This window comes from Brevibacillus soli (genome assembly GCF_044759095.2).
Taxonomy (GTDB): domain Bacteria; phylum Bacillota; class Bacilli; order Brevibacillales; family Brevibacillaceae; genus JBIYSM02.
Map to the genome: position 1 here is coordinate 1 of NZ_JBIYSM020000033.1, position 54,102 is coordinate 54,102.

Annotated in this window: 53 protein-coding genes; 19 read left to right on the plus strand and 34 right to left on the minus strand. The window is 54.4% G+C overall.

All coding sequences use genetic code 11. The features are described 5' to 3' along the window. Nucleotides 1-338: 338 nt before the first annotated feature. A complete protein-coding gene (locus tag ACE99V_RS14075) occupies nucleotides 339-488 on the minus strand; it encodes a hypothetical protein (RefSeq protein WP_400491754.1) in 150 nt (49 codons plus the stop codon). A gap of 141 nt (nucleotides 489-629) precedes the next feature. On the opposite strand from ACE99V_RS14075, the gene ACE99V_RS14080 reads away from it, so the two are divergent. Beyond that, complete coding sequence (locus ACE99V_RS14080) at nucleotides 630-1,139, plus strand: 2'-5' RNA ligase family protein (protein ID WP_400491756.1); 510 nt, start codon at nucleotides 630-632, stop codon at nucleotides 1,137-1,139. Nucleotides 1,140-1,214: 75 nt separating this feature from the next. Continuing rightward, entirely contained in the window at nucleotides 1,215-1,667 is a 453-nt protein-coding gene (locus ACE99V_RS14085; protein ID WP_400491758.1) for a GNAT family N-acetyltransferase, read from the plus strand. A 70-nt stretch (nucleotides 1,668-1,737) separates the two neighbouring features. On the opposite strand, the gene ACE99V_RS14090 is transcribed toward ACE99V_RS14085, so the two are convergent. Continuing rightward, complete coding sequence (locus ACE99V_RS14090; protein WP_400491760.1) at nucleotides 1,738-2,589, minus strand: PHP domain-containing protein; 852 nt, start codon at nucleotides 2,587-2,589, stop codon at nucleotides 1,738-1,740. Nucleotides 2,590-2,690: 101 nt separating this feature from the next. Between ACE99V_RS14090 and ACE99V_RS14095 the strand changes: the two genes are divergently transcribed. Next, on the plus strand, nucleotides 2,691-3,050 hold the full coding sequence (locus ACE99V_RS14095) for a hypothetical protein (RefSeq protein ID WP_400491762.1): 360 nt from the start codon (nucleotides 2,691-2,693) through the stop codon (nucleotides 3,048-3,050). A gap of 1 nt (nucleotide 3,051) precedes the next feature. Here the strand turns inward: ACE99V_RS14095 and ACE99V_RS14100 are convergent, their stop codons facing one another. Continuing rightward, nucleotides 3,052-3,957, minus strand: coding sequence for an MBL fold metallo-hydrolase (locus ACE99V_RS14100; RefSeq protein WP_400491764.1), 906 nt, complete (start codon nucleotides 3,955-3,957; stop codon nucleotides 3,052-3,054). A 293-nt stretch (nucleotides 3,958-4,250) separates the two neighbouring features. Between ACE99V_RS14100 and ACE99V_RS14105 the strand changes: the two genes are divergently transcribed. Both ACE99V_RS14105 and ACE99V_RS14110 read left to right on the plus strand, forming a co-directional pair. Next, the gene (locus tag ACE99V_RS14105) at nucleotides 4,251-5,621 is read left to right on the plus strand and encodes a hemolysin family protein (protein ID WP_400491766.1); all 1,371 of its coding nucleotides are present in this window, start codon (nucleotides 4,251-4,253) and stop codon (nucleotides 5,619-5,621) included. A 69-nt stretch (nucleotides 5,622-5,690) separates the two neighbouring features. Then, on the plus strand, nucleotides 5,691-7,991 hold the full coding sequence (locus ACE99V_RS14110; protein ID WP_400491768.1) for a UvrD-helicase domain-containing protein: 2,301 nt from the start codon (nucleotides 5,691-5,693) through the stop codon (nucleotides 7,989-7,991). A gap of 215 nt (nucleotides 7,992-8,206) precedes the next feature. On the opposite strand, the gene fabI is transcribed toward ACE99V_RS14110, so the two are convergent. The 3 genes from fabI to ACE99V_RS14125 form a co-directional block, all read right to left on the minus strand. After that, nucleotides 8,207-8,986 (minus strand): enoyl-ACP reductase FabI, encoded by a 780-nt coding sequence (gene fabI, locus ACE99V_RS14115; RefSeq protein ID WP_400491770.1) that lies wholly within the window; start codon nucleotides 8,984-8,986, stop codon nucleotides 8,207-8,209. 114 nt (nucleotides 8,987-9,100) lie between these two features. Continuing rightward, nucleotides 9,101-9,274: a hypothetical protein gene (locus ACE99V_RS14120; RefSeq protein ID WP_400491772.1), complete on the minus strand. Its 174-nt coding sequence runs from the start codon at nucleotides 9,272-9,274 to the stop codon at nucleotides 9,101-9,103. A gap of 76 nt (nucleotides 9,275-9,350) precedes the next feature. Then, entirely contained in the window at nucleotides 9,351-10,076 is a 726-nt protein-coding gene (locus ACE99V_RS14125; protein ID WP_400491774.1) for a ZIP family metal transporter, read from the minus strand. 245 nt (nucleotides 10,077-10,321) lie between these two features. On the opposite strand from ACE99V_RS14125, the gene ACE99V_RS14130 reads away from it, so the two are divergent. Together ACE99V_RS14130 and ACE99V_RS14135 are read left to right on the plus strand one after the other, a co-directional pair. Continuing rightward, the gene (locus ACE99V_RS14130) at nucleotides 10,322-10,942 is read left to right on the plus strand and encodes a MerR family transcriptional regulator (protein WP_400491776.1); all 621 of its coding nucleotides are present in this window, start codon (nucleotides 10,322-10,324) and stop codon (nucleotides 10,940-10,942) included. Nucleotides 10,943-11,035: 93 nt separating this feature from the next. Further along, complete coding sequence (locus ACE99V_RS14135; RefSeq protein ID WP_400491778.1) at nucleotides 11,036-12,124, plus strand: HD-GYP domain-containing protein; 1,089 nt, start codon at nucleotides 11,036-11,038, stop codon at nucleotides 12,122-12,124. Between the two features lie 54 nt (nucleotides 12,125-12,178). Here ACE99V_RS14135 and ACE99V_RS14140 read toward each other — a convergent pair whose 3' ends face one another. Beyond that, nucleotides 12,179-12,877: a TerC family protein gene (locus tag ACE99V_RS14140; protein ID WP_400491780.1), complete on the minus strand. Its 699-nt coding sequence runs from the start codon at nucleotides 12,875-12,877 to the stop codon at nucleotides 12,179-12,181. Nucleotides 12,878-13,009: 132 nt separating this feature from the next. Here ACE99V_RS14140 and ACE99V_RS14145 point away from each other — a divergent pair, with 132 nt between their 5' ends. The 5 genes from ACE99V_RS14145 to ACE99V_RS14165 all read left to right on the plus strand — a co-directional run bounded on the left by ACE99V_RS14145 (nucleotide 13,010) and on the right by ACE99V_RS14165 (nucleotide 16,749). Next, on the plus strand, nucleotides 13,010-13,531 hold the full coding sequence (locus ACE99V_RS14145) for an ADP-heptose synthase (RefSeq protein ID WP_400491782.1): 522 nt from the start codon (nucleotides 13,010-13,012) through the stop codon (nucleotides 13,529-13,531). A gap of 140 nt (nucleotides 13,532-13,671) precedes the next feature. Further along, complete coding sequence (pdxR, locus tag ACE99V_RS14150) at nucleotides 13,672-15,099, plus strand: MocR-like pyridoxine biosynthesis transcription factor PdxR (RefSeq protein ID WP_400491784.1); 1,428 nt, start codon at nucleotides 13,672-13,674, stop codon at nucleotides 15,097-15,099. Further along, the gene (locus tag ACE99V_RS14155; RefSeq protein WP_400491786.1) at nucleotides 15,096-15,836 is read left to right on the plus strand and encodes an AzlC family ABC transporter permease; all 741 of its coding nucleotides are present in this window, start codon (nucleotides 15,096-15,098) and stop codon (nucleotides 15,834-15,836) included. Before pdxR ends, ACE99V_RS14155 begins: the two co-directional genes overlap by 4 nt. Further along, nucleotides 15,833-16,147: an AzlD domain-containing protein gene (locus ACE99V_RS14160; protein ID WP_400491788.1), complete on the plus strand. Its 315-nt coding sequence runs from the start codon at nucleotides 15,833-15,835 to the stop codon at nucleotides 16,145-16,147. The genes ACE99V_RS14155 and ACE99V_RS14160 overlap by 4 nt, the downstream gene beginning before the upstream one ends. Before the next feature lie 125 nt (nucleotides 16,148-16,272). Continuing rightward, complete coding sequence (locus ACE99V_RS14165; RefSeq protein WP_400491850.1) at nucleotides 16,273-16,749, plus strand: chemotaxis protein CheW; 477 nt, start codon at nucleotides 16,273-16,275, stop codon at nucleotides 16,747-16,749. A 68-nt stretch (nucleotides 16,750-16,817) separates the two neighbouring features. On the opposite strand, the gene ACE99V_RS14170 is transcribed toward ACE99V_RS14165, so the two are convergent. The 8 genes from ACE99V_RS14170 to ACE99V_RS14205 form a co-directional block, all read right to left on the minus strand. Next, nucleotides 16,818-17,486 (minus strand): hypothetical protein, encoded by a 669-nt coding sequence (locus ACE99V_RS14170; RefSeq protein WP_400491790.1) that lies wholly within the window; start codon nucleotides 17,484-17,486, stop codon nucleotides 16,818-16,820. A 101-nt stretch (nucleotides 17,487-17,587) separates the two neighbouring features. Further along, nucleotides 17,588-18,166, minus strand: coding sequence for an RNA 2',3'-cyclic phosphodiesterase (thpR, locus tag ACE99V_RS14175; RefSeq protein ID WP_400491792.1), 579 nt, complete (start codon nucleotides 18,164-18,166; stop codon nucleotides 17,588-17,590). Nucleotides 18,167-18,271: 105 nt separating this feature from the next. After that, nucleotides 18,272-18,760 (minus strand): hypothetical protein, encoded by a 489-nt coding sequence (locus ACE99V_RS14180; protein WP_400491794.1) that lies wholly within the window; start codon nucleotides 18,758-18,760, stop codon nucleotides 18,272-18,274. Nucleotides 18,761-18,901: 141 nt separating this feature from the next. Beyond that, nucleotides 18,902-19,939 carry a hypothetical protein gene (locus tag ACE99V_RS14185; RefSeq protein WP_400491796.1) on the minus strand — a complete coding sequence of 346 codons (1,038 nt, stop codon included), beginning with the start codon at nucleotides 19,937-19,939 and terminating at the stop codon, nucleotides 18,902-18,904. Continuing rightward, nucleotides 19,936-20,730: a 5'/3'-nucleotidase SurE gene (surE, locus tag ACE99V_RS14190; RefSeq protein WP_400491798.1), complete on the minus strand. Its 795-nt coding sequence runs from the start codon at nucleotides 20,728-20,730 to the stop codon at nucleotides 19,936-19,938. Before surE ends, ACE99V_RS14185 begins: the two co-directional genes overlap by 4 nt. A gap of 75 nt (nucleotides 20,731-20,805) precedes the next feature. Next, the gene (locus tag ACE99V_RS14195; RefSeq protein WP_400491800.1) at nucleotides 20,806-21,789 is read right to left on the minus strand and encodes a S8 family peptidase; all 984 of its coding nucleotides are present in this window, start codon (nucleotides 21,787-21,789) and stop codon (nucleotides 20,806-20,808) included. Nucleotides 21,790-21,864: 75 nt separating this feature from the next. After that, nucleotides 21,865-22,296: a tellurite resistance TerB family protein gene (locus ACE99V_RS14200; protein ID WP_400491852.1), complete on the minus strand. Its 432-nt coding sequence runs from the start codon at nucleotides 22,294-22,296 to the stop codon at nucleotides 21,865-21,867. A 97-nt stretch (nucleotides 22,297-22,393) separates the two neighbouring features. Then, on the minus strand, nucleotides 22,394-24,184 hold the full coding sequence (locus ACE99V_RS14205; RefSeq protein ID WP_400491802.1) for an SgrR family transcriptional regulator: 1,791 nt from the start codon (nucleotides 24,182-24,184) through the stop codon (nucleotides 22,394-22,396). A 111-nt stretch (nucleotides 24,185-24,295) separates the two neighbouring features. On the opposite strand from ACE99V_RS14205, the gene ACE99V_RS14210 reads away from it, so the two are divergent. Beyond that, entirely contained in the window at nucleotides 24,296-25,498 is a 1,203-nt protein-coding gene (locus ACE99V_RS14210) for an MDR family MFS transporter (protein WP_400491804.1), read from the plus strand. Nucleotides 25,499-25,657: 159 nt separating this feature from the next. On the opposite strand, the gene ACE99V_RS14215 is transcribed toward ACE99V_RS14210, so the two are convergent. From ACE99V_RS14215 to ACE99V_RS14235, 5 genes are all read right to left on the minus strand, one after another. Next, a complete protein-coding gene (locus ACE99V_RS14215; protein ID WP_400491806.1) occupies nucleotides 25,658-26,455 on the minus strand; it encodes an ABC transporter ATP-binding protein in 798 nt (265 codons plus the stop codon). Beyond that, nucleotides 26,448-27,380, minus strand: coding sequence for an ABC transporter permease (locus ACE99V_RS14220; protein ID WP_400491808.1), 933 nt, complete (start codon nucleotides 27,378-27,380; stop codon nucleotides 26,448-26,450). The genes ACE99V_RS14215 and ACE99V_RS14220 overlap by 8 nt, the downstream gene beginning before the upstream one ends. Before the next feature lie 18 nt (nucleotides 27,381-27,398). Continuing rightward, the gene (locus ACE99V_RS14225) at nucleotides 27,399-28,424 is read right to left on the minus strand and encodes an ABC transporter substrate-binding protein (RefSeq protein WP_400491810.1); all 1,026 of its coding nucleotides are present in this window, start codon (nucleotides 28,422-28,424) and stop codon (nucleotides 27,399-27,401) included. 104 nt (nucleotides 28,425-28,528) lie between these two features. Next, entirely contained in the window at nucleotides 28,529-29,524 is a 996-nt protein-coding gene (locus ACE99V_RS14230; RefSeq protein ID WP_400491812.1) for an ABC transporter substrate-binding protein, read from the minus strand. 153 nt (nucleotides 29,525-29,677) lie between these two features. After that, nucleotides 29,678-30,979, minus strand: coding sequence for a hemolysin family protein (locus ACE99V_RS14235; RefSeq protein WP_400491814.1), 1,302 nt, complete (start codon nucleotides 30,977-30,979; stop codon nucleotides 29,678-29,680). A 488-nt stretch (nucleotides 30,980-31,467) separates the two neighbouring features. Between ACE99V_RS14235 and ACE99V_RS14240 the strand changes: the two genes are divergently transcribed. The 3 genes from ACE99V_RS14240 to ACE99V_RS14250 are packed head-to-tail and all read left to right on the plus strand — an operon-like array spanning nucleotide 31,468 to nucleotide 35,099. Further along, nucleotides 31,468-33,147, plus strand: coding sequence for a DNA repair helicase XPB (locus ACE99V_RS14240; protein ID WP_400491816.1), 1,680 nt, complete (start codon nucleotides 31,468-31,470; stop codon nucleotides 33,145-33,147). Between the two features lie 52 nt (nucleotides 33,148-33,199). Further along, nucleotides 33,200-33,769 (plus strand): RNA polymerase sigma factor, encoded by a 570-nt coding sequence (locus ACE99V_RS14245; RefSeq protein WP_400491818.1) that lies wholly within the window; start codon nucleotides 33,200-33,202, stop codon nucleotides 33,767-33,769. Beyond that, nucleotides 33,750-35,099 carry a hypothetical protein gene (locus tag ACE99V_RS14250; protein ID WP_400491820.1) on the plus strand — a complete coding sequence of 450 codons (1,350 nt, stop codon included), beginning with the start codon at nucleotides 33,750-33,752 and terminating at the stop codon, nucleotides 35,097-35,099. Before ACE99V_RS14245 ends, ACE99V_RS14250 begins: the two co-directional genes overlap by 20 nt. 62 nt (nucleotides 35,100-35,161) lie before the next feature. Here the strand turns inward: ACE99V_RS14250 and ACE99V_RS14255 are convergent, their stop codons facing one another. The 6 genes from ACE99V_RS14255 to ACE99V_RS14280 form a co-directional block, all read right to left on the minus strand. Then, nucleotides 35,162-35,944 carry an enoyl-CoA hydratase/isomerase family protein gene (locus ACE99V_RS14255; protein ID WP_400491822.1) on the minus strand — a complete coding sequence of 261 codons (783 nt, stop codon included), beginning with the start codon at nucleotides 35,942-35,944 and terminating at the stop codon, nucleotides 35,162-35,164. Nucleotides 35,945-35,985: 41 nt separating this feature from the next. Further along, on the minus strand, nucleotides 35,986-36,453 hold the full coding sequence (locus tag ACE99V_RS14260; RefSeq protein WP_400491824.1) for a PaaI family thioesterase: 468 nt from the start codon (nucleotides 36,451-36,453) through the stop codon (nucleotides 35,986-35,988). An 81-nt stretch (nucleotides 36,454-36,534) separates the two neighbouring features. Beyond that, a complete protein-coding gene (locus ACE99V_RS14265; RefSeq protein WP_400491826.1) occupies nucleotides 36,535-36,723 on the minus strand; it encodes a PNPOx family protein in 189 nt (62 codons plus the stop codon). Nucleotides 36,724-36,856: 133 nt separating this feature from the next. Beyond that, a complete protein-coding gene (locus tag ACE99V_RS14270) occupies nucleotides 36,857-37,285 on the minus strand; it encodes a small multi-drug export protein (RefSeq protein ID WP_400491828.1) in 429 nt (142 codons plus the stop codon). A gap of 76 nt (nucleotides 37,286-37,361) precedes the next feature. Next, nucleotides 37,362-38,345, minus strand: a complete 984-nt coding sequence (locus ACE99V_RS14275; protein WP_400491854.1) for an ABC transporter permease — start codon at nucleotides 38,343-38,345, stop codon at nucleotides 37,362-37,364. A 1-nt stretch (nucleotide 38,346) separates the two neighbouring features. Beyond that, a complete protein-coding gene (locus ACE99V_RS14280) occupies nucleotides 38,347-39,282 on the minus strand; it encodes an ABC transporter ATP-binding protein (RefSeq protein WP_400491830.1) in 936 nt (311 codons plus the stop codon). 111 nt (nucleotides 39,283-39,393) lie between these two features. Between ACE99V_RS14280 and ACE99V_RS14285 the strand changes: the two genes are divergently transcribed. After that, complete coding sequence (locus ACE99V_RS14285) at nucleotides 39,394-40,185, plus strand: GDSL-type esterase/lipase family protein (protein ID WP_400491832.1); 792 nt, start codon at nucleotides 39,394-39,396, stop codon at nucleotides 40,183-40,185. Here the strand turns inward: ACE99V_RS14285 and ACE99V_RS14290 are convergent. From ACE99V_RS14290 to ACE99V_RS14305, 4 genes are all read right to left on the minus strand, one after another. Further along, a complete protein-coding gene (locus ACE99V_RS14290; RefSeq protein ID WP_400491834.1) occupies nucleotides 40,177-41,412 on the minus strand; it encodes an MDR family MFS transporter in 1,236 nt (411 codons plus the stop codon). The genes ACE99V_RS14285 and ACE99V_RS14290 overlap by 9 nt on opposite strands. 160 nt (nucleotides 41,413-41,572) lie before the next feature. Then, on the minus strand, nucleotides 41,573-42,469 hold the full coding sequence (locus ACE99V_RS14295) for an NAD-dependent epimerase/dehydratase family protein (RefSeq protein ID WP_400491836.1): 897 nt from the start codon (nucleotides 42,467-42,469) through the stop codon (nucleotides 41,573-41,575). A gap of 176 nt (nucleotides 42,470-42,645) precedes the next feature. Further along, on the minus strand, nucleotides 42,646-43,485 hold the full coding sequence (locus ACE99V_RS14300; RefSeq protein WP_420998573.1) for a YtnP family quorum-quenching lactonase: 840 nt from the start codon (nucleotides 43,483-43,485) through the stop codon (nucleotides 42,646-42,648). Between the two features lie 52 nt (nucleotides 43,486-43,537). Further along, nucleotides 43,538-43,834, minus strand: a complete 297-nt coding sequence (locus ACE99V_RS14305) for a hypothetical protein (RefSeq protein WP_400491857.1) — start codon at nucleotides 43,832-43,834, stop codon at nucleotides 43,538-43,540. Nucleotides 43,835-44,119: 285 nt separating this feature from the next. Here ACE99V_RS14305 and ACE99V_RS14310 point away from each other — a divergent pair, with 285 nt between their 5' ends. Next, entirely contained in the window at nucleotides 44,120-48,373 is a 4,254-nt protein-coding gene (locus ACE99V_RS14310; protein WP_400491838.1) for a GGDEF domain-containing protein, read from the plus strand. A gap of 54 nt (nucleotides 48,374-48,427) precedes the next feature. Here the strand turns inward: ACE99V_RS14310 and ACE99V_RS14315 are convergent, their stop codons facing one another. Both ACE99V_RS14315 and ACE99V_RS14320 read right to left on the minus strand, forming a co-directional pair. Continuing rightward, entirely contained in the window at nucleotides 48,428-49,465 is a 1,038-nt protein-coding gene (locus ACE99V_RS14315) for a homoserine dehydrogenase (protein ID WP_400491840.1), read from the minus strand. A 34-nt stretch (nucleotides 49,466-49,499) separates the two neighbouring features. Beyond that, nucleotides 49,500-51,503 (minus strand): FAD-dependent oxidoreductase, encoded by a 2,004-nt coding sequence (locus ACE99V_RS14320; protein WP_400491842.1) that lies wholly within the window; start codon nucleotides 51,501-51,503, stop codon nucleotides 49,500-49,502. A gap of 207 nt (nucleotides 51,504-51,710) precedes the next feature. Here ACE99V_RS14320 and ACE99V_RS14325 point away from each other — a divergent pair, with 207 nt between their 5' ends. Continuing rightward, on the plus strand, nucleotides 51,711-52,556 hold the full coding sequence (locus ACE99V_RS14325) for an NAD(P)-dependent oxidoreductase (protein WP_400491844.1): 846 nt from the start codon (nucleotides 51,711-51,713) through the stop codon (nucleotides 52,554-52,556). A 6-nt stretch (nucleotides 52,557-52,562) separates the two neighbouring features. Here the strand turns inward: ACE99V_RS14325 and ACE99V_RS14330 are convergent, their stop codons facing one another. After that, entirely contained in the window at nucleotides 52,563-53,030 is a 468-nt protein-coding gene (locus ACE99V_RS14330) for a hypothetical protein (RefSeq protein ID WP_400491846.1), read from the minus strand. A gap of 96 nt (nucleotides 53,031-53,126) precedes the next feature. After that, on the minus strand, nucleotides 53,127-53,438 hold the full coding sequence (locus ACE99V_RS14335; protein ID WP_400491848.1) for a hypothetical protein: 312 nt from the start codon (nucleotides 53,436-53,438) through the stop codon (nucleotides 53,127-53,129). Nucleotides 53,439-54,102 lie beyond the last annotated feature (664 nt).

Genomic DNA, 54,102 nt, shown 5'->3' on the forward strand with positions numbered 1-54,102 from the left:
TTCGGAATCTGGGCTCATAACCTCAGAAGAGCAGCCCAAATGGCCAAATAAGCAACGATTAACGGATACAGTTACACAGTAGCCCCCTGAGATTCACCACAATGAGATGCTTCTGCCAAAAAACGATTTTTTCAGGAGTAACTAGCTAACGCTGGTGTCGGCTGGGGCCCCGAACACTTTTCTTGTGGCTGTATTCGATGTCCCAATGTTATAAATTCTGATATACCAAAAAAGGTCACCCTGGCCTATGAGACCTTTGCGGGTGACCACACGTGGGGCTATTGGCAGGCGAACCTGCCGCGCATGCTGCGCACCTTTTTTGGGTAAACTTACCGTGGTTATTCTTCCTGGTTGGTCTCGTCTCTCACGGGTGAGGAAACCGCTTCCTCAAATTCTGCCTTGCGGATGGCGGTCAAGAGGGAGAACGTGAGGAATGACAGCGTCAACAACACAAGAAAAATAAAGGTAATCATCAGGGCAACTTTCATGTAAACACACCTCCCTACTCTTTACAGTCTGTCCCGAGCAGGATGGAATATACGAGTTGCCGCGCAAGATTACACAAGTGGAGAATTTTCTGGTAAAATAGACAGATAGCATTGTGATGGAGTAAGTAAGGAGGGATTCTTATGAAGTACAGTATCGTTGTTTTTCCATCCAGCAAAGTCCAAGAAGTAGCCAACTCCTACCGTAAACGCTACGACCCGACTTATGCCCTGATTCCGCCGTACATCCGCCTGAAAGAGGCGTTTGACCTTGAGGAATCCGAACTGCCGAAGCTCGTTTCCCACCTGGAGCAGGTGGCCGGCTCGACGGAAAGCTTCACGGCACATTTTCACCGCGTGTCCACGTTCCATCCGACCAACAACGTGATCTTTTTTGCCGTGCAAAACAAGGAGCCGTTTGAGCGTCTCCATCACAAAATCGTGGAGCACTGCGTCAACGAAAAAGAGACGTACGCCTACGTGCCGCATCTGACCATCGGCCGCGATCTCTCCGATGACGAGCTGCGCGACGTTACCGGTCAGTTGAGCATGGTGAAGCTTGATCTGTCTTCCGAGATCGACCGATTCCATCTGGTTTATCAGCTGGAGGACGGCATCTGGAGCGTGTATCAGACCTTCCTGTTGAAAAAATAAAACCTCTTTTTAATAAACAAAAGCCCTCCCTTTACCAGGGAGGGGTATTTGCATTTCAGGGTGAAAGGATGAACCATGATGAACCAGGTGTACCAGATCCATATCGTTCAAAACGAGCAGGAAAAAGCGGACGCGATGTCGGTGCGTCGGATGGTGTTTATTGAGGAGCAGCAGGTGCCGGAAGATCTGGAGATCGACGAGCACGACGGCGATGACCCGTCCACCCTTCACTTCGTTGCTTATGCAGGAGACAAGCCTGTGGGAGCAAGCCGCCTGCGCAGCTATGCGCCGGGCATCGGAAAGGTGGAGCGTGTGGCCGTGCTGGGTAGCGAGCGGGGAACCGGTTTGGGTCGGCAAATCATGCTGATGATGGAAGAGACCGCCCGCCTGCGCGGTTACCGAAAGCTGAAGCTGAACGCCCAGACCCACGCGCAGCGCTTCTACGAAAAACTGGGATACACGCCGGTTGGCGACGTGTTTGAAGAAGCCGGCATAGAGCATATCGCGATGGAGAAAACGTTGAGTTAAAAAACGTTCCTGCACCGGAAAAAAGACCCCAGTCCGCCATTACTCAGATGGACTGGGGCTTTTCTGTGCGTTATGTCCGTTTTCTTTTTTCCGCAATCTCCCTCATCCGCTCCACGGCTTCCATCGGCGCGGTGGACGAACCGAGCATGGCGTGGAATGGCTCTTCTCCCCGCCAGCCGTGGAAGTCGGAGCCGCCCGTCATGACCAGTCCGTGCTCCTCCGCCAGCCTGGAATAGCGGGCGCGATCCTCTTCGTCGTTGTCGGGGTGCCAGATCTCCAGGCCGTCCAGGCCGTGGGCGATCAGGTCCTTCACCAGCTCGTCGTCGTCGTACAAGCCGGGATGGGCCAGAACGGCCACACCGCCCGTTTCCTGGATCAATGCAATGGCCTGTTGGGGAGTGATACGCGGCGGGTTGACATAGGCCGCTCCCCCTTTGCCCAGATACTTGTCAAACGCTTCGGCAATCGATTGGACGACGCCCATCTCCATCAGCTCCTCCGCGATGTGGGGCCGGCCGATGTTTTTGTCCGTCTCTCCCTGCTTGCGGCGGTAGACGCTTTCCAGTGTGATCGGAATGCCCAATTCGTTCAGTTTGGCGATCAGCATCTGGTGTCGTTTGTACCGCGTTTCCCGCAGGTCATAGAGCTTTTGCCCAAACGCCTCCGACTCGTGCGGGATGAAATAGCCCAATACGTGGATGTCCTGGCCGTTGGCGGCCGAGCTTATTTCCACGCCGGGAATGACCTCGATGTCGTATTCCTTCGCCGCTTCCAACGCTTCCCCGATGCCTGCGATGATGTCGTGATCGGTAATGGCGACGGCGGCCAGTCCCGCCTCTTTTGCAATCCGGACGTTCTCCGCCGGCGTGCAGGTCCCGTCCGACGCTCGCGTATGCGTATGTAAATCTGCTCGTTTCGTCACGATTGACGCACCTCTTTCTTTTCTGCGTGTAATTCTGAAAGCACAGGGGCCCTCATATGATGGGAGAAAGCCACTTTTCATAAAAAGCAAGGAGGATGCCCATGCAGTTGAAAAGCAAAACCCTCACCGGCGTAGTACAACCGCTGTCGTTTGTCGACAAGATGCTGAGGCAGCAGGGCTTTCATCGCGCTGGCGGGGAACATACGCCCACCTACGACGTCGTCATGTACGACTCCGCGACGAGCACCTCTTATTTTCTGCGCATCCCTACCAACTTTACGCACAGTTCCTCCGGCAAAGGCGAATTGACCGTCAGATTCGGCCAGCCTTACCTCGAAGCCAAGTTCTACATGCACAACCCTGCGGAAGACTTCATCATCCCCAAAGCCATACGTGATGCGGCCGAACACAAGCTGGCGGAAATCGCCGACTATCTCTGTGCGTCTCCTTCGCTTTCGTAACCTACTCTATTTTGCTCCACAGCAGCTGGTTTGCCGCAAACCGGTAACGGATCCGCTCTTCCCTCAACAGTCCGACGAGATATCCCATAAACGCCGTGCGGTAGAGCACGTAACCCGTCATGTTTTCCAGGGATAACTGCAAGCGCTCGCACAGAAGGGCCAGCCCCTGTTCCAGGGTCCGTTCCTCGGCGAGAATCGATTCGATCATGTCCATTAACCGTCGGTGACCGTGAATGTTTCGGGTGAGAATCGGTTCGACGGCAGTCGTGTACGGCCCATGCCCCGGCAGGTATCCGGTGTAGTTGGTCTCCACCAGCTTGACGAGGCTTAGGATCGTCTCGTGCGCGTCGATGAGAAACGGCAGCTTGTGCTTCTCCAGCGTCTCCTCGCCAAAGTAGCTGTCCGCGGCGAAGCAGATGTCGTCGCACACCAGCCCGACCTGCTGCCAGCTATGACCGGGCAAGGAGAGGATCGTGAACGACACGCCATCGATCTCGACTTTACCCTCCGTCGGCAGAATCCGGTCGACCCTTGACGCTTCTGCAAGCAGGAATTTGTTCCTCAGCTCCGGGAGAGGCTGCGCTCCCATGCCGAGATAGATCGGCTCCAGAAGCGGACAGCGGATAATCGCTTCCTCCAGCGGCGGCGCGTACACCAGCGCGTCCGGCCAACAGCCGAGCAGGTAGGCATTGCCGCCGAAGTGATCGGCGTGGGCATGCGTTTGGACAATAGCAACCAGGGGTTGGGCCATCGCGTCCAACCCTTTCTTGATTTTTTTTGCCGTCTGCGCGTCAAGCCCCGAATCGACCAGGATGGCTCCGCTCTCTCCCAGCACCACGCCGACGTTGACGCTCCCGGGAAAATACCCGACGCGACTCGTAATCATTTCCGGTTGAAGATGGGACATTGGGTTTCCCTCTTTTCCTTTCATTTCCCATTATCTTCTCCATTTCATTCCTGTTCCCTTCTTCACGGATTGTCCTTCCGCGAAATGTACCAGCGAATCGGATGGTTTTGACTGTTTGGTTTTTTTGCTGGTATACTAGACGGTAACCGTAAATGTATATTCGCCCTTTTTTCAGAAAAAACAGCTCGTCAGGCCAGGCCTTGACGAATGTTTGGGAGGGTGTGATCGTACATTTATCCATAACAACAACATATACGTGGAGGTGAATTCTCCTCCTTTCGATCCTTGAAAGGATGGAGACCTGCTTGGAGAGTTCGATAGGTCCGATAGGGGAGGTTACGCTGAACCTGCTGCTCGTCCTGTTTTTGGTCTTTTTGAACGGCTTCTTCGTTGCAGCAGAGTTTTCGTTGGTAAAAGTACGCCAAACCCGGCTGGTCCAACTGGTAAACGAGGGGAACAGCAGTGCCAAATACGCCCAGAAGGTGACACAGCAGCTTGATGCGTACCTGTCTGCGTGTCAGTTGGGCATTACTCTTGCCTCGCTGGGACTGGGTTGGGTTGGTGAACCGGCAATCGCCCATTTTGTCGAACCATTATTTGTACAATTGGAAATGCCCCACTATCTGGTGAGCCCGATCTCGTTTGCCATCGCATTTGGGATCATTACGTTCCTGCACATTGTCTTTGGTGAGCTGGCACCCAAATCTCTGGCCATTCAAAAAGCGGAAACCACCTCGCTGTGGACGGCCGCACCGCTGATGGTTTTCTACAAGCTCAGCTACCCGCTGATCTGGCTTTTGAACGGTGCAGCAAACTTCTTCATTAGACGCTTAGGTGTAGAACCGGCGACAGAAGAAGAGTCCGCCCACACCGAAGAAGAGATTCGCCTGCTCGTGAACCAGAGCCACAAGAGCGGCCATATCGACCAGACAGAGCTGGCCCTCGTGGACAACGTCTTTGAATTTTCCGAGCGGCTTGCCCGCGAGATCATGATTCCGCGGATTGACATGGTTTGCCTTTACGATGACAACACGTTTGAGGAAAACCTGGAAATCATGCGCGAGTCGCGTCACTCCCGCTTTCCGGTGGCACACGAGGACAAGGACCGTCTGATCGGCTTCGTGCATACGACAGACTTCTACCTCTCCGCTCTAACCAAGGGAAAAGCAGACCTGAAGGATTTTCTTCGTCCGCTCCTGACCGTTCCGGAATCGATGGAGATCAGCCACGTGCTTCGGCTGATGCAAAAGCGCCGTTCGCAGTTGGCCATCGTCATCGACGAGTACGGCGGCACTGCCGGTCTCATTACGATGGAAGACATTTTGGAAGAGATCGTCGGCGACATTCAGGACGAATTTGATGAGAACGAGCGACCGGAAATCGAAAGCTCCAACAACGAATTGTCCGTCTCGGGCAAAACACTTTTGACCGAGCTTAATGATTATATTCCGATTGAAATCTACTCTGACGAGGTAGACACGATCGCCGGCTGGCTGTACAGCCAGTTGAACGAAGAAGTGGCGGAAGGGCGATCAGTCAAATACCAGAACTACCTCTTCACCATTACCGAGCTGGAAAATCACCGCATCACGCGGGTAGGCATTACCCACGTTGGCGAGGACGAACCGGCCGACAACGAGGACGTGCTGATGCACGCCCAGTAAGAAAACCAGTAAAACCATAAGTGTCCCCTCCCTGTTGAGGGGGCATTTCTTCTTTCCGAGGTGTACGTGATGAAATTTGCCCAACTGAACGACCAGACAATCCTGCTTACACCCGCTACCTACAATCGCATCGCCGCATGGCGTTCCGAGGGAGATCATCTGCGCTGTCCCGCCTGCCAGGCTCCGCTCCGCCTGATGGCCGGCATCAGCTTTGAGCCCTATTTTGCCCATCCGGAAAACAGCGAATGCGCCTGGAAAGAGCTCGACCAGCCGCCTGATGAATGGCTCGCCGCGGCTTCGGCAGAAGCGGCAGCGGCTGTTGAATCGGAAGAAGAAGCGGTCAAGATCGGTTCCTTTCGTCTGCCCAAAAAACGGGCGATCACAGACACTGACTCCACCCCTCCCGCAGATCCGCCCTTGTACCGGAAGCGTTTGGTGCCGAAACAAACGATTCAGCACCTGAGTGAAAAACAGGCGGAGCCGCTCCATCCCGCGCAGAAGCAGGCCGTTTTGACAACAGAGGGGCCGCTGTTAATCCTCGCCGGGGCCGGCAGCGGCAAGACGCGGGTGATGACGGCTCGCACCGCCTACCTGATCCGCGACAGAGGTGTCGACCCGCGCACCATCATGGTCGTTACCTTTACCACCAAAGCTGCGGAGGAAATCAAGCAGCGGATTGGCCAGCAGCTTCCTGCCCGGCAGGCACGCGAGCTGGTTGCCGGGACTTTTCACAGCATTTTTTACCGGATGCTGTTACACCACCAGCCGGAGCGCTGGGAGCAAGGCCGTTTGTTAAAAAAGGATTGGCAAAAGTGGCGGCTGTTGCGCGAGACAGGTGCGCTGGCCGGACATGAGGAGCTCCTCGCTCTGAAGGAGGGCGAGGTGGAAGAGGCACTCGGGGTAATCAGCCGCTGGAAAAACGAGTATCTCCTTCCTCACGAGATGATCGAGCGGGATCTGAAGAGCGAGGTGGAAAAGCATGCACAGCAGTTGTACCCTCTTTACGAAGCGGCCAAACGAAAGCACGGCTGGTTCGATTTTGACGACATGCTGATCGGCTGTTACGAGCTGCTGCGGGAACACGAAGCGATTCGCACCCGCTACCAGGAGCGGATTCGCTACGTGATGATTGACGAGTTTCAGGACATCAACCGCATTCAGTACGAGACGGTGAAACTCCTGGCCGCTCCCCAGAACAACCTTTGCGTCATTGGCGACGATGACCAGTCCATCTACGGATTCCGCGGAAGCGATCCGCAATACATACTCGGCTTCACCGCCGACTTTCCCGACGCGCAGACGATTACGCTGGAAGTCAACTACCGCTCCCGCTCCTCCATCGTCGGACTGGGCTACTCGCTGATCGGCAACAATCGAACCCGATGGAACAAAGCGTGCAAAACCTTTCACCAGGAAGAGGGGGAAACCTACCTCTTCTACCCGGATGACGAGGAAGAACAAGCGTCCCGGATTGTTGACGAAATCACTCACCAATTGAAGTTGGGAGCGTCCTGCGGCGAATTTGCCATCCTGTATCGCACACACGAATCGGCTCGACCCATTCTGGAGCGGTTGACGGAAGCACGGATCCCCTTTCACTTTACTCAGGAGGAGGAATCGTTTTACGACCGGCAGACGGTTCGCTGGGTGCTCGGGTATCTGAGGCTCTCCCTCCATCATGACGACTCTGCCGCCCTGAAGGAAATCCTGCCGACCCTCTATATTTCCCAGGAGACGTGGAACACCCTGAGGAGCCAGGCCATTTTGGACGACGTTCCCATCCTGCACGTCCTGCCGAAACTGCCTCAGTGGAAGGTGTACCAGCGTAAACACCTGCAAAAAGTAGTGGATATCCTGACCGAGTGCCGGAATTGCACGCCGGTCCAGGCGCTGGAGCTGATTTACGAGGACTGTCGACTGCGGGAATATCTGAAAAAGCGCAGAAAGGAACGCTCTGACACCGCTCACGAGCGCGGTAGCGACGAACTGCAGCAGCTGCTTGCAGCCGCCAAGCGCCATGCGACGGTGGAAGCCTTTTTGCGGCACATGGAGGACATGAGCCAAAAAGAAAAAGAGTGGCGCAAACAACAGCCACTCTCCGGTGAGGCGGTACATGTACTCAGTATTCATCGGGCCAAAGGCCTGGAGTTCGATCACGTCTTCCTGCCTGACCTGGTGGAAGGCGCACTGCCGCATGAATATGCGCTGGACGAAGTGCGAAAACGGGGTTGGTCCGCACTTGAAGAAGAACGGCGCCTACTCTACGTAGCCATCACGCGTGCCCGTCACACTCTCTCCATCGGGATTCCCCAGGAGCGTTTCGGACGAAAAACCAGACCGTCCCGCTTCGTCGCCGAAATGGGGCGGTAACAGGTCCATCCGGCCCATGTAGATCATCAGTTCCTCCATGCAGGTAATCAACGGAAACATACGAACACCCCCAAAAAGTGACGCGAAGCTCCGAAGTTCATTCCGATTACTTTTAGGGGGCCCCAACTAAAAACAGGCTCCCTTCTTCGGCAGATTCTCTTGCTAGCGTGCCGAGGAAAGGAGCCTTTTATGCATGGCGAATGGTGAAGACCAGTTTAGCGGCCCATAATGCTGTAGCCCGCATCCACATGGAGGATTTCACCTGTGATGCCACGGGACAGGTGGCTGAACAGGAAGAGTGCGGTGTCGCCCACGTCGGATTGGTCGATCGTGCGGCGAAGCGGCGCTTTTTCTTCGATTTCCTTCAAGATGGCATTGAAGTTGCGTATGCCTTTTGCGGCCAGTGTGCGGATCGGACCTGCGGAGATTGCGTTGACGCGGATGTTGTCCTTGCCGAGGTCGCTCGCCAGATAGCGCATGCTCGCATCCAGGGCCGCCTTGGCTACCCCCATGACGTTGTAGTTAGGCACGACGCGTTCACCGCCAAGGTACGTGAGGGTCACAATACTGCCGCCCTCGGTCATCAGTGGGCGGGCTGCCCGTGCTACCGCTACGAGCGAGTAGGCGCTGATATCCTGTGCCAGCGCAAAACCGTCGCGGGAGGTGTTGACGAATTCGCCCTCCAGCTCTTCCGTTTTGGCAAAGGCAATGCAGTGCGCGATACCGTGAATGACGCCTACTTTTTCCTTGATCTGGGCAAAGGCCGCTTCCACTTCTTCGTCTTTGGTTACGTCGCAGTTGATCAGGATCGGCTCGTCACTCAACGTCGCAGCAAGCTCTGCCACGTTTTCGCGCAGACGCTCTCCCTGATAGGTAAAGATCAGGTTGGCCCCCGCCTTTGCCAATGACTGGGCAATTCCCCAGGCAATGCTCCGGTGGTTGGCAACTCCCATAATCACGATGTTTTTTCCGTCCAGCTGCAGTAAGGTATTCATTATGGTTCAGCCCCCTTTTGCTAGGTTTTCCCTTGCCATTATATACTATCTTGTCCCCTCTATCGAGCAGAAAGGAAGGAAAAACGAGAAAAAGGAGGTGAACACGATTCACCCCTACTCGCCCTGCTGCATGGCACGGGCCAGCTCATCCTGGGGAGCGGCCGCCGCGTTGTAGTCAAACGCCCAGGTTTCTTCCACCGGATTGAGCGAAGTTCCTGCAACCGGGAATTCCGCCTGCATGTGCACAGGCTCTTCCGCCGGCCTCAAGTCTTGTTCTCTTGCTGCCACGTCCATTCGCTCCTTTCCCGTTGATCTGCATGAAAGGCATGGCATTCATTATTAGCCTGACAGGATCGGGGCCGTTCTATACATGAACGTGCAGCTTTCCGTGCAAAAAGGTAGTGATCAGCATGTAGGACAGCATGGCCGCGAAGAAGTAGACACCGAGCTGCGCCCGTTTGGCATGTTGAATCAACGGCACGAGATGGCTTGCGGATACGTACAAAAACACTCCGGTCGTTACCGCAATCATGACGGGTGACCAGATGGGCGGAAGCATGGTCTCGACCAGCTCTACGCTGGAGGCTCCGACAAGCGTCGCAACTCCCAGGGCAGATGCCCCAAAGAACGCTTTGACCCTGCTTTTTGTGGCGGCCAGAATGAGCGATGCCACAGTAACCCCGTCCGGTATTTTATGAAGCAGCAGCGCAAGCAGGACAGAAAGCCCGAGAGTAGAGTCCAGCCGGAAACTGGCTATCAATGACACGCCCTCGACATAGGCGTGAAGCAAAAATCCGGAAAGGACGCCGATCACACTGGTGGCACCCACGCTTCTTCCGCTGTGGCCAATTTGTTCAAGGACGAACATCGCGGCAAAGCCGAGCAGGACAAACGGCGTCAGGTCGTGATGGTCACCGCCGATGCTGTGCGGCAGCAAATCCAACAGGGTGATAGCGAGAAGCAATCCTCCACTGGCGCTGATCATGGCGAACAGGGATTCTTCCGACCAGCGGCGCAGACAGAGCAGCAGTCCGCCAACACTGCTGGCGGCAGCGGCCAACAGCAAAACGAACAGAACGTCAGGTTGCATGAGACAAGCCCTCTTTTCTCCCGGTAAGTCTGTACCCACATCCCTTCCATTCTACGCGCCTGTCCCCTGCAATATGAGAGGCTTTTCCCCCGCTCGTCCTTCATGCTGCAACAGGAAAAATTGTCCAAAAATCCCGAAAACACACTAGTTTTTAGAACCTTTGTCGATTTCCTTTTTCCGGGAAAAAATGGTGCTATAATGAGCTCACCGGGAATACCTGAATGGTGGACAAGGAGTGATTCGGGATGGAAATTCAAGTGTGGATGGCTTCGAAGGAAGTGGCTGATCGTCTGAACGTTCATGTTCGCACGCTGCGAAACTGGCTGGACCTGTTTGTGCCGATGCAGGAGCGGTTGAAAAATCCGCAGGGTCACTACCTGATCAGCGAGACGGGCTTTGAGCTGTTGAGAGAGGTAAAAGAACGCAAGGACGCGGGGAACAGCTCGCTTCGAGAAATCCAAAAGCAGTTGATTGATGAGGGAAAATTGCCGGCTGACATGCTTCTCCAGGATGAAGCCGCCAGCGCGGACGAGCAGTCCATCGCCCTGACGGGACAAGCCTCGTTGAACTCCGCCTTTCACGAAGTGGAATTGACGGTACAGGAAACCCTGGTTCAATTCCAGCAGGAGCTGACGCAGCTCTCCTCTCTTTACCAGATGCAGTCCACAATCCTGCAAAAGATCGCTGATATCGAAGAGAGGCAGGAATCCCTGCGCTTGGAGATGCGCCGTGTGACGTTTGAAATGGATTTGATGCAGCAGCGGTTGACCCGCCGCAAGGAACGCATGATTCGCCACCAGCCGCGCTGGTCTCTTAATCCGTTCCGCTGGTTCACACGATCCGACCGCAGCGCTACAGCTGAATAATTTCCTCACCAGAAAAAAAGTTTGCCTACCAGGCAAACTTTTCGTGTTATAATTTCCCTTTAGAATATTCAGTCAGAAGGCAGGGCGGTTAGCGTGAGGAAATTGCACATCCATTCGGTCAAGCCGGGAGACGTCATTGCGAAAACCATCTTTCAGGAAAACGGCAACGTACTTCTGGGAAGCGGAATGGAACTCACCCAGCGATACATTGATCGGCTTGTGGCCATGGGAATTGATACCGTCTACATCGAGGACAAGCATACGGCAGATATCATTCCCGAGGATGTCATCCGTGATGAGACACGCAAGCACGCCGTCGAGTCTGTCTACAAAACCATGACCACCCTGATGGATCAACCGCAGGTACAGCGCCGGACTTCCGTACCGGATCTGGGCACGACCTTTCAAAAAGTGTTCGGCGATATCATGGTTGATTTGAGCAGCCGCGGGGACATCCTCGTCAATCTCAGCCATCTGCACGTGATGGACGGATACTTTTTTCACCATGCGGTAAATGTGGCCGTGCTGGCGGGTATCGTCGGCATTGCCAGGGGGTACAACCACAGCCAGCTGCTGGAACTGGGCGTCGGAGCCCTGCTGTTTGACATCGGAATGACACAGCTGCCGAAAGAGCTGTGGAACAAGCGCGGAGAGCTTAGCGATGAAGAGCGCAAGCGAATTCGCTATCACACCGAGGACGGCTTTAACCTGTTGCGCAACCAGCACAACGTCTCCCTGCTTTCCGCCCACTGCGCCCTGCAGCACCACGAGCGTTTCGACGGCACGGGCTATCCCCGGCAGTTGGCGGACAAACAGATCCATGAGTATGCGCAGATCGTGGCGATTGCCGACGTGTTTGACGCCCTGATTTCGCCCCGTCCGTTTCGCAAAAGCTATACGCCAAACGAAGCGACGGAATTTCTGTTTGCTGCAGGCAACAGCTTCTTCGACCTGGACCTGGTCAAGCTGTTCCTCAATCATGTGGCGATTTACCCGGTAGCCTCCACCGTCCAGTTAAGTACCGGGCATGTCGGCGTGGTTTCCGCGATCGATCCTCTTGCGGTCAGCCGGCCCACCATCCGCATTATCGCCGAACCGGACGGCTCCGCGCCCGCCGCTCCTTATGAAATGGAGTTGAAACACAAGCATTTCGTTAACGTGACGATCGTCAAAACGATGTAATCTGGTAACCAAAAGAAAAAAGCTGAGGCATCTTTTTGCCTCAGCTTTTTTTGATTAGCTGACGTACTTTTCGCTGGATACGGAATGGTCTTCCTTCCTGCTGCGTTTTTGCTGCCAGATTCCTGCGAGAAGGACACCCGCAACAATCAACACTTTGAAAGCAGTCTCGAGCCAGCTGCTGCCGGCTACCAGGGCCGCTACCACTTTTTCGTGCAGAATCATTTTTGCTGCTGCCCATGCCAACACCGCGGCGCCAACATACAGGATCCACGGGAACCGTTCCATTGCTTTCAAGATCAGCTGACTTCCGAAGATCATGATCGGGATGCTGATAATCAAACCGAGAATGATCAGGGTAAGATCTCCGTTGGCTGCTCCGGCAATGGCCAATACGTTGTCGAGGCCCATCATGATGTCAGCGATGACGATCGTTTTGACTGCGTGTATCAGGTTTTCACTGGAGTCAATTTTGTCTTCGCTGTCGTCATCCAACAACAGCTTGTAGCTGATCCAGACGAGGACGATTCCCCCGATCAGGTAGAGATACGGAATCTTCAGCAGGTACGCTGCCAACACGGTCGCGATAACGCGCACGATGACGGCGAGGAAAGTTCCCCAGAGAATCGCTTTCTTGCGATGCTCTGTCGGCAGCTTTCGACAGGCGATGGCGATGACGACCGCGTTGTCTCCGCTCAAAACAATATTAATCATGATGATGAGGAATAAGGCTGAAAGAAATTCGGTTTCAAACAATTCTGATAACCCCCTGCCCAGTATGGTGTCTTCTTTTTTTGACGAATCGGAAAACAAGTATTATCCTATGCTCGTCCGGGGTTGTTGTCAACAAGGGATTTCAGTATGATGGTAACGAGGAGGGTTGTCGAAATGCCGAAACAGTTCGTCATCGAAGCCATCATGCTGGCCATCTACGGGGAATTGATGGCTCCTGCAGAACCGGTTGAATACCTGATCCCAATGTCGACAATCTACGAATTGGACGAGTTCTACCACAGCCCTGAACCGATCATGCCTGATCCTGCCGACGACAAGCATGTCCGCAAAATCATGCGGGACATGATCGAGTTCTTTTCCGATCCGTTTAATCGAAAGCGTCTGGAAAAAAGCTTGATTGCCCCCTGGTCGTCCGTGACGTTCCCCTTCCAGAACGGGGTGACTCTGCGAGTGGTAAAAGTAGAAGACAACGCAATGTGGGGAGAGCTTTTCGATCCCGTAGAGACACAGCTTCTGCTCACCGCCATGCGATTTGAAACGCCGTTGATTACGGATCAGACGGATTGGCAGGATCGGATTTTGGAATACGTCGTGCCCGTTCAGTTTTACGATATTGACGACTTTGAATTTGCGTTGGAGCAAGGAATCGCCCTGAATGACCTGCGCGAGCCTTGATTCATCTCCTCAAACAGACCAGCAGCATGTGATAGCGGCTGGTCTGTTGGCTTTTTTGAGAAAAGAAATTGGCTCTTTTATTTATAGCCTCCTCGGCGTATAGTGAGAAAAAGAACAATATTGCAAAAAGAGGCGACATTATGGGGCGTAAACCAATTTACAACAAAGTGTACAATCAACTTCGCTACCAAATATTAAGCGGCGAGCTCCCAATTGGATCCTCTCTTCCGCCGGAACGAAAACTGGCGGAGCAGCTGGGGGTAAGCAGAAACACCGTTGTGCGGGCCTACAGTGAATTGGAAGCAGAGGGATTTGTTGCCGGACGAATGGGCAGCGGCCGATACGTGGAAGCAGTACCGCCATCCGCCTCCTGTTCCCGTTACGACTGGAACACCAGTTATGCCTACGAAAGCCTGAACGCCTATCCCTCTCATATGGCGGATCTGCTGTCCGTGGGTGACACGTACCCCAATACAATCAACTTTGCACAAGGACACGGAGGGAAGCATACTCTCGCCTCCTCCGGATTTATCGATTATGTGAAGGCAGCGGCGGAAAAGTTGGGCTCCTACTATTTTGCCTCTGTTCAGGGACACCCCCAGCTGAGGGAAGAGATCGTCAAGTTGATGAACATGGAGCAAATCTCGTCTCCTGACCAGGTAGTGGTCACCAGCGGCTCCCAGGAAGGACTCTATTTTATCGCCACCCTGCTGGCAAAGCCGGGCGATTGGATCGTCACCGAAATGCCAACCTATTTTGGGTCGCTTCAGCTGTTTCAATCGCTTGGCATGCAGGTGATCCCTATTCCCCTGGATGAGGAAGGCATGCGCATTGACGTGCTGGAAGGTGTGTTGGCGCGCTATCAACCGCGCTTCATCTACACCGTGCCGACGTTTCACAATCCGACAGGGTACACGCTTTCGCTCGCCCGGCGAAAACAACTGCTGGCGTTAAGCGATCGCTATCGCCTGCCGATCGTGGAAGACGACGCCTACCGCCACCTTCATTTGGCACAGGAACCCCCTCCGCCACTAAAGTCACTGGATCAGAGCGGCAACGTCATCTATCTGAACACCTTTTCCAAGATGCTGTTTCCGGGACTGCGGGTCGGATGGGTGGCAGCCAGCCGTCCGTTTGCGCAGCTTATGACCCGCATGAAGGAGTTGTCCATCACAACCAACATGCTGGGGCAGCAGGCTCTGGCTACCTACCTGCGGGATCAGGCTCTTGCTCCCCATCTGGCCAAAGCCCGGCTGGCGTACACGGAGCAGGCTGACATCATGGAGAAGCACCTGGCCGCCTTGCAACCGTACGGCGTAACATACGAGAAGCCGGAGGGCGGTTTCTACTTTTGGGTATGCATGCCCGAGGAAATCAACACCCGCAAGCTCATGCAGGAGTGCAGGTCACTAGGCGTTTCCTTTACCTGCGGCGACATGTTTCTCCTGCGGGAGGCGGAACAGCGCTTTATCCGTCTCTGTTTTACCCACGAACGGCCGGAGCAGATTGAGCGGGGCATGGCTCTGCTCGCTCACGTCCTGGAATCGCGAAAGGAGCACCTTGTATGAAGAGTTCTCATCTCCCCTCCTGGCGTCAGGGAGTGATCGACGCGCTGCCGATTACCGTCAGCATCGTTTTATTCGGAGCCATTTTTGGCATGCTCTCCCTGCAAACCGGACTAAGCCCGTGGGAAAGCGTCGCCATGTCATTGATCGTCTACGCTGGTTCTGCCCAGTTCACCGCCCTCTCCATGCTGTCGGAGCAGGCCGGCATGTGGGCGATCGTGTTGGCGACCTTTTTGTTGAATTCACGCCATTTTTTGATGGGGCTGTCCATGTCGCCGCACTACCAGCGATTCTCTCCCCTGTCCGTGAACACCCTGGCGTTTTTTCTCACGGATGAGCAGTATGCCATCACCCTGAACCGCTTCCGCCACCATGAAAGCGACATCCGCTACATCGCGGCGGTCAGCCTCTCGCTCTATGTCGGGTGGTGCGGCGGTACTTTACTTGGAACAGCGGCAGGCCAATGGATCCCGGATCCTGCTTCGCTTGGTCTTGGCTTTAGCTTTACCGCCATGTTTCTCGCCCTGGCCTACTACCAGTTGATCTCGCCGATTCGGATCGCTGCCTTTTTGCTCTGCGGCGCACTTGCCGTGGGTCTGGCGTTGGTGCTGCCCAGCGGTCTGCACCTGCTGGCAGCCGGTCTGGTTGCCTTTGCCATCGGGTATGCGCAGCCTGCGCCCGATTCGGATGATCAGGTTGAGGCGCAGCCGAAAGGGAAACAGGAGGTGGAATCAGCGTGAAGATCCTGTTGTTGTATCTAGGTATGGCGGCCGTCACTTATCTGACCCGCCGCGCTTTTCTGCGCTTGCCCAGCCGATTGCTATCCCCTCGATTGAAAAACGGTCTGACGTTTATCCCGGTAGGCATTTTCGCAGCATTGATCTTTCCGTCGCTGTTCGTGCAGAACGGACAGCTTGTCTTCCAACCGCTGTTCCTCGTGGCCGGCGTCGTCTGTCTGGTGGCGATGGCCATCAGCCGCAATGTCTTTGTCAGTTTCGGAGTCAGTCTTGCCCTGGTCGTCTTGGTATCGATCGGCGTCATTCCCGTATAAAGAGGCCTGACCAACCGCGTAGAATGGACTTTTGCACGTTGTTCGAAAATCTCTCTCCTGCTGTTTGTCCATGGTAAAATACGGGTATAGGAAACAAGGAAGAACGTTATCGGGGAGGACTCATGATGGAGACATTAAAGCACTACGGAGGGGCCCAATGGGAATTGGAAGGGGATACGGTCCAATCCATCCTGTTCAAGATGGGGAACGAGTACTACGGCCTGCCGATTTCGCTGGTAAAGGAAATTATCAAGCCGCTTCCGATTACCAAGTTCCCCAAATCGCCTCCGTTTGTCGAAGGCGTAATTGACCTGAGGGGACGGATTTTGCCGATTATCAATCTGCGCAAACTGTTCGGTCTGGAACCGCTGCCGCTGACAGACGACAGCCGTTTTGTCGATCTGCAAATGGACAGTCTGAGCATCGGTGTAGTCGTGGACGCGGTGTCAGAGGTAATCCGGCTCTCGCGCAAGCAGATTGAACCCGCTCCGCCGATCGTGGCCGGAGTAGAGGGCAAGTACCTGAGTGGCATAGCGAGAATGGATGACAAACTGATTCTATTGCTCGATCTGGATGAGATTTTTGCCCCGTGGAAAAAATAACCCAAACGAGACCGACCGCGTAGAATGAGCTCTACGCGGTTGGTTTTTTTCCGTGAAGGAAAGTTTTTTTACTCCCGACCGCCGCTCGCCAGATAGGAGTAGTTGACCCACATCATTTCTTCGATTCCAAGAATCTCTTTAAACAGATCGACAGAGTCGTACAGCAGCGAACCGCCCGTATCCTCGTCGATGTCGGTCAAAAGCTGAAGATCAAACAGGGAACGAAGCTGCTGCACCTGTTTGGGGCCGACGAAACGCCCAAAGCAGTGAGGACGAAAGCGTTTGAGTCCCTTCAACACTTCCTGCCGATAGTACTCCGAGTGGACAACCCGGTCCAGAATGTCTTCGTACTGCTGGCGCACCTCATCGTTTTCCACAATCTCTTCGATCAGATCGATATCGGGATACAGAAGGGCAAACTCCGACTCCGCCATCTCCACTTCCAGGGAGTAGCTGATCGTTGCCGATGATACCTCGTACCCACCGTCAAACAGCCGAAACCCCCATCCGCTGTCTTCTGAGTCGTGAAACCAGAGAAGCGGTACGCACTGGCTGGAAAGCTGAAGCAAAAAATGCAGCGTCTGTGCTGTCTCAATCCACTCGTCCTGCAGAAAGAACGCGTTCCACTCACTGTTCACGTTTTTGTGAAAGTAGGGCTGTCGGGATTTGGGCAGCGCATTCAGCACCTTCGGCTCATACTTGCGTGGGTATAGAACTCCGGTAGTAAACTCACCCATGAATTTTCCACCGCTTTCCGGCAAAATGACCTCTTCTCTTTTTTACCCGCTGCGGGTCTGGTGAAACGCACCTCTTCTTTATCAGTCTATTCACCAGGAGGTCATTCCTTTCCACCTTTACCAAACACACCGGTGTGAATTACGGTGTGAATCGCTCCTTTTGGCTGAAGCTCCGAACGATACAGGTGTACCCTCCCTACTCGCCACTGCGGCGGCTGCTCGATGAGGAAACGTTCATTCCACTCGTACAGAGGAAGACCGTCCTCCCCCGCATGCGGGCCGCGGGCCAGCGTGATGTGCGGACGATACTCCCGTTTGTCGTAGCTGAGACCGGGATGAAGGTCAAATCGCTTGCCCAACAGCATATGGAGCTGTTGAAGCGCCTTGATTTGCCCGCGCAATCCCAACCAGAGCACGCGAGGTTTTTGCGGATGCGGAAAGGCGCCGAAGTGCCCCAGTTCCAGGGTAAACGGTTCGATGATGGTGCTGACGATGTCCAGATCTTCCTGCAGTCGCGGCAGGAAAGCTTCCTCCACCTCGCCGAGAAAATGGAGCGTCAAATGCAGATTATGAAGCGGCTGCCAGCGATCTGCCCGGACAAGCTGCCGCAATGCGCGTTGGATACTGCCGAGGTATTCTACCGCATCATCCGGGATGTCCAGTGCCACAAACAAGCGCATGTCGTTAGGTTGCCTCCTTGCTCATATGATCCGGACGGGGATGAAAAAAGGCCCTCCGAGGTCGGGGAGCCGTCACTTTTTCACTCGTGGTTTTGGTGGACATTGTCACGCTGCCAAGACCTTACCGGTTAGAATTCCCAGTACGAAGCGGGTGTATTCGTACAGGTCGCCGGATTCCGGTCGATAAACAAACGACAAAGACAGTTCCACGTGGCCCACATGTCCGGCCGGCGGGATGTTCCAGAAGAGGTCGACGTCCCCGGAAAAGATTTCTTCAATGCGCTGCTTCTTGCTCTCAATGTCCAGTCCGGGATCGTAGGACAATGAAAATTTCATGCTTACGGGGAACGGTTCACACTGCGAGATCTGTTCATTCTGAAACTGCAGTTTGCCGCGGATGGCCACAACACCTGCCTCTCCCCACAAGGTGTAGTCCAGGAGCGCCTGAAAGTGCGGATGTACGTGAAGCTCCAGCGAAGGGAATCCGCCCTCGATCCGCAGCGAGAAACGTTTGGCCAGTTGGTCTACCTCCGCTTGAAAACAACGGGCGTGGTTGGAAACAACTTCAAACAGATAGGGTTGAACAGAGTACATCCTCGTCACCTCTCCCAGTCAATGGTTCTGTCCCTTCCTATTCGGATTTTCGCTTGTCGTTTCCTTTGTTGAAAGTTGACTAGTTTTACCATATTTTCGCGAAGGAGCAAACATTCCTCACTTTGGTTAAGTCAGAATGTTTCAGCAATAGGGGTTGGATAAGTGAGATAAAGTGCGAGCGTGAAGCGCAGCCAAATGACGCTGTGTCTCTTCATCCAGCTCAAGATGGTACAGTTTCCCGGATTCGTAGCGCAGAATCGGGTAGGCACCGATCGACAGCGGCACTCCTTCCTGCGTTTCCACAAACTCGGGGAGAGCGAACAGGAATCGGGTGAACGGGTTGGCCTCGTCCTCCGAAGTGTGAACCACCTCAAACAGATCAAACAGGCCGGGCGTGACAAACAGATACAAAAGCTCTCCCAGCTCCGCCGCCCAGACGGTAAAGGAGGAGGAACGCACTTCGCTGCGGGAATGGCGGCGCATGACCCAGACCGCCTGCTGAATGGTGCTCATCAACAGCTGCTGAGCCTTGTCCTCTCCGAGCTTCTCCCGCATACGACCGTAACGGAGGATGTACGCAACGCCTTCTGCAGTCAGTGTCTCGTCTGCCAGCGCTGTCGCCGGGATCGATGCAATGGCCTCTTCCCGTACCTCCGCCTCCTGCGGGAGAGCCTCCTCTGTGCCGTCGTACAGGTGGCGTATGTATCCTTCTGCCCGCGCCGCTTCTCCCGGGGTAAAGGTGATCGCTTCCGTATAAATGTGGGTGATCCGACCATCCTCAAAAGCGAAGTAGTGGAGCGGCGTCTCCGGCTGCTCCAGTACCTGCAGCGCCATGTAGCGGTCCTCCGCTTTTTTGATGTCGAACTTCAAGGGAAAGCCGAGGGGGTTGAGCGGATCTGTCAACGTCCAGATAATGGCCAGCAGGTGGTTCCGATACGTTTTGAACTCCACGGATACCGCATCACGGGTCGATTCACTGAAGGCGTCTACGCTTTCAAAGACGAGAAAAAGCTCGACCCCTCCCTCCCCGTTTACTCTGGCAAAATAAGGCAGACCTTCCCCTTCGACCAGCCGGTACAGGTCCGCAAAGCGGTCGCGATCCAGCACCTCTCCCAGTGTTTCCGCGGAAGGGGAAGCAAGCGAGGAATCAGGGGAAATCTGCGGACGAAACTGGCTCATACTTTCCCCCAGCCCTTCACCACAGACCAATTTGCCACCTGATCCAAAAGCGTCCGGTCCGTCGAGTCGATGTGAACCGGGGTAACGGTAATATAGCCCCGCTTCAGCTGATGGTAATCGTCTGCCGCTTCCTGATTCAGCCCCTCCGGATATTCCCGCTGCAGCCAGTAGCCCTCGTCCTCAAAATGGTACTTGTCCTCGTAGTGCGAAAGCGACAAGGGCGCTGCGGAAACACCGCGAATGTCCGCAGGTTTGCGGTGGGGAATGTTCACGTTCCAAAAGACGTCGGCAGGCAGTACCTGCTGTTTGGCCTGAGCGAGAAAGGTTTGCAAAAGCGGTCGGATGATTTCACCTACCTGACCGTAATCATCCTGCGCATTCCAGTTGTCGTACGACAAGGCCACACCAGGCACGCCCAGGATGACCGCCTCACGGGCGCCGCTGCAGGTTCCGGAGTAATAGATGTCCCGTCCCAGATTGGTTCCCACGTTGATGCCGGAGAAGACAATGTCCGGCTTTGTTCCTTCTTCGAACAGCAGGTAATAGGCTGCCTTCACACAATCGGCCGGGTTTCCGTTCACCGCCCAGGCTTTTACCGGCAAACCGTAAAACGGATGGGGGGTGGGATTAAGTGCAGTCCGATAGGTAACGCCGTGCCCGACCCCGCTTTTCTCCTCCGCGGGTGCCACCACGTATACCTCCGCGCCGTCCAGCGTCAACAGCGTTTCCACCAGGCGCAAAATGCCCTGGGCTTCAATTCCGTCATCGTTTGTCACAAGTATTCGTTGCATCTGGCGTTCCTCCATTCATCGTGGGCGCTGCTATTCTACGTTATTGTACCAAAAAAAAGAAAAAAGGGCCCGATCCTAGGATGGAGCCCTGCCTGCATTCTTAAACACACGCCCGTAACCGCGAAGGATTTGCCGGCCGCGGCCTTTGTTTTGATTCGCCAACATCAAGGCGTACAGGCCTGAGATGTGCGCTGCAGCCATGGATGTGCCGTCCAGCACCCGATAGGTCCCGTTCGTCCAGGTTGATTTGATACCCACACCGGGGGCGACGACATTCATGCCTCTTCCGCGAGAACTGAAGGAGGCCAGCTTGTTCTCCTTGTCGATGGCGCCGACTGCCACCACTTCTTTGTAGGCGGCCGGATATTCGAGCGCCCCGCCGTTGTTGCCTGCAGACGCAACCATGATGATACCTGCCCGAGCCGCCTGTTTGATGGCGTTTTGCATGGCGTAGTTGTTTTCCGATGTCCCAAAACTCATATTGATGATGTGCATCCCGTTCTCGACTGCCCAGTTGATGCCTTCCACAATGTCAGCGATGGAGGCTGTGCCGTCCGGGCCAAAAGCGCGGATATCATACAGCTCCACAGCAGGAGCGACGCCGACAATTCCCTTTTTGTTGGCAACGGCAGCAATCGTACCGGCTACATGAGTCCCGTGTCCTTCCATTTGGGCATAGCCCATGCCTTCGTTGGCAGTGACCAATCTTCCCTTCACCTGCCCCCGCAGGTCGGGATGCCGGCTGGAGATTCCGGTGTCGATCACCGCTACCTTGATCCCCTGGCCCTGGGTCTGATTCCAGTAGTTCGGTGCACCGACACGCTCCACACCCCAGGGAACTTCATCGGTCCGATGCAGTCGTACCTGGACGTTCTCAGAGACTTGATACTTGTTCTTGCCAATCAGCTTGCGAAATTCTTCTACATCGTCTTCCGGGACAATAACGGTGCGAAGCGCCCCGCACTGCCTCGTGTTAAGCTTTAACAATTCATTTTTTTTCAAGCAGTCAAGACAGAAGGAAAACGCCTTTTTTGACGGAAACGTAATAAGCTTCTGCACGCAACGAACCCCCCGGAGATAATCTGCTCTCCATAAGTGTATGTGCGTAGCAAATGCGGAGAGCTAGGCGAGTGCCTATTCTTCCACAATTTGTTTCCAGCGCTCCCGCCATTGAATCCCTTCGTAAATCCACTCTTCCACCTGTCGCTGCTTTTCGTCGGATATGCCGAGCAGGCAGGCGATGCGGCGGATTTGGTTCTCTTCCGCAGGCGACAGCTTGCGGTCCACCAAAGCAATCTTGTACAGCTGTCGCAACAAGGTAAGCTTTTCACTGAGAGCCATATCTGCCATGTCGGCCACAATCAGCTCAGGACTCTTGGGGTAATCCAGGTCGTCCATCAGAATCTGCCGTTCGCGCAGTGTAAAGTGTTCAGAGTTAACCAGGCCATAAATCCGGCTGGTTTCCTTTTCCCCCATATAGCCGTCGGCGTGTCCGACGCAAATCATCAGACGGATGGATGTGAACAACATGTGTTTATCTTTGTCTGTCTTTGTGTACAAGGTAATCTTCCTCCCAATCTCCTGCAATCCCTAACATTCTCCTCTAATCCATTATACGACGAAAAAAGAAAGCGGTTTCACATGAATTTTTGACAATCTTATGTTACCTTGTGGGCGATTTTACGAACACGCGGCGAAAGTCAACCCATCCGTGGGCGTCCAGGTGGATTCCGTGCAGACCGGGATGCGACAACACCTCGATCCGGTTGCGATACAGCGGAAGAAACGCACGCTCCTGCCAAAGTAGTTTTTTGATCCCGGCAATCGTGTCGGCGCGTTCCTGCGCGGAATTGCTCTGCAGCATTTCACTGACCAAGGCATCCAACTTGCGCATGAAATCGGAAGACAGATGATGTCGCAGGCTGCCCGTATCACCGTACAGGAACTCAACAAGGGATAACTCCTCCCGTTCGTCCACCGAGGCGCTGTCCAGTATGAGGTCGGCCTCCCGTTGTTTTGCCGGGTCAGCAAGTTCCCGAGGAGATCGGAAGCAGACTTCAACCGGGATGTCAAAACGGGCGCAGCGTTTTTGGATCCAGTTGGCGTCCTCGGCGTGATCCGGATCCGGATAGGTATATAGATGAAGCGTTTCCCCGTCGTAGCTGCTCTCTTTTTGCAATCTGTGGACGAAAGCCCCGTCCGAAGCGGCGATTGGAAGGACGTCCGCCGCTTCACGTGAGCCGCCCAATTCCCGGATCATGGCATGCGGATCGAGAATGGAGGCAAGCAGCCGTCTAAACGAAACCGACTCCAGGGGACCAGACTTCGCCATGTTGAAGCTCAGGTACTGAAAACTCTGTTCCGTCTGAACGGTCGACATCCAGGAAGAGGGAAACAGCTGACTTTCCTGTGCATCTGCAGAGGCGTAAGCGATTCCCAGCGCCTGTTCCCCGTCCGCGATAGGGAGTTCCGGAACAACCCAAATTTCAACCCGATCCAAAAAAGCCCGTTCACCGAAATACGCTTCAAACGCCTCCAGGACCAGCATCGAGTCATCGTTGCGAACGACGCGGAACGGTCCGCTTCCAACCGGATAACGCCGGAATTCATCCCCCATCTGCTCCGTGTAATCTTGCGGAACGATTGCCATGCACACCTTGCTCAGGTAATGGAGGAAAAGTCGGTTTGGTTCGCGCAGGCGTACCCGAACGGTGCTGTCGTCTACGGCCATTACCTCCTTTATCCCTTTCGCCATCCAGCGATGAGGCGAGCGCGGTTCAGCCTCTCGCAAACGCAGGAGGCTAAAGCAGACGTCGGCGGCTGTGAGCGTTCGACCGTGGTGAAACAGCACGCCCTTTCGCAGGTAAAAGGTCCACTCTTGTCCGATCCCATCACTTTCCCAATAGAAGGCGAGCCGAGGCACTATTTTCCCTTGGTTCGGGTCGTAGCAAACAAGGCAGTCAAACACATGTCCTACCAGATGGGCCTCGGAATAAAGCAGTTTATACACGGGATCAAGTACGGGAAATGGACTGCTGTAACACAACCGCAGGGTGTCCACTCTCCGCTGTCCCTGTCCGCTCTGATGCAAGCCAAACTGGCTGTTCATCCAGCGTTGATAGCGATCAGCCAGCTGCGGCAGCTCTTCTCTATACCGCTCAACAATGGTTCTCGACGCCTGAATTTCTCCCATTTGTACCCGTTCCTTGGCGACAGCGAAAACCAGGTCCTCCGGGCGGTAAAAAAACGTGAGCGAGGATCGTTTTCCCCTGCCGCGCCCCGGTTGCCAGTGAAGCCAGCGATGTGTCTGCATTTTTTTCACGGTGATCGTGGCGTTGCGCAGCGTGCAGCAGAGAATCGATGCTATCTCCTCCAGGGAGAGCTCCATCTCCAGAGCGACGGATGCGCCGGGGCAGAGGCGGTATAGTCGTACATATTGGTCGAGCAGTAGCATGGGAAGCCTCCGAAAACATGAAAAATTGGTAAGCTAAATCGTACCCTTTTTTGCTCCCTTTCGCCAGCGTAAAATGGGGCAAAATCGTCCATTGGAAGAGAGGATGCTGTTATGTTCCGCACACCTGTTGCCTCATGGATCACGCAATACCCCTCCATTCTCTGGATTCGCCTGCTCGGGGAGTTGTTGACCTGTTTAACCGGCAGCATGATCACCCCGTTTCTGGTGCTCTATCTGCATGAAAAACTGGGTGGCCATGTCATTTTGATCATGCTGGTCATCGGACTTCAGCCGCTAACCGAAATCGTCATGACCCTCATTGCCGGAGGCGTAACCGATCGCTTTGGAAGAAAGCCTGTCATGCTGGTCGCTTTGGCACTGCAAGCCGCTGCGATGCTGGGCATGGCGTTCGCCGGCAGCCTCGCCGCCTTTGCCTGTATGTACGTCATGAACGGAGCGGGGGGAGCTCTGTTCACTCCCGCCGGCCGCGCCCAGCTGGCCGATTCCATTGGTGAAAATCAGCGAGCGGAAGCATTTGCGTTGTTGAGTACAGCCGGCTATATCGGTGCTGCTGTCGGACCGCTGTTCGGCGTCTTTCTCTACCGGTACGATCCGTCCCTGGCCTTTGCCTGCGCTGCCCTCTCCCTGGGGCTGTACGGATGTGCCATTTGGAAAACAGTGCCGGAGACTGCGCCGTCTCAAACGAATGGTGAAACGGAGCTTTGGAACGAGCCCGAAGAACGGCCCTTCCCGTTCCGGTTTGCCCCTTGTCGAGGCATATTGACACTAATGGTGTTGGCTTTGCCGATCAGTCTGTTTTACTCCCAGACGGAATCCAACTTGCAGCTGCATCTGAAAAGCTCGTTCTCCGATTATGTGCCGTTATTGGCCTGGATCGCCGCAACGAAAGGTGTCCTCGCCATCTTGCTGGAGTTCTGGCTGGTCAGACGGACACAGCATCTGCCCGCCGACCGTCTTGTGGTGTTCGGCTATCTCTGTTTCGCTGCCGTTTCCATGGGCTATGCCTTCTTTGACAGCGTTTTGCTGCTCTTGGCCCTGCAGCTCATCTTTGTTCTTGGAGAGAGCATCGGTCTAACCCAGCTGTTAACCCTGGTCTCGCTGCAGGCACCGGCTGCCATGCGGGGGAGGTACTTCTCCCTTTTTGGGATGCATTGGGACATATCCCGAACACTTGGCCCATCCCTCGGCAGCCTGGTTCTTCTGAACTTCGGCGGTGAAGTGCTGTTCGTGCTGACGGGACTTCTCCTTCTCGCCGGAGCCTACGCCCAGCACCGCTTTCTCGCCGGAAAATAACCCACCTGGCAGCTGCTATCCTCAACCCGCTCGGCGTTAGCTATCGCTGAGCCGAGTGGGGTCCCTTTCTGCGCCGGGCAGGGCCCCGAACACTTTCTTAGTGGCTGCACGAACATCAACAGCCTCCCCGACAGCAGTACGGGAAGGCTGTTGATTCTCTTACGCCAAAATGTAGCGGTCCTCATTGAACGACTCTCCGCCGCGGGCCTGCTCAAATGCCCGCAGCAGATCCTGCGGCGTCATCTGCATCTTTTTCTCCTGCGGAATGTCGAGAATGATGCTTCCCTCGTGCAGCATCAGGAGACGGTTCCCCATCGTGAGCGCCTGCTCCATGTTATGAGTGACCATGATGGTTGTCAGTTGATGCTGTTCCACGATTTTTCGGGTCAGATCGACGATCAGCTGTGCCCGTTTGGGGTCAAGCGCAGCTGTATGTTCGTCAAGCAGCAAAATTTTTGGCTTGGTGAAAGTAGCCATCAGCAAGCTGAGCGCTTGCCGCTGTCCTCCCGAGAGGAACCCCACTTTCGTCTTCAGCCGGTTTTCCAGCCCCTGGTCCAACAGCTTCAACTGTTCCCGAAACAATTCCCGCTTCTTGTCATTCACCCCGAAGGAAAGCGTGCGGCGCTGTCCGCGTGAATAGGCGATCGCCAGGTTTTCTTCGATGGTCATGTTCGGTGCGGTACCCGCCATCGGGTCCTGAAAGACGCGACCGATGAAGGCGGCCCGTTTGTGTTCACCCAGCTTGGTTACGTCTTTCCCGTCGATGACAACGCTCCCCTGGTCTGGGATCAAACCGCCGGAAATGATGTTCATCAGGGTGGACTTGCCCGCGCCGTTGCTGCCGATGACGGTGATGAAATCCCCGGGAGCGACGTGCAGGTCGATCTGCTTTAGGGCAATCTTCTCGTTCACGGTACCTTCGTTAAATACTTTTCGCACCTGGGAAATCTTAAGCATCTGCGTTCGCCTCCCTCGGCCCTTTTTTCGGCTGATTCTTCCAGACGCCTTTGGCCACCGCAGGGACAGTCAGCGCAATAATGACGATCAGGGCGGTAATCAGCTTCATATCCGACGGATTGAGACCCGCTTGCAGGGCCAGGGCGATCACGAGCCGATACACGATGGAACCCAGGATAACCGCTATGGTCGCCCGGAAGATGGAGGAACTGCCGAACAGCACCTCGCCCACAATCACGGAAGCGAGCCCGATGACGATCATCCCGATCCCCATGCCGACGTCGGCAAATCCTTGATACTGCGCGATCAATGCTCCGGAGCCGGCTACCAGCGCGTTGGACAGAGCCAGACCAATGATCGTCGTGGTGTCCGTGTTGGCGCCGAAGCTGCGGATCATCTTCGCGTTATCGCCGGTTGCCCGGATGTCCAGTCCCAGATCGGTGTGCAGGAACCAGTCAATCCAAACTTTCACCAGCGCGACCAGAACGAGAAAGACCAGCGCCACTCCGGTGATGAGTGTGATGCCTCCCACGACCAGGTTGGGTACGCCAAGATCCTGGACGAAGGTATACAGCGTTTCTTCCCGCAGCAGCGGAAGGTTGGCCCGCTCCATAATTCGCAGGTTTATGGAATACAGACCAATCATGGTAAGAATGCCGGCGAGCAGTCCGTTGATTTTTCCTTTCGTAGTAAGCACGCCGGTAAATGCCCCTGCCGCCGCTCCGGCCAACAGGGCCAGAACAGTGGCGAGGAGCGGATTTGTTCCGTCGATGATCAGCTTGGCAGCCAGGGCTCCCCCCAGTGCAAAGCTGCCGTCCACGGTCAAATCGGGAAAGTTCAAAATGCGAAATGTCAAGTAAACACCCAGGGCCATGACGGCAAACAACAAGCCTTGTTCAATCGCCCCGTGCAATGCAATCCCCATAAATTCCTCCCTGCTTTCCTATTGCTCGACCACTTCAGCGGCGCGGTCCAGCATGGCTTGCGGAATGGTTACGCCCATTTTTTCCGCCGCCTTCTTATTGATAACGAGCTTCATTTCGGCCTGCTTTTCCACAGCCATGTCAGCCGGCTTCGCTTCCCCCTTGAGAATCTTTACGGCCATGTCGGCGGTCTGTTCGCCCAGCTTGCCGTAATCAATGCCATATGTTGCAATGGCACCGCTCTTCACGGAGTTCTCTTCGCCGGCGACAACCGGGATTTTTTGCGCTTCTGCGACAGCCAACACCGCAGAGATGGAGGAAACCACCATGTTATCGGTCGGAACATAGAAGGCGTCTACTTTCCCGACCATCGATTCGGCGGCTTGCTTCACTTCTGTCGGGCTGGTGATGGCTGCTTCCTGAATGGTCAGGCCCAGCTTGTCGGCGACCGCTTTTGCCGCATCCACCTGTACCTTGGAGTTTACTTCACCGGAGTTGTAAATGATACCCACAGTTTTTGCCTCCGGTTTCAATTCTTTTACCAGCGCCAGCTGCTCTTCCACAGGGTTCATGTCAGTCGTTCCGGTTACGTTGCCTTCCGGTTTCTCCATGGATTTCACCAAACCGGCCGCTACCGGATCGGTGACAGCGGTAAACACGATCGGAATCTCCTTCGTCGTCTGGGCAGCCGCTTGAGCGGTCGGCGTAGCAATCGCCAGAATCAGGTCAACCTTGTCGCCCTGAAACTTTTGCGCGATTTGAATGGCCGTGTTCATTTCGCCCTGCGCAGATTGGACGTCGTATACCACCTGCTTGTCTTTTTCGTACCCATTTTTGGCCATCTGGGCAATAAATCCTTCCCGCGCCGCATCCAGAGCAGGGTGCTCCACGATCTGCACGATCCCCACTTTTACTTGCTTGCTGCTGGCAGCTGGTGTGTTTTGGTTGTCAGGCGCTGTTGAACTTTGCTGCCCACACGCGGTAACGGACAAAAGTGCGAAAGCACAAAAAAATGACTGTAATGCATTCCATTTTTGTTTACGCATCAAGAAACTGCCCCCTAGAAGAAAAATTTTATTAATTTTAACATAACTAAATCATTTTTAAAAGAATAAAAAGAGAGCAGCTTGTGCTCTCTTTTTCACGTTGCTTATTTCACGATTTCTTTGGCACGCTTCTTGATTTCATCCGTCAAAGAGAGCCCGAATACAGCGGCCGCCGTTTCGTTGATATACAAATCCGTCTCTTTGGAAACTTCCACCGGTGTCTCGCTTACAGGCTGTCCCTTGAGAATGCGGGCAGCCAGTTCGCCCGTCTGTTTCCCCATTTTATAGTAGTCGATGCCATAGGTCGCAACCGCTCCCCGTTTTACCGTGTCGACATCGGACGCGAATACGGGAATTTTCGACTGCTCCGCTACTCCGAGCACCGCTTCAAACGAAGAGACGACCGTATTGTCGATCGGAATGAGAATCGCCTCGACCTTGCCGACCAGGGACTGGGTTGCCAGCTGAACCTCCGACAGGCTGGAAATGCCGGCTTTTACCACTTCAATGCCATTCTTCTTGCCGGATTCCTCCAGATCTTTCACCTGTACCTGCGAATTGACCTCGGAAGTGGTGTAGACAACGCCCAGTTTTTTCAGATTCGGCAGGAATGTCCGGATCAGATCGAGCTGCTGCTCCATCGATACCTTGTCCGAGGTGCCGGTCACGTTTTTGTCCGGCTTGTCCAGCGAGCTTACCAGCTGGGCCGAGACCGGATCCGTCACCGTACTGAATACCACCGGCTTGTCCGTGATGGCTTTGGCGACCGCCTGAGCGGACGGCGTCGCAATCGCCACCACCATGTCTTTTCCGTCACCGGCAAACTTTTGCGCGATGGAAACGGTATTGTTCATTTCCCCGTGGGCATTCTGAAAATCAATCTCCAGGTTTTTTCCCTCTTCATAACCGGACGCTTTCAGTCCGTCCACAATTCCCTGACGCACCGAATCGAGTGCCGGGTGTTCCACAAACTGGGTCAATCCCAGCTTGATCGTTTGCTGGCTCGCGGGCGCATCCGCCTTTTGAACCGCGTCGTTTCCACACGCTGCCAGGGTCATTGACAGACATGCAGACAGAAATAGACTTGCTGCTCTTCTCATCTCAACTTCCTCCTCTAGGCTATCGCTATACGAAACTGGTTTCGATTATAGCATATTTTTAGGAAGTGATATAGTTTTTTCATATATGGTAAAATCAGGTTGTAGCGGCCGACGTGATCCTGCATGCCGTATTCCCGGGATAAACCCTGTCAGCTACTGTCCGGTGGGCTGCGGGTTTACCTTTTTGATGTAGACCCTGGTAATCCGATAGTGATCCACTTCCCCGACGATAAATTCATATCCGCCCTCCCGCACGACGTCGCCCACTTTTGGCGGATGGTCAATCTGCATGTAAATCCAGCCTGCCAGGGTGTCCACTTCACTGGCATCCAAAGACAGATCGAGGTAATCGTTTACCTCCTCCAAGAGCATCCTGCCGTCAAACGAGTACAAGCCGTCCTTTTGTTCAATTTCCGGTCGTTCGTCATCAAACTCGTCCTGGATGTCCCCGACGATCTCTTCCATGATATCTTCCAAGGTGACCAGCCCTGCGGTGCCGCCGTACTCGTCAATCAGGATCGCCATTTGGCCGCGCTGCTTCTGCAGCATGGTTAACAGACGGCTGATCGAGATCGTTTCGGGGACGGTCAGGATCGGGCGCATCACCCGTTCCAGACTGTCCGCCTCGCCTTGCAGCACGCTGGTCAGAAGATCCTTGATGTGCAAGCTGCCAACCACGTGGTCTTTGTCGCCGTCCACTACCGGATAGCGGGTAAACCGCCCGTTCTGCACCAGCTTGACGTTTTCCTCGTAGGAATCGCGGATGTTTACTACCACCATGTCTGTGCGCGGGACCATGATTTCGCGTGCCATCGTTTCGGAGAAATCAAAGATATTGTCAACCAGCATCAGCTCCGTTTGATCAATCAAGCCGCTTTTGTGACTTTCGTTTACCAGGATGCGAATTTCCTCTTCCGTGTGGGCATCCTGTCCCGGTTCCATGCTGATGCCGAACAACCCGAGAAACTTGGCCGCCGACCAGTTCAAGAAGGTGATGAAAGGGTACATCACTTTGTAAAAGAGCTGGATGGGACGGGCAACCTGCATCGAGACCCACTCGGAGCGCTGAATGGCCAGTGATTTGGGCGCCAGTTCACCCAGCACGATATGTAGAAACGTAATGATGGAAAACGCAATAATGAATGATATGGTTTCAACTGCTGCCTCCCCCAAACCGAAGTAGGCAAACACGGGGTGCAGCAGATGAGCGATGGCCGGTTCCCCCAACCAGCCCAAACCCAATGAAGCCAGCGTGATACCGAGCTGGCAGGCAGAGAGGTAGGCATCCAGGTTGTTCAGCACTTGTCCGACGTTTCGCGCACGCTTGTTCCCCTCGGCGACCAGCTGGGTAATGCGGGATTCACGCACTTTCACCACTGCGAATTCCGTGGCTACGAAGAAGCCATTGAGGAAGACGAGGAATAATACCATGAACAAATGGAAGATCGTTATCATGCCGTCCGCTTCTCCTTCCACCATTCTCCCCGTTAGTGTAACCCACCGATGAATAAAAAAAACCGCTTGGCAATCGCTTCACGCTTTGCCGGGCGGGGGCCATATAGAATGAAAGCCCTGGTCCGCTCTTCCATCGAAGACCGTCCAGGGCTACTGTTGCACCAAACTTCTATTCACTTGTATGCCTTCCTTTCCCACCTGGTACTTCGGTTACGCTTGCCTTCCTGCTGCTGGGCGTCGGATCACTCTCCTTGCCTTCAGGATGGATTCGGCATTGTTCGCTCCTTTTCCTAGGGTGTAAGCGGATTCATCGAATCGCTTGTAGTTTTATTTTATTTACTTTTCTGAATGTTGTAAATACAGCTGGCGAAAAATACTTCGCCTATGATTTCTATGTTTCTCCAACTGAAATTGTTACCCGGCTGTTTTCCTTTCATTTGGGAATTGTGTTACGATGTTCCTAGAAAATTCACTCAGAGGTGAGCTGTGTGTCGTACCGTCCGCAACTGCCTGTTATTGTTCAGAGCGACCGTACCGTGCTGCTTGAGGTTCAAAACCCGTTGTTTGCGGAGGCGCGCAATGCCTTGTCGGGGTTTGCCGAACTGGTAAAAAGTCCGGAGTACATACATACCTACCGCATTACGCCCCTTTCCTTGTGGAATGCGGCGGCAAGCGGCCTCACCGCCGAGAAGGCAATTGAAACCCTGAGTATGTATAGTAAATACGGGGTTCCTCCCTCCATCGTAAAAGAAATAGAAGACTACATGAAACGGTACGGACTGATCCGTTTGGAGCGTGCCGATGACGATCTTTTGCTCGTCAGTGACGACGCGCAGCTGCTGTCCGATCTGATGAGCTACAGACAGCTGCAGCCGTACATGGAGGAACAGCCAAACCCTGTGACCTACAAGCTGAAGCCGTACAGCCGCGGCTTGATCAAACAGGAGCTGATTCGGCTCGGTTACCCCGTTCAGGATCTCGCCGGTTACACCACAGGGGAAGCCTGTCCCGTCACCTTGCGGGAGATGACTGCGCAAGGCACCCCGTTCTCCCTGCGTCCTTACCAGCGCGACGCGGTTGACTCCTTTTACGCGGGCGGTTCTGTCACGGGCGGCAGCGGCGTGCTCGTCCTTCCCTGCGGTGCGGGGAAGACCGTGATCGGTCTGGGAACGATCTGTGAAGTTCAGACTGCCACGCTGATCCTCACCACCAACACAACGTCGGTCCGGCAGTGGGTGCAGGAACTGGTCGACAAAACCAGCATTGATCCCTCCTTGGTGGGCGAGTACACCGGAGAACGAAAAGAAGTGAAGCCCATTACCGTGGCTACCTATCAGATCCTGACGTACCGACACAAGACCGTTGAAGATTTTCCACACTTATCGTTATTGACCGAACGCGATTGGGGACTCATCATTTATGATGAGGTTCACCTTTTGCCGGCACCGGTGTTTCGCATGACGGCGGGCATTCAGGCAAAACGCCGGCTCGGTCTTACGGCGACGCTGGTCCGGGAAGACGGCCGGGAAGAGGACGTCTTTTCTCTCGTGGGCCCGAAAAAGTTCGAGATGCCGTGGAAAGCACTGGAGGAAACAGGCTGGATCGCCGGGGCGCACTGCCAGGAAATCCGCCTGCCGATCGAACCGAAGCTGCGCGAAGCGTACGCGCATGCCAGTCCCCGTCAAAAATACCGGATCGCAGCGGAAAACCCGCGCAAATTGGAAGTGATCCGGCAGCTGTTAAAACGGCACGAGCACGATCAGATCCTGATCATCGGGCAATACCTTGATCAGTTGGAACAAGTGGCGGATGCCCTGCAGGCGCCGCTGATTACCGGCAAAGTGCCGGAGCGGGAGCGGGAATTGCTCTACGATCGCTTTAAACGGGGCGATGTGAAGCGGTTGGTCGTCTCCAAAGTGGCCAATTTTGCCGTCGACCTGCCGGATGCCAACGTCGCCATTCAGATTTCCGGAACGTTTGGTTCCCGCCAGGAAGAGGCCCAGCGTCTGGGACGGATTTTGCGTCCCAAGCAAGGTGACAATGAAGCGCATTTTTACACCCTGGTTACCCGGGATACGCGTGAGCAGGAATTTGCCCTGCACCGCCAGCTGTTTCTGGTGGAGCAAGGATACCAATATGAAGTCATAGAGATGGAGACGCTCCTATGAAACGTTTTTCAAAACGGTACGTCTCATAAAGGGAAGGGAGGCCGGAGATTCGATGCAATCCGACGCCGAAATCATCCAGCGGATTCTCCAGGGCGAGGTTGAATGCTACCGCGACCTGATTCAGCGGTACCAGCATATGATCTTCGTTTTCATCTACAAAATGGTGAACAATCACACCGACGCGGAAGACTTGACTCAGGAAGTGTTTGTGAAGGCGTACGAAAAGCTGTCCACCTTTCGGGGAGACAGTCAGTTTTCCTCATGGCTGCACACACTGGCGAGAAACAAGACCATCGACTTCATCCGCCGCCGCAAGTTTCACGATTCCGACGAACAGCTTGCCTATGTGGCTTCCCAGGCTCGCGATGAATCACCGCAGGAATCGCTTATGAGCAAGGAACAGCGAAGGGAAATCGAGGAAGCGTTCGCGATGCTCTCCGACTCCTATCGGGAAGTAATCGTGCTGCGCTGTACGCATGAATATCCGTTTGAAAAAATCGCCTCCCTGCTCGGCGTAGCCGAGTCTACCGCGCGCGTCCGCTACCTTCGCGCCCGCCAGGAACTTGCAAAACTGCTAAACCGTAAGGAAGGAGGGCTCGTTCATGAACTGCCAGGAATTTAGAACCGCATGGTCATATGATACGGACAATGCCGCTCTTTCCCACATCGAGACTTGTGAGGAGTGTATGGCCTGGTTCGAAGCGAACTTGACAAGCGACGAGGAGGTGCAGTTTTTGAAAGAATTTCCCCAACCTTCCGCGCAACTGGAAGAACGCATCATGCAAGCCATTTACCAGACGGCAGGACAAGGCGCCGTTCCGCCGCTCACTGCCACCGTCCAGAACCTTAAAGCGTCTCCGCGAAGCCGCTTCATACGCTATTCGGGACTCGCTTGGGCAAGTGCAGCCGGCTTCCTTCTTGCGGTAGGACTGCTTGGCTACCAAACCATGACAGGTACAGACCAACAATCGGCAAGCATGAACATGGCGAAGGAGTCTGTTGATTCCAAAAGTGCGGGCAGTGCTGCCGCCCCCGAAGCGCAAGCGCCAGCCGCAGCGCCTGCTGCTGAACCCGGAGCGGAACGTGCAACCGTTCAGACAGTACCGGCTGCTGTAAAAGGTACAACTCCTGATGCCTCTCCAGCACCGAAAACGATTCCGACGGTTACGCCACAAAGAGACGCAGTGCCTCCGGCAGCACCGTCGGCACCGCCGACAGTGCCGGAACAGCAGCGGACGCTCATGGCAGCACGCAATAACCAATCAAAAGCATCGGTAGCGGGACCACCGCAGCCTTCTCATGAAAAAGCCGCATTGTCTGAAGCGGAGAAAGCGGACGATCCGGCCGCCCTTCAACCTGTTCCGCCGGTCAACGGAAAAACCTCCTCCGACGAACCGGTAAACGCCATTGCTTCCTTGCCGGAACAGCCGAATTCTGCGCTTGCAGACGAAACATCTCCCACTGTCGGTCCGCCGAACGTTACCCTGCTAAAACCGGAAATCACGCTTTCGTCTTTTACCGACGTGGAGACAGCCGTACAAGCATCTGACATGCCTGTTCCAACAGTCGACACCCTGCCGAGCGGCTTTGCGCTCGCTGACATCTCCTTGCAGTATGAATCGGAAACGAGCAAACACGTCACCCGGGTAACATCCGAATACAAGCGGGGCACCGATTGGATCAAGGTGGAAGTCGTACACAATACACACGGTAAACGAAGCTTGTCCATTCCGGGCACGTTTATTGACACGCAGCTCTTCACCATCGACAAAGAGCAGGCCATTGCGGTCTCCTATGATCCACAGGGAGCGCCGCCCGAATCGTTCATTCAGCACGCCGTCCATTTCAATGCGCTGAAAGAAAACCAATCGCTGTACGTCGTCCTGACCGCAAACGGCATCCGTCTTGACGCATTGATCGAAATCGCAAAGAATTTGGGATGGAAAAAATAGGATAACACAAGAAAAACCGGGGAACGTCCCGGTTTTTTGTATTGGAACTGCTCGCATGACAGCTATCCTTTAAAGTTCGGAGTTCTCTTCTCGAGAAATGCGGTAATCCCCTCGATGCCTTCTCTCGTCTGCGCCATTTTCGCAATGGTCTGACTTTCATTCTCCATCTGCGTTTCCAGAGTTTGATTCCACCCGCTGTGAAGCAGGCGTTTGGCAGCACCTATCGCGGTCTTCGCTCCGTTCGTCAGTTGGGAGGCCAACTCGTCTGTCTGGGAAAGCAGTTCGCTGTCAGGCACAACCCTTGTCACGATCCCCATCTCGTGCGCCTCAACGGCGGAAAGCACCCGGTTGGTCAAGGTAAGCTCAAGGGCCCGCTTCCATCCGACGATACGGGGCAAATAATAGCTGGCAGATATATCCGGGGTCAGTCCGGCTTTGGTGTAGGCCATGGTAAAGCGTGACGAATCGGAGGCGATCACAAAATCGCAGGCAATCGCCAAACTCATGCCGCCGCCCGCAGCCACGCCATTAACGGCAGCGATTACCGGAGCATCCATCCGTGCAAAACGGGAAACGGCGGCATTGAGATAGGTGGTGACTTCCTTTATGTAATTCCCGATCGAGGTTCCTTGCTCGGCAAAGCTCTTTAAATCACCGCCAACACTAAAAACTCCGCCTGCCCCTGTTATCACCACGGCCCGTATTTCAGGCGAATCACATTCGATAGAGGCATGCATCAAATCTTTAGCCAAATCAAGATTGATCGCGTTGGCCGCTTTTGGACGATTCAGCGTGAGGGTGGCGACATGATCCTTCACTTCAAAAGAAAGAGTGGAAAAGCTCATACGTAAGACCTCCTCATGATTCATTGACATCCCGCGAGTATCTATCCCGGTACCATTCCAGGGCGACCTTGAAGCATGATCAAGGTTGCCAGCATGGTGGCCACAAGCTTCGGCTCGCCTTCTCCTATGGAAAAGACCTCCCCTGAACAGACGGTAATGGTTTGACCCGGTTTCAGCACTTTCCCTCTTGCCAAAAATCGCTCTCCCTTCGCTGGTGAAAGAAGGTTTACCTTGAATTCAACCGAAAGGACCGAGGCGTCGGGCGGCATCAAACTTAATGCCGCAAAGCCGCAAGCATTGTCAACGATGGTCGTAACCATCCCGGCATGCAGGAAACCATGCTGCTGGGTAAGATCGCTGCGAAACGGAAGTTCAATTTCTACTTCCCCCGGTTCCACCTTGACCAACTCCGCCCCGATTAGATTCATCGCCGCTTGTCGGGCAAAACTCGTTTCAACACGGCTGTGAAAATCAGGGTTCTTTGGGATAAATCTGTGTTTTTGCTCCATCCTACCTCCCTCTCCCACTCAATCGACCGAACGCTCGATCAGTATTGTGTTTCAAATTCCCTTTCTATTCTAACTATACAATCAATAGAGCCGTTTTGTATAGCTTTCCTGCAGCTGCTCCGCCACTTTCTCTGGATTGACGCCGTCAACCACCATGACAAATCCCGGCGCATCCCCCCTCGGCGATGCGTCGCACAGGCCGGCTTCATCAGCGGTGGCCAGCAGCAAAAAAGGCGATTTCTCAATAAACGCGCGCACATGCTGATCCAAAAATGGGATCACTTTGTGAGAAGCAATCTGGCTCGGTTCACCGAGAAGCGAGCGCAGCTCTTCCTGTGAAGAAATCACGTCTTGGATGGGACCGATTTGACTTATACGATCACACCTTTTCTATATAAATCCCTCATGGGACAAAACTGAGTATCCCCACTGCCACTGCCGCTGTCAGTATGATGCTCCACACAACGATTCCGATCGTCATCCAGAACATCAGTTTGCCCGGCTTGGCCCCCAGTGACACACCGATGGCAGCACCGAGAGGCGCACCCGTAAGCAGCGGTGAAAGGAAGCCCAGTCCGATGACGCCGTACTTGTCCCAGATGCGGCTCATGCGGCTTTGTTTGCTGCTCTTCTTTACCATGCGCTTGATCAGCCAGGCACGCAGAGAACCGCCCAAGTAAATCACAATCCCGGCACTGAGGATGGAACCGACGGCGCTCAATACACAGGTGACCACGGCAGACAAGCCGAGAGCGAAGCCAAGCGGAATGGCGGCCCACAGCTCCAGCATGCTCACCCCTGCAACGGAAGCCCATTTTAATGCGATCTCCATTGGTTTTCACCCACTCCTCATATCTTTCTCGTTTGGAATACGAATGAGAAGATTAATGGTTACAGCCTCATCTCCCTCACGATGTCACGTCTCGCCGAATGAATACGATGTAGGCGACAACAAGTGCGGCCAGCGCCCAGACGGACAGGATCGCAAGTGAAAACGGCAGAGTCATTCCCTTAATCGGCGGAAGCGTTCCCGCCAGGTAGTCGGTAAGCTGCAGGTTGACGACGAACAGGTACTTGGACGACTCCCAGGAGGAAGCCATCTGGGTGAGAATGGTCCCGCTGATCAAGGCCGCCATCATGATCCCCATCCCTGCCGCGGCGCTCCGCACCAGAACCGAGACCATAAACGTGATGGTGCCTACCACAACGCAGACAAACCAGCCCAGCCCGTACTGCATGAACAGATACTGCCACAGCGGCACCATGAATACCTGGGAGGTATCCAGTTCGCTACCCTCTACGATGAATCCGGTCAGGACCGGCATGTCCCAGCCACTGTAGCCAAACACCACACCGGAAATGAGATAAGCGAGTACCAGTGTCATCAGCACGGTCAAGGAAATGAACAGCAACAGTGTCAGGTACTTGCTGGTCAACACCTTCCAACGGCGGACCGGCCGGGTCAACAGCAGCTTGATCGTCCCTTCGCTGAACTCGGCTGAGACCAAATCGACGGCAAGCACGACGATGATCATCGGCAAAAAGAGCGACACCGCCTGATCCATGAAGCCGCGGGCGAAGGTAGGCGCCCCCGGTGCCATCGGGTTGATGTCGTGATCCAGGTAGTACTGCTGCTGCTGCACGCGGATCTTTAAAAACTCCCGCCACTCATCCGGCAGGCGGCTGGAAGCGAGGCGGTTTTGCGTATCGACAATCTGCTGCTGCAAAAGGGCCCGCCAATCGGTCGTACCCAGCCGCTCCTGTGCCGTCAGAACGGATTTGTATTGGGCATAGGTAAAAATGGGAATAAGGATCGCCAAAATCAGCAGCACGACCAGAAAACGGCGGCGCCGCAGGAGTTTCATGGTCTCGTTTTGTACCAGGGCAATCATGCTATGTCCCACTCCGGTCACCTCCTTCGGTCAACGTAAGGAACAAGTCTTCCAGTGTCACCGTCTTACGGGCGATTCCAAGTACCGGGATATTGGCCCGGACCAACGCCCGGTTCGCATCGCCAACCCGCTCGACGTCCATTCGGCACTTCAGCCGATCCTCGGCTGTTTGCCAGACATCCACTACATACGGCTGATGGTTGAGTACGTCCATCCCGGCAGCGATATGAGAAGCAGGCAGCGTCCACTCCACCTGATCGGCAAACTGCTCCATCAGCTCCTGCACGAGTCCCACGGAAATGACCCGACCCTTGTTGATGATCGCCACCCGGTCGCACATCATTTCGATTTCACTTAACAGGTGGCTGGAGATGAACACAGCCAGTCCTTCCTCTTCCGCCAGCCGCCGGATGAACTGGCGCAGCTCGCGAATGCCTGCGGGATCCAGTCCGTTGGTCGGTTCGTCCAAAATCAACAGGCTGGGGTTGTGCAGCAGCGCTTGTGCAATGCCGAGACGCTGTCTCATCCCCAGTGAGTAGGTTTTTACCTTTTCGTCGATGGCGTGGGACAAATCCACAAACCGGACGATCTCCTCGATTCGTTCCGCGGAAATACCGCCGCTCATCCTGGCGAAATGCTCCAGATTTTCCCGCCCCGTCATGAACTTGTACAGTTCGGGATTCTCTACGATGCAGCCCACGCGGGCGATGGCGCGGGGAAAATCGTCCTGCAGGGAAACGCCTCCGATGCGGATGCTTCCGCCGTCCGCCGAAGCCAGGCCGACCAGCATGCGGATGGTCGTCGTTTTGCCCGCGCCGTTGGGCCCCAGAAAGCCGAAAACTTCTCCGGCAAACACGTCAAATGTAATATCGTGAATAATCGGTTTTCCTCCGATTGCCTTTTTCAATCCGTTTACAGACAGGACTACCTCTGCCAACCCTCTCTCACCTTTCGTCAGACAGCATGTTCGTGGTACACTACCAGATGATGTAACAAAAATGATTATACCATGAATTCCCATCCTTCTACGAATCTGGAGGTGTGCGCGATGCGCTTTTCCGGACTGCTCCTCTGGCGAACCACCGGCTTGCTGGCGCTCATTTCCTTTCTTCTGTTCGCCGGCGGTTTCGTCTTTGCCGTTGATCCGCAGCAACTTTCTCCCCGTAAGCCGTTGCCCGAGGAACGAAAGGCGGAAGAACGCGGTGTCCCTCTGCCCGCCGACGGCAAATGGAACGTCGTGACACTGGGGGACTCCCTGACGCGAGGCGTGGGTGACGCCAACGGCCAGGGCTATGTGGGACTCGTACGGGAGGCTTTGGAAAAACAAACCGGTCAACCGAGCGTGCTTACCAATTTGGCTATCAGCGGGCTGCAGTCGCCGGGTCTCCTGGAGCAACTGTCACAGACTCAGGTCAAAAGGCAGCTTGCAGAAGCCAACCTGATCCTGTTCACCATCGGCGGCAACGATTTGTTTCACCAAAGCGGCGGCGTTTACACCATTGACCAAAAAAAATTGGCCGAGGCAACCATGACGTTGTCGGCCAATTTTGAGCAGATTTTGCAACGCATCCGGGCGCTGAATCCGAAAGCGACGATTGTCTACACGGCTCTGTACAATCCTTTCGGAGATACGGAAGCGGCTGTCGACACGATCAAACCGGTGCTGGAGTGGAACAGCACAGCGTCGGAGATTGCCGCCAAATACCGCGGCGTCATCGTAGTCCCGACGTATGACCTGTTTTTCCAAAAGGAAAAAACGTATCTTTACACCGATCATTTTCACCCCAATAGCGAAGGGTACGCCCGCATCGCGGAGCGGGTCATGCAGGCGCTACAGTGAATTGACCCGCGCCACGTTGATCGACTTGCCCGTACGCACCTGGTAGGCGCGCTGCCCGGCCCAGTGGAAAGCGCTGCTGATCAGCGAGGTCGCCGCTACTGTGGCAAACAGGATCGATCCGCTGTAGCTGGCCAACAGGATTCCGCCCATCCACGGTCCGATGAATTGCCCGAGGCTGCTGAAGCTTTTTGCACCGTAATAGGTGCCGCGCATTTCTTCCGGGGCCAACCGGTCAATCAACACATCGGACGACGTAAAGGTCAGGATCTCACCGAAGGTAAAAATCACCATGGCAACGATGAACATCGCCCACGAGTTGGCAAACGCATAGCCAAGATCGCCGAGTGCGTACATGACGTTCCCTACGACGATTGCGTAGAGGGGCGTCTTTTTTTCCGCCCATCTTGTGAGCGGCATCTGCATCAGCACCACCACGACGGCGTTGACACTCATCAGGATGGCGAACAGTTTCACACCGTCTGGAACCGTCAGCTCTACGAATTTGGCCAGCGTGGTGGACATCTGGGAGTACCCGATCGCCCCCAGTACGCCAGCCAGGATGTAGTATCGGAACGCAGAGTCGTGTACAACCACGTCCAGTGCGCGTTTAAAGCTGACGTGCTCTTTTTTCTGCCCCTCGATCTGCTTGATGCCGAAGTGATTCAGCATCACCTGCAGGCTGATCACGTAGAGCAAATAGATGACTGCGGTCATGACAAACGGCAGAGTCGCAGACTGCATGGCGAGCGCTGCACCGATCACAGGGCCAACCGCGACGCCGACGTTGATTGCCGTGTAGCGAAGCCCAAAGACGCGGTAACGCTTTTCCGGCGGCGTTACGTCTGCCATCAGCGCTTGCGATACCGGCTCGTAAACCGAGCGGCAAAGTCCGCTTAAAATGTTAAGGAACAGGAAAAACAACGGGCTTTTACCGAAGGCAAAGCCGAGAAATACGAATGTCCAGACGTAGAGGGCACCAACCATAACCCGTCGGCGGCCGATCATGTCGGACAGCGTTCCTCCGAAAAATCCCCCTACCGTACCGGCCAGTGAACCGGCTCCAATCATCAATCCGATCGTCGCCAGGTCCATGTCAGTATGGTTGGAAAGATAAAGGAATAAAAACGGCATGCTCATGGAACTGGCGGCGCGAACGAACACGGTGCCGACGACAAGTGAGTGGACGATCGGGTGATACTCTTGCAAAAACGCTTTGACCCTATCCATTTCTCTCTTCTCCCTCGAACTGATCTGCTTGCTCGCAATGTCAGAACAGTTTCAGTAAGTTTTTCTCATTCTAATGAGTGTCAGGAGGTTCGTCAATCGCTGCCGGCGCAATTTCATTATCGAAATTTTCAATGGGTTTCCGCAAAAAACGGATAACCTGCTAGTTGCCATTCGAAACGTAGCTTTTCAGAAGCCCCGGCAGCCACGCCATCAAGCGGCTTGCCTGGAAGCCGGCAGCCGCAATCTTCGACGAATCAAGCGACCATGAACCTGGCATCGCATAGGGTGACTGATGCTGCGGTTCTGCCGCTTGGGCCGCGACGATCGCCTGTTTGCCAACCACATCCTCAATCAGGGCAATCAACTCTCCCATTGTCAGGTCTCCCAGTGAAGAAGCATTCACCGGACCGACATATGTACGGTCAGCCAGCCAGCTGAGCGTTCTGCCGGCGTCTTCCGAGGAGATAAAGCCGATCGAATGATCAGGGTTGCCCACTCCCATCTCCAGGCCCTTTTCCACATGCTCAACGTGAAACCGCAGGCGGTTGGTAAAATCATCCGGACCAATCACGATGGGAAACCGTACAGCAACCACCGGAAAGTCTGCCCGTTGGAACAACAAGGCCTCCGCCGTCCGTTTTGCTTCCTGATATCCCATCAAGCCGGGGTATTCACGGCGAGTGCCGATCTTGTCGGTCGGGTAGCGATAAGGATCGAAATCGGCTTCCACTTTGCGACGGCCAAAATCGTACACGGCCATCGTGGATGTGAAGATGTAGCGGCCTGCCTTGCCTTTGAGAATCTCCAGCGTATCCAGCGCTTCGCTGGGTGAATAGCACGTCTGGTCGTAGACCACGTCCCACTGTTTACCGTCAAAAGCGGCTTCCAATGTCTCACGGTGCTCCCGGTCAATGATCAATCGATTGACGCGGTCACCAAAAGGATCAGGTGTTCTCCCCCTGGTGGCGATGGTAACGTCCATTCCGGCTCCCAGCAAATTTTCGACGAGCCGCTTGCCAAAGAACTGCGTGCCTCCCATGATCAGCGCCGATTTCATCTTCCTCATCCTTTCTGACAGATCATTTTTTTCATTTAAAATAATTTTATAGAAATTGATAGTAACACAAATATTTTGGAAAAGAAAGGGAGGGTTGGAATCAGCGCGGGCGTCGGGACCAACGGACGAAATTCGCCAAAAAAAAGACACAGTTCCCTGTGTCATTTTGTTTCCTATCAGGAAATTTCCAGCTTGTCAACCGTTTCCCCCTGCTCGTTCCACTTGATCGCCCTGTAGAGGGCGTCGTGGTAAAAGGTAAACCATGCTCCTTCACGAATCCCCTGCTTGATCCAGTGTTCCTTGGCAAAAATGGACGTCATCGGATAGTCGTCATACGCCATCACCCACAGCGAGTTTTGATGGGCGTGGGTTGGAAGGATGTCTCCCAGATGGAGCACCACCTCTCCTTCGCTCTCCATCCGCACGATGGCATGTCCCTGGCTGTGTCCTCCAGTGTGATGGAGAGAAATACCGGGAACGACCTCCAGATGCTCTCCGAAGGTTTTCACCTGATGCTCGATGGGACGCCAGTTTTCCTCCCAGTACGTGTTGCGGGAGCGGATATTGGGTTCCCTCATCTCTGCCCATTCCAGTTCCTGCACGTATATGACTGCATGGGGGAACGTTGAGGTGTGCTCTCCATTTTCAACGGAAACGAGACCATTCCCGTGGTCATAGTGCATGTGCGTCATCAGGACGATGTCGATATCTGCCGGGGACAAACCGAGGCTTGTCAATGATTCCGGCACCTGCGACTCCTCGACCAGGCCGAAGTTGCGCTTCTGCTTGTCCGTCAGGCGATTGACGCCGATGCCTGACTCGATCAGGATGTTTTTGCCGTGGGCTTGAACGAGAATCGGATCTGCCCGCAGCGGGATCTGGTTCTGCTCGTTGTTGGGATAGCGCTTGCTCCACAGCGGCTTGGGCACAACTCCGAACATCGCGCCTCCGTCCAGTTGTGTGAGGCCGCCGCGCAGCCATGTCAGAACAAACTCTCCTGCCTGCATTCGATTCAATGGCACTGTGTAAACCTCCTTATAAAAGAAGAGCACCCGCCTTGAGGGTGCTCTACTGTTTTTCCGCTACACTTACCTTGCGGGTCGACGGCGATATTTCCAGCACTATGTCACTGGACACCGCTTGCACCGTCAAATCGGAATCCAAGCGTCTATGGGTAAGCAAAAGCTGAGCTTCTTTTTCACTCTCACGGTAGATGCTGATGAGCGTTTGCACCGGATTGGCGCTGCCTCCGGCGATGACCTTGAATCCCGGGGCAATCGTAAAGGTCCACCCTTCAACCTCTACTACATCGTCAACACAGTATAGGAATTGGCGTTTTCCCAACAAGATTCCATTTTGATTCATCAAGGCGGATGCCCCCAATCCACTCGAATTATACAGCGTTCTTCTATTTTGCATAAATATCCGTTCAAAAGAAAGAGTTTCGACAAAAGATCTGTTGAAATGACAAAATGTTTCACCTCCCTTTCTGTGAGCTAGGTCTAGTATATCATGAACAAGAATGTATGTTCTGATTATTGAGAAAAAAATTGCCATTCATCTTCCATCTACTCTGTTGAGGAAGGGGAATTCTGTCGTACAATGTAATAAACTAGTAACGAATATCCATCTGAAGCGGGGTCACCCTCTATGAAAGAATCGACGTTGGCACAACCAGCACGCCGTCTGATGACGGTTGAAAACGATCGCAATGATGGACACATGAGGTTTCATGATACCGTGTGGCAGTACTTCCAACAGCGGCAGCTGACTGAGCGCCTCTTGCATTGGACAAAATCCGCTCGCGGCAAATGGTTCCGCCTTCCAGTCGACTGGAGCGATGCAAACGGCGAGCTGCACGTGACACTGCCGCCTCTTCCCGAGGGGTACCGGCCGTTATCTGAATGGCCGAGAAAAACCGGCCAGCATCCTCAGATCCTGCTGTTCATCAGCTCACTTTGTGACGCGCTTGCTGTCCTGCACCAAAACCGATTTCACATGGGCTTCCTGATTCCGGAGCAGATCTATTATCATCCGGAAACGATGGAGGTCCTGCTTGACATACAACCGTATCCTTCCGCATTCCCTTTCGTAAAGCATGCCTTGACGGAGTATCCCTTTTCGTTTCTTTCCCGCTATGCCCGCCAGCACAACATGCCGCGTACGGCCGATTTCTGTGCAATCGGCCTTCTGCTTGCCTGGCTGACGGACGAACGCGAGATGAGCGAGTTCTTGCGCTGGCTCACCAACCGTCTGGTGGAAGCACCGGAGAGCTTCTTGTTTGCCGAAGAGATTGGAAGCCTGGCGCGGGCGGAAGCCGGACTCCCGTCAACCGAATCGCCTACGGCGCCGGCAGCAGATGCTTCCCTTTTGCATCCTTCGTCGCCTCCCCTCACCCAATGCCAACAAAACCAGCTGCGTGCCTTCCTGCGCTCCGAAGGGGAACGGTTGATCGGAATCATATGTGAAGACGAAATGACTCGTCTGGACGTGTACATGCAGCATTTTAATGAGGTGATGGAGAGCGACTTCTTCTTCACGATCTCCTGCAGAAACCTGCCCTACGGCACCATCCGCGAATTGATCGAGCGTACGACTCTTAGCGCCTTCCGTTTCTTCGGACGCGACAAGGCTTTCCTGATCACCCTTACACGCAAGCTAGACCGGATTTTCCAGCAACATTACGTCGGGGACGACATCGTTCATTCGCTGTCCGAGTGGCTGTTTCAATTCTACTCGGCGCTTACGCCGATGATGGAATGGCAGCATTTCTACTATGCCTTTGAAGGCTGTGAACACTTCGACGAAGACTCCCAGCGCGTTCTGATGCGTTTCTGGGAAAAGTACAGCAGCCGTATCACCGGACTGTTCGCCATCTTCAGCGGCAAGGAAAAACCGGGCCTGATCCCGGGATTCAGCCTGCGCTTCCTTTCGGTGGGAAAAAAGGAGCCGCACATGTATCGGAGGGTCCTGCTTTCACAATTGGGCAGGGCTGAATCCGAGCTGTTGGACCGCCTGGCCAACTGGCTGACGGAACAACAGACGGAGTTCAACTACTGCCGCCTGCTTTTGGAAAAGCTGATTGAAACCGGGCAGATCGTGCTAAAGCGGGAAGGCTGGCGATGCGCGGATCACTTTGAATGGGATCAAGAGCAGCTGTCCATACGGAAACTCCTGTCGGAACGGCTCGCTCAATTGTCCGAAAAGGAACTGGATCTGCTGCGCACACTTTCCTGTCTGCCGATGCCGGTACGAGCCGGAGACATCTTTCACAAAAACGAATTGGATATGGGTGAGCTGAATCACACCTTGTCCCGTTTGTTGCAGCTGGGACTTTTGCCCGTCTACCATCCCAACTGCATCTATGTACCGGTTGAAGTTTCACGCCTGACGATATACGAGCTGCCGCTTGAAACACAGACCCGTTATTTTCAACGGGCGCTTCAGCTGCAGCGCAATTACCGCCCTGGCACCCTTCCGCCGCAGATCGAGCTGGCCCATTTGGCCAAAGACAAGCGGATGGAGTACGAGCTGCTGATTCGTTACTACCGGCAGATCCGCCTTCTCTTGACACTGGAGCGGCGAAAAGTGATTCTTCAGAACCTGAAACAACTGCAGCAAGCACTGGGTCGGCACCGTGTATGCTGCTGGGACCGTCTGTTGGTTCAGGTGTACATCCGTCTCAATCAGTTCGAGCAGGCGGAAAAGCTGTCTTATTCGCTCTACCAGCGAACAGGCGCACTGCAGGACCGTTTCGCCTGGATACGAGTTCTGCTGTTTACCAATCAGACGGACGTCACAGCGCTGAAGCAGGAGTTGTCCGGGTTCGTGTCGGACAAGCACCTCCCGCTGGCAGACCGGGCCAGAGCCGCCCATCTCCTCGCGTATGTAGATTTCTTTACGCCGCTGCACCAGGAAGGAGCCGGAATCATCGACGACTTTTACCGTCATGAGCTTTATCCCCAGCGGGAACAGATCTCCATCCGGCTGTTCGCGGAGTTGACGATCATGTACACGACGATTTTGTTCCAGTACTTTCCGGAATTGAGCGAGTGGGCCTCCGCCCTGCGCAAAAAGCTGGAGTCGATGCTGGAGTCGTCCTGCCATCACGACCTGATGATCGAGCTGTACAACAGCTACTGCTTCGACAACAACGTACACGTCGCCCTCACCTACACGAAGCGGCAGTTGGAGATGGCCAAGCGGTACGGTTTTACCACAAAACAGCAGATCAGCCATTTGAACGGAATGGAACTCTCACTGTACCATGGCGATTTGGACGGCTATGCCTACCACATGGAAAACGTTTCTCTCGTCGACGAGATTAAACGGGCCGACCTGCTGGAACAGTACTACACCCATCAACTGATGTTCGCCTGCGAATGGAAGCGGGACGAATTATTCCGCCAGCTGGAAGAGCAGATCTTTACCAAGGATCTGGGTGACTGGTCGTTTTCCCTCTGGGAAAACTACAGCCGCTATTTGTCCTTTCGCCGGGGGAGACCGATGCCTCCGCCGCTCGTCTGGCAAAAGGAAACGGATTTATCCGTGTTCATCGACGCCTTGTATCAGGCGGAAAAAGGAGAGTTCGCCGAGGCGTGTCGCCTGTTCCAGCGCAGCATTGAGCTAAACGGTTTCCGCATCGTCGCCGGCTGGGCCTATCGGGAGATGATCCAGATCTTGCTAAAGTCAGGTTCGGAAGAAGCGGAGCACTGGCTGAAAGAGTTTGAGAAATATATGAAAGAGAACAGCTACGATCTGTTTTGGCCGGACTATTACCGCGCTTCTGCGGCATGGTGGCTTAAGCAGGGAAATTTGCAGCAAGCCATGCTGTACATGCGCCGGGCGGCAAACGGCTACCAGCTCATTGAAAAAGAAGAGGAATACCAACAGGTTCTGCGGGATTTGGAGAGTGTCGTGCAGCCCCGCTTCCTGACAGAAAACCCGTTGCTGTTGAAGGAGCCGTTCGTGCAGCAGTTATTGGCGGAGAGGGCCCAATTGCTGGAACAGTCACTCGATCTGCAAATCATCATTCAGCTTAGCGAACGAGTCACGGAGACCCTGGAGCTGACCCGAACCATTCAGCGACTGGTTTACGCCCTGTTCGAGTACTTCCCGATCTCTCATCTCTCCATCGACTACAACTTGTTTTACAGCAGGAAAAAGGTGCACTATTCTGTCTCCGGCATCCTGTCCCAAGAAGAGCTGGCTCGTTTTCTGGCCCGGCAAGAATGTGAGCAAAAGTACGTCGTTCCGCTCTATCACCAGAACGGACAGGCGATCGTGCTGGAAGTCTATTCGGGCGCCTTGAGCGAAACGAAGGAACAGCATATGGAGCAATTCCTCTCCTTCATCAAACCGCATATAGCCAATGCGCTGTTGTACATGGAAATGATGATTGACAACCTGACAGGCTTTTATCAACGCCGCTACTTTATGAACGCGCTGGCGAAAGAACTGGAACTGGCGAAGAGGTACGATCTCGACCTCTCCCTGATCATGCTGGACATCGACAACTTCCGAAAAGTGAACGAATACGGCCATCAGGAGGGCGACCGTGTCCTGCGGGAGCTTGCCGATATGATCAGAGGCACGCTCCGCAAAAACGACATCCCCGGACGGTTTGGCGGCGAAGAGATGCTGTTAATTCTGCCGAAAACGGACGGGAAAGCGGCTCTGCGGCTAGCCGAACGGCTGCGTCTTTCAATCGAGGAGGAGTTTGCTGACAACCGGCCCTACCGCCTCACCGTAAGCGTCGGTGTTTCCACTCTGAACCGCTCCCATACGAAGACCAGCGAGGAACTGATCCGCCTGGCCGACGATGCTGAAATCACCGCCAAAACAACGGGGAAAAACCGGGTGGTGGCTGCCTGGGAAGAAACAAGCGGACCACCCCCGTCCTGACAAAAAAGAAACCTGGAAGGCGTAATGCGTCGCCTGCCAGGTTTTTGCCTTTTTTCAGTGAAACCTCCGCTCGAGGATGTGCTCCAGGTCCTTCAGTGCGGCTGCCGCTGCAGCCCGCGGATCAGATTTGCCTCCCACCACCAGCAGTTCCCCCATGACGTCCGTACGCACCTGTACCGCCTTGGTCGCCCCTTTTACCTGGGCGAACGGATGGTCAAACGGGTACAGCACCACGTTCACTTCTGCTGCAATTTGCCCGGTTTGACGCAAAATGCGGCCGACCAATTTGGGGACGAGTCCTTGTCTTCGCCACTCCTCCATCTGCTCACCCGTCAGGCCGCTGATTCCGGTCCGCTTTATTTCGCTGAGGGACATTTCTGCTCCGAACGCAGCGTTGGCCAAAATGGTCAGCTTGCAAGCCGTGTCCCATCCTTCGACGTCAAATGCGGGATCCGGTTCCGCGATCCCGCGGTTTTGCGCCTCGCGCAGCGCCAGTTCGTAGGGGAGCCCCTCCTCCCACATGGCCGTGAGGATAAAGTTGGTTGTGCCGGTGAAAATACCGGTCATCTCCGCCACTTCGCAGCCAGCCAGGTTGTATTGAATCAGGTCGACGGTAGGCAGGGCAGCGGCAGTGGCTCCACTGATCTTCAAGAAGGCGCGCTGTTTGCGGGACAGTCTCGCCAAACCGGGGTAATCGAGCACAAGCGCTCCTTTGGACAGGGTGATGGCGTCCATTCCTTGCTCCAGGGCCGTCTTCAGATACAGGTAGCCCGATCCTCCGGTGACAAAATCAGTGGGACCCGCCTCCACCAAGCCGTCGGCATCGCATTGGGAGAGAAAGCGGACCCCCGTATACGCTTCTTCCATGCGAGCGGAAGCAGTCAATCCGCCGTTCGCTTTCGTCAAGGGTAGCAATGTATCCGGCGAGAGTCCGTTCGGGTCGTAGAGTCCGCCGCGGGAGCCGCAGACCGCGACAATCTGCACGTCCGCGCCAAAAAGGGTAGCATAGCGCTCCCGGCGCTGAAACAACAGGTCGGCTACATGCCAGCCGACCGACCCGAATCCGGTAAGAACAAGTTTGTACGGTTTCACAAAACTTCTCCTCTCTCTCCCTGCCGCCATAGGATTATATGGCCCGACCGACCAGCGCTCCCTCAAAAATGGCGCGCTTTGCGTCCAGTTCGCCCGCCTCCTTGGCTCCCCCCACCAGATGAACCGGCAGTCTTCCCTTCAATGATTCGTACAGACGGCTGTTCGATGTGGCTCCGGCAGCGATGATGACGGTATCGGCAGGAATGTGACGTTCTTCTCCCTGTTGCAGGATGGTGATTCCCTCAGGGGTAATTTCTTTATACTCAATTTCCGTCAACATTTCCACACCTTGCTTCTTGAGCATGGCAAGCACCGCCCAGCGTGTCGTCTTGCCCAGTCCCGTTCCCACGTGTTTGCCGCGTCGCAGCATCAGGACTTTGCGGCCGCTCTGCTGCAGCTGATGCAGTCCTTTTGCATCGAGAATGCGGTACTCCAGCAGATAGCGGGCCGTTTCGGACGAAAGCCCTTCATTGTGAACCAGGAGATGGGAAAGATCACACGCAATCCCGCCTGCCCCGACGATTGCCACGCGCCGTCCGACAGTGACCTGTTTTTCAAACACCTGCGCGTAACTTACCACATGCGGCAGATCCATTCCGGGGATGTCGGGCTGGCGCGGCTTCACGCCTGTCGCCACAACCACTTCGTCAAACTGCTCCGCCACCAGTTGATCGGCATCGACCTCCGTTCCCAGACGTACGTCCACACCCAGCTTTTCCAACTGGACACGATAGTAGCGAAGGGTTTCGTTAAATTCCGACTTGCCCGGGACCTGACGGGCAAAATTCAGCTGGCCGCCGATCTGCTGCTGTTTTTCAAAAAGAACAACGGAATGGCCGCGCTCAGCCAGCACTCGAGCCGCCTCCAGTCCGGACGGGCCGGCCCCCACCACAGCCACTTTTTTGCGATCGGAAGCCGGTTGGATGGCCAGTTCCACTTCCCTTCCCACCACCGGGTTAACCAGGCAGGAAGCCGTTTTTCCATCAAAGATGTGATCCAGACAGGCCTGGTTGCAGGCAATACAGGTGTTCACGTCTTCATATCGGCCTTCCAGGCTCTTTTTTACGATTGCCGCGTCGGCCAGGAAAGGTCGAGCCATGGACACCATGTCGCAGCGGCCTTCATGCAGGATCTCATCGGCGTAGCGTACGTCGTTGATCCGGTTGCTCGCAATGACGGGAATCCTGACCGCTCCCTTTACCTGCTGGGCCACCCAGACGTACGAACCGCGCGGCACCATCATGGAGATCGTCGGAACCTGCGACTCATGCCAGCCGATGCCGATATTGAGCGCATTCATCCCGGCCTCTTCAAGCATCCGGGCGAATTGCAGCGTTTCCTCCGGCGTGGAACTGTCCGGAATCAAATCCAGCCCGGACATTCGGAAGATAACGGGATAGTCGGGTCCTACCGCCTGCCGTACCCGCTTGGCTACCTCCACCCCAAACCGGCTGCGCCGTGCGAAGTCGCCTCCCCACTGGTCGTTTCGCTTGTTGGTTACGGGGGAGAGAAACTGGTTGATCAGGTACCCTTCGGAGCCCATGATCTCCACAGCGTCAAAATCCGCCGCTTTGGCCCGAGCAGCACCGTCAGCGAACGCCTGAATGGTGGATTCAATTTCCGCTTCCGTCAGCTCGCGAGGCTTGGTGCGGTTGATCGGGGCCTGCAGCGGAGATGGAGCGACCGGATCAAGCCCAGTCACTTCCTTGTACGCATACCGGCCGGCGTGAAACAGCTGCAGCGCAATCTTGCCGCCCGCTTCGTGAACCATCTCCGGAATGATCCGCAGCTGCTCGACATGCTCATCACGGTAAATATTGCAGTACTGCTCTCCCATTCCGCCCTCGGGACGAACAGCAATACCGCCGGTAACGATCAGCCCGACCTGTCCTTTCGCCCGTTCCGCATAGAACGCGGCGAGCCGCTTCATGCCGCCCTCCAGCTTTTCCAGACCGACGTGCATCGAACCCATCATGATGCGGTTAGGCAGTGTCAGATTCCCTAACCGGATGGGGGTGCGTACATGCTTTAGTTCCATGGAAAATTCCTCCCCATTACGAGTGAATGCTCATTCATTATTCTATTTCATTCTGTATCTTCTGAAAAATTCCTGCCGGTTTCGAATCATTTGCGCTTGTATGCTTTTCCGTTCAGGAATAGACTAAGTTTATCCATATTTTCAATGAAAAGGGGATTCCTATGGAGAAAATCGGATTTATCGGACTGGGAACCATGGGTCTGCCCCATGGTTCGCAACCTTCTGAATGCCGGCTTCTCGGTGACGGTTGTGTCACGTAGCCGCGGACCGATTGAAACGGCTCTCTCGCTGGGCGCCGAAGAAGCGCTGCATCCGTGCGATCTCGCCGAAAAAGCAGACATCATCCTCACCTGTCTGCCGCTCCCGTCTACTATCGAAAAGGTATACTTTGGCGATAACGGGATCCTGCAGGCCGATTTGAACGGCAAACTGGTGATCGACCACAGCACGGTCAGTCCGCTGCTCAACAGACGCACCTACGCGGCCATCAAGGAGAAGGGCGGCTCTTATATGGATGCTCCGCTGAGCGGCGGACCAATGGGCGCCGAAGCCGGTACCCTGGCCATTATGTGCGGCGGCGATCGAGCGGACTACGATCGTGCCCTGCCCGTTTTCGAGGCGATGGGCAAGCACCTGTTCTTCATCGGAGAAATCGGCAGCGGCAGCTTCGTCAAGCTGATGAACAACTACCTGATTGGCGTACATACGGCAGCACTGGCCGAAACCTTCTGCCTGGCGACCAAGGCTGGCGTCGATACGAACATGCTGTATGACGTTCTCGCCGCCAGCACGGGTGAGAGCAAAATGCTCCACCGGATCGTACCGCTCGTTCACAAACGGGATTTCGCCCCTCGCTTCAGCAACGAACTGCTGCACAAAGACATGAAACTGGCGACGGAGTTGGCCGACGCCTACGAAATGGACATGCCGATCAATCGTTTGGCCGAGGAGATGTACGCGATTGCCAAGTCCAAATATCCAAAAGAGGACATGGCTGCTTTGTTTAAAGTGTATGAAGAAGCAAGCGGTGTAGTAGTCCGCACAGAAAAATAGGCGCAGCTAGAGACGAATCAGCTTTCCCAAATCAGCGGCAAATCGCTCCAGCGTCTGGCGAAGCACCTGCTCGTCTTGATTCGCCTTGGGCAGGTCAAGCAGAAAATGATAGTCGAGAATGATACTTGATTCTGCCAGACGGCCGGGCGACAAGTAGCGTTTTTTCTCCGTCAGGGATACTTCCGGGACGATTTTTTGCGACGCTAGCCAGAGTTGGTTGACTTCCTCCTCATCATTCCGGGCAAACTCGATTTCCACTTCCAACTCGAAGGTGTTTTGCTCATCCAGCGGAAACAGGTGAAGGGTGGCGACAGGCTTGTCCAGCTCCTCCTCGGAGGCGGCGAAATATAGCGCCACTTCCCTGGTGCCCTCCTCCTCTTCCAGCAAAGAGCGCTCCGTCCGCAGCACGACGTTGGTAATCACGCCATGCCGGGACAAGAACTCGTCCAGGTGCTGAAGTAGTACGTCCAGCATTTGCATTGTTCCTCCTCTTGTTGCAATTCTTCATATTGAGAAGTATACCTTATCCTGTCGAAAAAGAGAAAAATGGGGCGAAAAAAGCCAACCCCTTCAAGCAGAAGGGGTTGGTGTATTGATATTCTTTTGGTTGAGAAATTCAGACAACCAGGCACGGCGCACTTCTTTATTGGGACAATAGCCGAGGACGTAGCTTTCTCCGCGCATGTACTTTTCCTTGATCCACTCTTTGTGCTTGCGGAAAAAAGCCTGTTGGAAGTCGATCGGCATTTGATGGTATTCTTCCAGGGCAGAAGGGTTCTGGAGAAAGAAATCTTCGTCGTAGATGATTTCTTCGTTTTGCTGGCGGCTAATCAGGTACACGAACACGATCACCAGAAACAGGTTCACTAAAAAGATAGTCATCCATATCCCTCCCAGTCGACATCATAAAATTGTCTGAAGTATCAGTCTTATCAGTATATTATTATCTTATCATGTTTTTGGTGTTTGCAAACCTCCATTTTTCCGGCAAACCCAAAAGTTCATGAACAATAATAAAAGCTTCGATTGAAGCCCTCTCGAAGAAGCTGGTTCTTCGTTAGAGGAAACTTTTTATGCGTTCCGGAAAGTTTATTTCAGGGCGCTTTCACACGGTGAAGCCCTTAAACTTTCCTACACGATAAAAAAAGCTTCGATTGAAGCCCTCTCGAAGAAGCTGGTTCTTCGTTAGAGGAAACTTTTTATGCGTTCCGGAAAGTTTATTTCATAACGCTTTCACACGGTGAAGCCCTTAAACTTTCCTACACGATAAGAAAACCCACCCGGCATGAGCTATCCTCGACCCACTCGGCGTTAGCTAGTTTCCCCTGAAAAATTCCTGGGGTAAGTCAAAAACAAAAGGAATTCAGCTCTCTAAATGGAAGTAGTTGTTGACGAGGCAATACATCCAAAAAGAGGGACTGAATTCCTTTCTTCATAAAGAAATTCAACAGTGCTCCTCGAAAATCCTATTTGAGGTGAGCGATTATGTTAAAACTTCGTAACGAGCAAATCACATTGTGGGATACCCTTCTCCCTGAACCAATCC

Bases quoted from the DNA above. Each gene is read 5' to 3' on its own strand.
- ACE99V_RS14235 (WP_400491814.1), bottom strand. From the start codon at position 30,979: ATGATAACGATCTTCCATTTGTTCATGGTATTATTCCTCGTCTTCCTC.
- ACE99V_RS14325 (WP_400491844.1), top strand. From the start codon at position 51,711: ATGGTTCGCAACCTTCTGAATGCCGGCTTCTCGGTGACGGTTGTGTCA.
- ACE99V_RS14130 (WP_400491776.1), top strand. From the start codon at position 10,322: ATGGAAATTCAAGTGTGGATGGCTTCGAAGGAAGTGGCTGATCGTCTG.
- ACE99V_RS14310 (WP_400491838.1), top strand. From the start codon at position 44,120: ATGAAAGAATCGACGTTGGCACAACCAGCACGCCGTCTGATGACGGTT.
- fabI (WP_400491770.1), bottom strand. From the start codon at position 8,986: ATGAATACCTTACTGCAGCTGGACGGAAAAAACATCGTGATTATGGGA.
- ACE99V_RS14285 (WP_400491832.1), top strand. From the start codon at position 39,394: ATGCGCTTTTCCGGACTGCTCCTCTGGCGAACCACCGGCTTGCTGGCG.
- ACE99V_RS14335 (WP_400491848.1), bottom strand. From the start codon at position 53,438: ATGACTATCTTTTTAGTGAACCTGTTTCTGGTGATCGTGTTCGTGTAC.
- ACE99V_RS14245 (WP_400491818.1), top strand. From the start codon at position 33,200: ATGCAATCCGACGCCGAAATCATCCAGCGGATTCTCCAGGGCGAGGTT.
- ACE99V_RS14305 (WP_400491857.1), bottom strand. From the start codon at position 43,834: ATGAATCAAAATGGAATCTTGTTGGGAAAACGCCAATTCCTATACTGT.
- ACE99V_RS14085 (WP_400491758.1), top strand. From the start codon at position 1,215: ATGATGAACCAGGTGTACCAGATCCATATCGTTCAAAACGAGCAGGAA.
- ACE99V_RS14165 (WP_400491850.1), top strand. From the start codon at position 16,273: ATGGAGACATTAAAGCACTACGGAGGGGCCCAATGGGAATTGGAAGGG.
- ACE99V_RS14220 (WP_400491808.1), bottom strand. From the start codon at position 27,380: ATGGGGATTGCATTGCACGGGGCGATTGAACAAGGCTTGTTGTTTGCC.
- ACE99V_RS14290 (WP_400491834.1), bottom strand. From the start codon at position 41,412: ATGGATAGGGTCAAAGCGTTTTTGCAAGAGTATCACCCGATCGTCCAC.
- ACE99V_RS14180 (WP_400491794.1), bottom strand. From the start codon at position 18,760: ATGTACTCTGTTCAACCCTATCTGTTTGAAGTTGTTTCCAACCACGCC.
- ACE99V_RS14105 (WP_400491766.1), top strand. From the start codon at position 4,251: ATGGAGACCTGCTTGGAGAGTTCGATAGGTCCGATAGGGGAGGTTACG.
- ACE99V_RS14075 (WP_400491754.1), bottom strand. From the start codon at position 488: ATGAAAGTTGCCCTGATGATTACCTTTATTTTTCTTGTGTTGTTGACG.
- ACE99V_RS14260 (WP_400491824.1), bottom strand. From the start codon at position 36,453: ATGGAGCAAAAACACAGATTTATCCCAAAGAACCCTGATTTTCACAGC.
- ACE99V_RS14170 (WP_400491790.1), bottom strand. From the start codon at position 17,486: ATGGGTGAGTTTACTACCGGAGTTCTATACCCACGCAAGTATGAGCCG.
- ACE99V_RS14295 (WP_400491836.1), bottom strand. From the start codon at position 42,469: ATGAAATCGGCGCTGATCATGGGAGGCACGCAGTTCTTTGGCAAGCGG.
- ACE99V_RS14210 (WP_400491804.1), top strand. From the start codon at position 24,296: ATGTTCCGCACACCTGTTGCCTCATGGATCACGCAATACCCCTCCATT.
- ACE99V_RS14270 (WP_400491828.1), bottom strand. From the start codon at position 37,285: ATGGAGATCGCATTAAAATGGGCTTCCGTTGCAGGGGTGAGCATGCTG.
- pdxR (WP_400491784.1), top strand. From the start codon at position 13,672: ATGGGGCGTAAACCAATTTACAACAAAGTGTACAATCAACTTCGCTAC.
- ACE99V_RS14100 (WP_400491764.1), bottom strand. From the start codon at position 3,957: ATGTCCCATCTTCAACCGGAAATGATTACGAGTCGCGTCGGGTATTTT.
- ACE99V_RS14095 (WP_400491762.1), top strand. From the start codon at position 2,691: ATGCAGTTGAAAAGCAAAACCCTCACCGGCGTAGTACAACCGCTGTCG.
- ACE99V_RS14255 (WP_400491822.1), bottom strand. From the start codon at position 35,944: ATGAGCTTTTCCACTCTTTCTTTTGAAGTGAAGGATCATGTCGCCACC.
- ACE99V_RS14250 (WP_400491820.1), top strand. From the start codon at position 33,750: ATGAACTGCCAGGAATTTAGAACCGCATGGTCATATGATACGGACAAT.
- ACE99V_RS14185 (WP_400491796.1), bottom strand. From the start codon at position 19,939: ATGAGCCAGTTTCGTCCGCAGATTTCCCCTGATTCCTCGCTTGCTTCC.
- ACE99V_RS14330 (WP_400491846.1), bottom strand. From the start codon at position 53,030: ATGCTGGACGTACTACTTCAGCACCTGGACGAGTTCTTGTCCCGGCAT.
- ACE99V_RS14080 (WP_400491756.1), top strand. From the start codon at position 630: ATGAAGTACAGTATCGTTGTTTTTCCATCCAGCAAAGTCCAAGAAGTA.
- ACE99V_RS14110 (WP_400491768.1), top strand. From the start codon at position 5,691: ATGAAATTTGCCCAACTGAACGACCAGACAATCCTGCTTACACCCGCT.
- surE (WP_400491798.1), bottom strand. From the start codon at position 20,730: ATGCAACGAATACTTGTGACAAACGATGACGGAATTGAAGCCCAGGGC.
- ACE99V_RS14125 (WP_400491774.1), bottom strand. From the start codon at position 10,076: ATGCAACCTGACGTTCTGTTCGTTTTGCTGTTGGCCGCTGCCGCCAGC.
- ACE99V_RS14230 (WP_400491812.1), bottom strand. From the start codon at position 29,524: ATGAGAAGAGCAGCAAGTCTATTTCTGTCTGCATGTCTGTCAATGACC.
- ACE99V_RS14320 (WP_400491842.1), bottom strand. From the start codon at position 51,503: ATGGAACTAAAGCATGTACGCACCCCCATCCGGTTAGGGAATCTGACA.
- ACE99V_RS14145 (WP_400491782.1), top strand. From the start codon at position 13,010: ATGCCGAAACAGTTCGTCATCGAAGCCATCATGCTGGCCATCTACGGG.
- ACE99V_RS14215 (WP_400491806.1), bottom strand. From the start codon at position 26,455: ATGCTTAAGATTTCCCAGGTGCGAAAAGTATTTAACGAAGGTACCGTG.
- ACE99V_RS14275 (WP_400491854.1), bottom strand. From the start codon at position 38,345: ATGATTGCCCTGGTACAAAACGAGACCATGAAACTCCTGCGGCGCCGC.
- ACE99V_RS14155 (WP_400491786.1), top strand. From the start codon at position 15,096: ATGAAGAGTTCTCATCTCCCCTCCTGGCGTCAGGGAGTGATCGACGCG.
- thpR (WP_400491792.1), bottom strand. From the start codon at position 18,166: ATGCGCTTGTTTGTGGCACTGGACATCCCGGATGATGCGGTAGAATAC.
- ACE99V_RS14205 (WP_400491802.1), bottom strand. From the start codon at position 24,184: ATGCTACTGCTCGACCAATATGTACGACTATACCGCCTCTGCCCCGGC.
- ACE99V_RS14225 (WP_400491810.1), bottom strand. From the start codon at position 28,424: ATGCGTAAACAAAAATGGAATGCATTACAGTCATTTTTTTGTGCTTTC.